Source organism: Bacillus stercoris, assembly GCF_029772985.1.
GTDB classification, from domain to species: Bacteria; Bacillota; Bacilli; order Bacillales; family Bacillaceae; genus Bacillus; species Bacillus stercoris.
Genome location: NZ_CP121861.1, coordinates 1,493,159 through 1,550,829, shown reverse-complemented (window position 1 = coordinate 1,550,829; position 57,671 = coordinate 1,493,159). Strand labels below are relative to the sequence as shown.

Sequence of the window (57,671 nt, the reverse complement as noted above, 5' to 3'; positions counted from 1 at the left end):
AAAGTGGAAATCACTCCATTATCCGATACACCGATATACCCGTTCACTTTGCTGAGCGGAGAAATATCGTCCATTTGCTTCCGGAAGAGCACATATCCCTTTTTTTGTTCCACAAGCGTCCATCCGGCATAAGCCGCCCAAAAATCATCCATGGAAAGCACTTTTTCACGCTTATGCTCAATGCTGACATCGCCGTCCAAATACACCTTTTCAAGCTGCACATGTACTTGCAGCGGTTCATAGTGCTCCACTTCCGCGCCAAGCGCGCGGGAAGGAGCGCCTATTTGAAATACTGCGGCTGAGCAAAGAATGCCCAGCAAAAGATACGCCGTGCTGAATCGTTTCACCCTCTACACCTCTTTGCACACGTTTATGATTAGTTTGACCAAAGAGGCTACTGCTTAACCGTTTTATCAAAATTTGTCTGCACATTTTCCCTGATAAACCGTTCCTCCGTATACACATCTGTTCCTTGCTCAGGAATTGTCAAGAATTGCGTCAGAAAAGCACTGAAAAAATACAATGCCGCAAAGATCCAAATTACGCCGCCTGCACCGAGCGGTCCAATGAAAAGGCTCACGATACCCGGCGCGATAAACGCACACAAACCAGATCCCAAATTCAACACTGACATGGCAGCGCCTTTATTATCAGGCGCAAGCGTCGGCAAAAGAGCGCTTAATGGAACGTAGCCGGCTAATGCCGCGCCGTAGCAGCAGGCGATCATCATCATCACCCAATACTGATGCCCGATCAGCTGAGGCGTGTAATAAAGCGCCAGCGTAAAAATGCCGCATCCGACACCGCCAAACCACATGACGGTATTGCGCCAGCCAAGTTTATCTCCAACTGCGCCAAAAATAAGATTAAACACAATATTCACAAAAAACAGCGTCCCCCAAATTTGCAGCCATTCCGAAACCGAATACCCGTAATGTGCTAAATAAGTCGGAAGAAAGATGGCAAATCCAAATTGTCCTATTGCATTAATCGTTTTGACCACTCCGCCGATGCCGACCTTAGGGTTTTCAAACATAATTGTAAATGCCTTCGACAGTTCTTTCCATTTCGGCTGATCTTGTTTTTTTGCTGGGGTAAATTTATCTTTATTAAAAAATAAGGCCAGAAATCCGCCTGCCGCCACAAACAGCAATGCACTCCAAAGCGTATTGATTTCTCCAAAGGCAGGAACCGCATAGCTGGAATAGAACGGGCCGAGTACGTTAAGGCCGCACGTAAACATAAACCAAAACCAGCCGACAGCTTTTCCGAGAATTTTTTGAGAGGTGCTGTATGATACCCACACGAGAAAAGAGTATGCAAACAGCGGATATCCCAAGCCTCTAAGGGCATAGCTACCTAAGAGAGCCGGATAATACATATGAGGAATCGCCCAGCCGATAAAAGCGGCCGAACCGAGGATAAACGCAAGCAATCCGATCGTCATCGTTTTTCTCGGCCCCCACGTTTGCACAAACGTTCCTGAAAGCCAAGCCGAGATGGTGACAGCAATGCCGTACATGGTAAATAACGATGCGGATTGCTGCATACTGAGACCATGATCCACGAGAAAAGGAGACAGCCAGCCTTGTTCGAGGCCGTCTCCAACCATAAAGATGACAACGCCAATATAACCCCAAACCATGTGAGAAGGAATTCCGATTTTGTTCAAAACATTTCCTTTAGCATGTACTGTATTCATTTTCTCCACCGCCTACTTAAAGTATCAATGGAGTATATACCCAAGCTTGCGGAATTGTAATCCTTTTTGATTAAAAAGCGATTTTTTCAGTGTGCTCAATACTGACAGGCATGCCAAAAGCAAGCGATTGCTGTGCTGCTCTTGCAATCCGTTCGGCCTGTAAACCGTCATTGCCGGTGCAGGCAGTCTCCTGATTTGTGCCGATCGCTTCTGCAAAACGGAGAATCTCCTCCTCATACGCATCCTTATAGCGTTCAAGGAAAAAGAAATGCGGTTTATCCTTCATCACAAAATCAGCGGTTGACACTTCAACCGTCGTCGGCCTGCTATTGTCCGCCGCTGCAGAGCCTTTCGTCCCGAAAACCTCTACCCGCTGGTCATATCCGTACACTGCTTGGCGGCTGTTATCAATCACGGCCATGGCACCGTTTTCAAAAGTCAGTGTAATAACAGCTGTATCAATATCGCCCAGCTCCGCAAAAGAAGGATTCACCAGAGCCACCCCTTTTGCATACACTTCTGTCACTTCGCTTCCCATAATATATCTGGCCATATCAAAATCATGGATTGACATATCCATAAACAAGCCGCCTGACATGCGGACATAATCTATATTCGGGGGTTCTGGATCCCGAGACGTGATTTTTAATAAGTGAGGTGTACCGATTTCACCATTTTCAACAACTGTTTTGATTTTCTTAAAATGAGGATCAAAGCGGCGGTTAAAACCGACTTGAAGTGTTACTCCATGTTTCCGGACGGCCGCAAGCGCTTCTCTTGTTTCATCTAGAGAGAAACTAACTGGCTTCTCACAAAAAATATGCTTTTTCGCTTCGGCTGCTTCTCTGATCATCTGAGCATGTACGGCTGTAGGTGAGCAAATAAAAACAGCATCAATTTCAGGATCATGTAATAAATCACGATAATCAGAAGTTATGTATTCAATCTGATGACTGTCGGCCCAGCTTTTTATACGGCTCGCCTGAATATCAGAGATTGCTTTTAATTTCATGTGAGGAATCCGGCTTATATTTTGAACATGAAGTTTGCCGATGCGGCCTGCACCGATAATCCCTGTCACAATCTGTTTTGTCATCGCATGTTCCCCCTTGAATATTCACGAAAGCGCTTTATTTAAAATTAATACTATCCCATTTGTAAGCGCTTTTCAAGAATGGAAATAAACGCTCTATGTCTCTTTTATCACAATTTATGCTTATAAGTAGCCTTCTTCTCCAAGACCAGATACACTAGAATTAGGCTCTTTTTCCTGAACAGTTTATGATTTTCCTATAAACGACTGCATAAAATAGAGCAAAGAAGGTGAATGAAATGCTGACAAAAGCAGAGGAACTGGCCCATTCAGTCATATACCGCAAAAACAGCAGATTTGATAAAGTCAAAGAGAAATCCGAGGAATTAACACTAATCGGCAAGGGTAGAAGCGCCTATGTATTTGCCTTAACAGAAGGCGGCCGGAAAATGGCGCTGAAAGTATTTTTTCCGGAGTATCAAGCGACAGCAGTCAAAGAAGCCGCGATCTATGAAAAATTAGCCGGGTCCGCATTCTATCCTGACATTTACGAAACTGGCGATTCATTTATTCTTATGGAATATATTAAAGGTGAAACCTTTTATAACTGTCTGAAGAAAGGCATTGCAATCAGTGATAACATGATTCAGCAGGTTGAAGAAGCGCTTTCTGACGCCCGGGCAGCTGGACTGAACCCGTCAGACATTCATTTGCGGAATCTGATATTGACAGAAACCGGAGCGGTGCGGGTGATTGATGTTGCGAGATTTGAGCAGACAAAAACATGCACGCAGTGGGACGACTTAAAATCAGCATATCATTCACTCTACAAAAAACCGATATTCCCCAAAAAGATTCCGGGTTTTTGGCTGGAGATCATCGCATTTTTATATAAGAAAGATTGGTTTCAAAGGCATTTCGCACAGCGGAAAAGAAAGTATTCTTAAATCAAAAAGGCAGCCGCTTGTGTGGCTGCCTTTGTTCTGATGTTTACTATCTTACGGTAGAAATCAGTTTCATTTGTTCAGGCGACAGCTTAATTCGATAGCCTCTCACAGTTAAGTAGACCGCTTCTGAGTCCTTCTCTCCGGAATGACAATACGTTTTCTTCATTTTCTGTCTCCCCTCACCCTTATTGGTTTTATTTCATCATATCATTGCTTTATTGAGTTAATTTTAAAGAAATGTAAAGATCATATGAATCCGATATATGGTAAAATGAGAGAAAAAAAGGGAGAGAGTCACATCAAGACACGCAGCAAAGTCCCGTTGATGTTTATGCTGCTGGTATTCTTCGGCGGCGCCGTTTATTGGATGTTATTTTCACTAAAAAACGTTCCGAAAGGAAACCTCGTCCAATCGGTTGAATCGCCTGACGGCAGCTATACGTTAAACACTTACGTATCCGAAAACACCTTAAGCTTAGATGCGGCCAGAGGTGAACTTGTAAATGAAAAAACACTTGTTAAGAGAACAATCTATTGGAATTATCCGGACAACCGTCCAGCAGTGACATGGATCAATCACAACACAGTGAAAATCGGCAATCAGACATTACACCTCGATACTGATGAAACGTATGATTGGCGAAAAGATGATCATTGGATCCGTGAAGAACCGCCTCAGGCACAAGTGAGGTGACGATACATGAATAAGATAAACAAGCAATTGTGATCGCTTGTTCTTTTATATACGGATTGACTGAACTAGGCTAATTGTTGCAAAAATTTTATAACAAATGCCCTAAGTCGGCCTCTGCAGAAAAACGCAGCGTAATCGATACGCCGCGTTTTTTCTTTTTTCCTTCCTCTTCTTATTGATAATTATCAGTCATATAATGTGACAAATCGATTGTAGAAATAGTTCGATTAGCCCAAAATCCTTTTTATACATGTATTCGAATGGAAGTGAGGAGGAAGCTTGATGGCAGATATTGTTGCTAGTTTAAACGCGGTCTTATGGAGTACCCCCGTCATTTATATTTTATTGGGAATTGGATTGATCTTTTCAATTATGACCCGTTTTTTACAAGTCAGACATTTGAAAGAAATGATTGTTCAGATGTTTAAAGGAAAGAGCTCTGAAGCTGGCGTTTCTTCTTTTCAAGCATTATCAATTGCGCTGTCCGGCCGAGTGGGTACAGGAAACATCGCAGGAGTGGCGACAGCAATTGCATTTGGCGGACCCGGCGCTGTGTTCTGGATGTGGGCGATTGCCTTTATCGGGGCGGCGAGTGCCTTTGTTGAATCAACGCTTGCCCAAATTTATAAAGTGAAACAAGACGGTCAATATCGGGGCGGCCCTGCTTATTATATAGAAAAAGGCTTAGGCATTAAGTGGTTTGCCGTCTTATTTGCCGCTGCTGCCCTGATTGCAATGGCCCTTCTGATGCCGGGCGTACAGTCCAACTCCATTGCGGCCGGGGTCAAAAATGCATTCGGCATCTCTCCTTTCATTACAGGGTGTGCTCTCGTTTTATTATTAGGGTTTATTATTTTTGGCGGCGTCAAACGAATTGCTAATGCGGCGCAAATGATTGTTCCTTTTATGGCCCTTGGATATATCCTGCTGTCTTTGATTATTATTGTCATGAACGTGGCTGAATTGCCTGCTGTGATCTCGTTGATATTCAAAAGCGCTTTTGCATTGGATTCCGCTTTTGGCGGCTTAATTGGCATGGCGATATCCTGGGGTGTTAAACGTGGCATTTACTCAAACGAAGCCGGCCAGGGAACAGGGCCGCATCCCGCAGCAGCTGCAGAAGTTTCTCATCCGGTCAAGCAGGGACTGGTTCAGGCATTTTCTGTTTATATCGACACCTTGTTTGTATGTTCCGCTACAGCTTTCATGATCTTGTTTACCGGTATGTACAATACCCAGGCTGCAGATGGTTCCTTTATCGTCCATCACCTTAAAGGCGTAGAAGCAGGACCTGGTTTCACACAAGCGGCAATTGACAGTGTTCTCCCCGGATTTGGTGCAGGCTTTGTTGCCATCGCTTTATTCTTCTTCGCATTTACAACAATTATGGCGTATTACTACATCGCAGAAACAAATATTGCTTATTTAGCACGGGGCAGAGAAAGCAAATGGGCAATGCTCGGCTTAAAACTGATTATGTTAGCCGCCACGTTCTATGGGACTGTGAAAACAGCTTCACTTGCTTGGGCATTGGGCGATGCAGGGCTTGGCATTATGGTATGGCTGAATGTCATTGCCATTGTGCTGCTTGCCAAACCGGCGCTTCTCGCTTTAAATGATTATGAACGCCAAAAGAAGCAGGGCTTAGACCCGGTCTTTGATCCGAAAGCGCTGGGTATCAAAAACGCTGATTTCTGGGAGAAAGAATACACTAATGAAAATGAACGTGTCTCTTAAACAAACTAAAAACCGGCCCGATATGACATCGTGCCGGTTTTTTATGAGCGATAATTAGTATACACTTCTTGAACATCATCATCATCTTCAAGGATGTCTATTAATGTTTCCAGTTTCTCAACAGCCTGGTCATCGGCATCTGCATAGGTTTTGGGGAGCATGGTCACCTCCGCTGAAGAAATTGGATATTTCGATTCGAGCGCTGTTTTTACCTCTTCAAAATGCTCAGGCTCTGTTAAAACCTCATATAGGTCTTCTTCAGCCCGCAGCTCTTCTCCTCCTGCTTCCAGCACATCAAGCATGAGTTCATGTTCTTCTATTTGCTGTTTAGTCCGGTCTATCGTAATGAATCCCTTCCGTTCAAATAAAAAGGCTACACATCCGCTCTCTCCCAGACTTCCGCCATTTTTATTAAAGGCAGTTCGCACATTTGACGCCGTTCGGTTTTTATTATCTGTAACGCATTCAACCATGACGGCAATCCCTGAAGGACCGTAGCCTTCGTAGGTGATTTCTTCATAGCTGCTTCCATCTTGGCCTCCCGCAGCTTTTTTAATGGCCCGGTCTATATTTTCATTTGGCATATTGGCGCCCTTTGCTTTTTCGATAACAAGACGCAATGCTGAATTTGCTTCCGGATCCGCTCCGCCTTCTTTCGCTGCCACGTAGATTTCTTTCGCAAGCTTCATAAATATTTTCCCGCGCTTTGCATCCTGTGCATTTTTTCTCTTTTGTATGTTTTTCCACTTAGAATGGCCTGCCATGTTTTCACCTGCTTTTCCTTTTTCTATGTACACTTTAATGGGTATTGTTCGCTGATGCAAAGAAAAAGGCTGCCGAATATCACTATCTTCCGGCAGCCTTTCATCCTTAGCGGGTGTTCATTTTATGAAGTCTTCTGAACAGCCCTTTATCTGTCGATACTTGGACGTCACGGCCATTCGCATAGTTGCGAGCAGCTTTTGCGACATTATCTCTGTCAGACTTTGTGAAATCCCTGTGGCTTCTGACTGCGACAACTACTCGGTCATCCGATACCATCACTTGTGTGTCATTGACGTTTTTCACTTGTTTCACACGGTTGGCAATTTTGGCCGCCAGTCTTCTGTTTTCTTGGTTGTCATACCCATTGTACGCCACATTCCGATTCATGTTTCGGTTATTCGTGTTGTTATATGTTCCGTCAGTAGCCAGAGGAACGCGATCGTCAGCAGTAACACGGTCACGGTTATTTACATTCGTGGTGTTTCGGTTACCGTCGTTCTGATCCTCCATTAATTCAGAAACAGGACCATCGTGGTCGATTCCGTCTCCCTGTCTGTCAGCATCGTTTTCATTTGTATAATATCCGATTGGACGGGTATTGCCGTTATTGCGCGTATCATTCATGGCATTATTATCGTTTGCTCCGCATGCTGTTAAGCCGGCTGTCATAAGAATCAAGCTAGCGATCGTCATTTTTTTACCCAATGGAAAAACCCCCCGTGGACGAATTGAGCATGTTTGCTCGTTTTTATCATGTGCGTCCGAGGGGCATGTTAAGCGTGTCAGTTCTGTCCATTTGGCAGTGATCTGCTTGAAAACAAAAAAAGGAACGATTTACATCGTTCCGAACGATCACTCATTTTCCTCTTCCGGCCGGCCAAACATTTGGTTTACAGAAGGCTGATTCGTCATTGGCATAGAAACTCCTGCCGAATATGGGTTTGGATTTGGGTTAGCGGTGCCATATGGCATATTAGGACTTCCATAAGATCCCAGTCCCGAGTGGCCAGGCGCAGTGAAATATGGCTGATGATCACCGTCACAGCCGCAGTCGTCATGATCTTTGTACGGCATGTAACCAGGAGCCGCAGCAGGCTGGTACGCTCCCATTACTTGGGGAGTGCCATAATAAGGGCCATAAGGCATATGTCCATACGGAGATCCATAAGCCGGAGATGCGTAATGCGGATCACCGTATGAACCGTAATGTCCGTGGTGGCTGTTTTCATGATGCTGGTTTTCATAACCCGGGTCATACTGAGGTGAGACAAAGCCTGGCTGGTATCCATGCATCGGGTACATTGGATAAGCATGTGCAGGATGTAACGGATAGCACAATCCGGATCCTGGAAGAATTGGCGAAATAGGCACCGGACACGGTACGAAATGAGCCGGATAATGAAAATAAGGCTGAACAGCCGGCATATTCGGAACTGTGTGATGAACGTTTTCTTCTTCTACACCGCCTACTTCTGGCGCCTTTGGCATATTAGGCATATTCGGATAATTTGCATTTTCCATATTACTCATAGCCTCCTGTTGTGGAAATTGATCTTGCATATGATACATATGATCTATATTTCCGTCATGATGTTTTTTCGGCTCCTCCGGTTTAGGAGGCGACCAAGGCTGGAAAAGCTGTTTCATGTCATAATACTCGTTCACATCAGCTTCAGGATACACATTTTCCTGCAAATTAGGCATCGGCGGGACATACGGCACGGACTTCTTTTCTTTCGGCTTTGTGTCTTCTACGTCGACAACGGATTTAGGCTTCTCTTTCGCATATGGATGTTCTTGCTTCCCGCTCCCGGCCGCAGGACTTTTGCCCGCTTTTGGCTCTTTTCTGACCGGGACTCCTTCTGACGGCACTTTTATTTTCATTCCAGGCATGATTAAGTCTGGATTACTAAGCTGTGTATTGAGTTTTTTCACTTCCTCAACATCGACTCCGTACTTTTCAGCTATTTTCCAGAGCGAATCGCCTTTTTGAACGATATGGATTTTCAACGTTTTCCCCTCCTATGCAAAACGTGAACAGTTCAGCTGTGATTACAATATGTTTCTTCACAACATATGCCTGAACAAAAGAAGTTATGAGTACAGGAAGGGAAATATTTCTGATCTACGTGATCGAAAGCATTCGATTCAGGGCAAGGAGTGCATCCTCCTGAATGGCTTTTGGCACCTTAATGACGCCTGAAGGCTCTCCTTTTTCAATTTGTTCCAACGACCACAACAAATGCGGCAAATCGATTCGGTTCATTGTCAGGCAAGGACACATGTCAGGGTTGAGTGATTCGATTTGTTTATCAGGGTGCTCGTGAATGATCCGCTGGACAAGATTCATTTCTGTCCCGATTGCCCACTTGCTTCCCGCCGGAGCCTGGTTGATTGTGTCGATAATATATTTAGTTGATCCGCTATCATCGCTTAGTGTCACGACTTCGTGGGAGCATTCCGGGTGCACAATGATCTGAATGTCGGGGTCACGCTCTCTCATATCATGGATATTTTTAGTGGTGAATTTCTCGTGAACAGAACAATGCCCTTTCCACAAAATCACTTTCACATTCGTATGCTCGGATTCAGTCACTAATTCATCTGTCATCGGGTCCCACACCGCCATATCTTCAAGCGCTATGCCCAGATCATAAGCCGTATTTCTCCCTAAATGCTGATCAGGCAAAAATAAAATTCTTTTTTTCTGTGTAAACGCCCATTCAAGCACTTTTTTCGCATTCGAAGAAGTCACAGTTGCTCCGCCATGCTTTCCGACGAATGCCTTGATCTCCGCAGTGGAGTTCACATAAGTTAAAGGTATGATCGTATCTCCAAATATATGCTGAAGCTTCTCCCATGCCCTATTGGTTTGCTGCATGTCAGCCATGTCAGCCATAGAACATCCAGCTCTCATATCTGGCAGGACAACCGTTTGCTGCTCGCCTGTCAGCATATCAGCGGTCTCTGCCATAAAGTGAACGCCGCAAAATACAATGTAATCCGCTTCTTTGTTTTTTTCCGCTACTTGGGCCAATTGCAGGGAGTCGCCGGTTTGGTCAGCAAATTGTATCACTTCATCCTTTTGATAATGATGGCCTGGTATAAAGAGCCTGCTGCCGAACTTTTCCTTAATGGCGGCAACACGCATTTCCATATCCTTTCTTGACAGTCCTTTATAACTTTCCGGCATCATATCATTCGATTGTTTGATCACATCAAGAATTGACATAACGGCATTCCTCCACAGATTCATTTGATAACGTAACATCCATGCTGATATCTAAACTTTTGACGGAATGAGTCAGAAATCCTAAGGAAATATAATTCACACCCGTCCCTTTAAAAGCAGGCAAAGATTCTAACGTAATCCCGCCAGAGGCTTCAGTTTTTATATGATTCGGTGTGAGATTTGAAAAATGACGGACCGTATCTGGCGGACAGTTGTCAAACATAATAACATCTGCGCCTGCTTCAATTGCTTCCCGCAGCTGGTCCTCCGTTTCAATTTCCACTTCGATATTTACCATATGCCCCACGGCCTGACGAGCTTTCTGGCATGCCTCTAAAATAGAGCCGCATGCAGCAATATGATTGTCTTTAATCATGACACCGTCATACAAGCCGAATCGATGATTATACCCGCCACCCGCTCTGACAGCGTATTTTTCCAGCATTCTCAGCCCCGGTGTTGTTTTTCTCGTGTCACAAATTTTAATCTGTTCATCATCCAGCCTGCGGACAGCCTCTCTTGTCATCGTCGCAATTCCTGACAGTCTTTGAATAAGATTTAATACGACCCGCTCTCCTGAAAGAAGCGTTGCGGCCGGACCTCGTAATACTGCAATCACTTCACCTTTTCGCAAAATGTCCCCATCTTTTGTGTGTAAAATGATTTGAACATTTTTATCTAATAAAGCAAAGCCTTCTTTTATCACCGCAGCCCCTGCAAAGATCCCCTCTGACTTTGCAACAATCTCCGCTTCACAGCTCTGCTCTCCAAAAATAGACTGCGATGTAAGATCCCCTGACCCAATATCCTCAAGAAAAAAGTGATTCAGTAATTTTTTCAGCTGTAAATGATTCATTGTTCCAAATCCCTTCGTTTATTCTGATCTTGGTTCCTTTTTTTGTATGGACAATTTGTCTTCCCTGCCAGCTCACCTCAGCATGAGGAAAATCGGTGCGGAAGTGTGCCCCCCTGCTTTCCTCCCGTAAAAGCGCAGAAAACGTCATCAGCTTTGCAGTTTGCCATAAATGAGAAAGCTCCAGCTGCCGAATTGTGATATCCTTCACATTCTTTTTTTGAAAAGGCAGCGTATGAAGCCAGATGCTAAGCTCAATCAAACTGCTTTGTTCCCGCAGAATAGACATGTGGCTTGTCATTTTGCTTTGCAGTTCATGCACCTCTATATCCGGCACCTCGTAGAATACGTTTTTGGGAGTCGCTTGATATTGCCTGTTATAAACCGGTTTTTGCATAATATGCTCTGCTGCCCTTTTTCCAAACACCAGCGCCTCCAATAAGGAATTGCTCGCAAGCCGGTTTGCTCCATGTAAACCAGAGCATGCAGTCTCGCCAATCGCATAAAGCCCCGGTACTGTCGTTTCTCCCCAGCAATTAACTGAAACACCTCCCATTAAGAAGTGCATTCCCGGAGCAACAGGGATTTTTCCACTATGGATATCAACCCCTGCTTTTTCACAAATGGCGGTGATGGTAGGGAAACGCGCTTCAAAATCAGAAATCGCACTGAAGTCAATATAAACGTGATTTCCTTTTGCCATTTCCTCATGAATAACCCGTGAGACAACGTCCCTTGGAGCCAGGTCACCTAAAGGGTGCCGGTCAGCCATAACCCGGCGGCCGTTTTCGTCTACTAAACATCCGCCTTCCCCTCTGACAGCTTCTGAAACAAGCCCATAGGAAACACCATTTTTCACAAGCAGTGTCGGGTGAAACTGTGTAAACTCTAAATCCGTTACTTCCGCTCCGGCCCTGTAAGCCAGAGAAAGACCGTCACCTGTGACAGAGGGATCATTCGTATGGTGAAGAAACAGGTTCCCGCAGCCGCCGGCAGCCAGCACAACTTCGTCTGCATGCCTTACCTTGAGCCGCCCCTTGCAGTCTTTTGTCATAACGCCGATACAGCGGCCATCCTCTATAAGCAACTCTGCTGCCGTTTCATGCTCGATTAACTTAATTTTGCTGTCGATCCGTTTGAGCAAATAATCGACAAGCAGCCTGCCTGTTGCGTCTCCGCCCGCATGAAATATACGGTTGTATGAGTGGGCTCCTTCTCTTCCGAGACAAACATCGCCTCGTTCATTGCGGTCAAATGGAAATTCACGCTCCAATAGGCTTTGAATCATCATTTTTCCATCATGTAACACATCTGCTGCAATAGCTAGATTATTATGGCCGCACCCTGCGTATAACGTATCCTCCAGATGGGCTTCAATCGAGTCACCTTTTGTATAGGCCGCAGCAATCCCGCCTTGTGCATAGACAGAATTGCTGTTTTTGACGCTTTTTTTTGTGATAACAGTCACTTCGTATGACGGCGGGAAAGCTGCCGCTAAAGAAAGTGCCGCCGCCCCTGAACCGATGACTGTAATCGTCTTTTTAGACATATGTCACCCTCCTGTTGTTTACACCTGTCTTGACACCTATATTTACACAAGGATAAAATAAACTCAAGAGTTTTTTATGGAGAACGGATGGAGGAAGACCGGATGATTTATTTAGATTATGCAGCGACAACACCGATTTGTGAGGAGGCTCTTAACGTATATCAGAAGCTCAGCATGGATATGTACGGAAATGCAAGCAGCCTGCACGATGCAGGAGGAAAAGCAAATCACATACTGGAGTACTGCCGTGAAAAAATCGCCAACATCATTGGCGGTGAAGCAAGCGGCATCTATTTTACAAGCGGCGGCACTGAATCTAATTTTCTGGCCATTCAATCATTGCTAAACGGCCTGCCAAAAACGAAAAGACATTTTATTACGACCGCCATGGAGCATCAGTCTATTCAAAACTGTGCTGCATATCTGGAACAGCATGAATTTGATGTCACCATCATTCAACCGAATGAATACGGGCTTATTACCGAGGAAATATTAGCAGCTCATATCCGTCCGGAGACAGGCTTGATATCTATTCAGCATGCCAATTCTGAAACCGGGATCATTCAGCCCATTCAACATCTGTCTTCATACCTGCATAACAGGGATATTCTTCTTCATTGCGACGCTGTTCAAACGTTTGGGAAAATTCCTATCAATACAGAAGATTTGGGAGTAGATGCACTCTCAATATCAAGCCATAAAATCCATGGACCTAAAGGAGTAGGTGCGGTCTATATCCGGCCGGATGTCCCTTGGAAACCCGTTTATCCTCTCACTACTCACGAACGAGGATTCAGGGCCGGCACCGTAAATGTTCCCGGTATCGGAGCCTTCACTGCCGCGGCGGAATGGATCGTAAGCGAAATGGAAAAACAGATATCCCGCAATAAGGCATTAAGAACATACTTTCTAGACCAAATCCGTATGCGTTCTCTCCCTGTAACCCTTGCGGCAGACACTTCACAAACAGAATGTCTTCCGCATATTGTAGGGTGTTTTTTTCACTCATTTGAAGGACAATATGTTATGTTAGAATGTAATCGGAGCAATATTTGCATTTCAACGGGCAGCGCTTGTTCTGCCGGTTACCACGGTCCGTCAGCAACGATGAAAGCATTAAGAAAAACGGAACAAGAGGCTCTGCAATTTATCCGCATCTCTTTTGGCAGGCATACAACAGCTGACCAGCTGGATCAGTTATTACATACGTTTACAATGCTTTGGGAACAAAAGAAAGGAGAATTTGATATTGACCGAGGAATTAAAGCTTATGGGCGCCAATAGGCGTGACCAGCTTCTTCTGTGGCTGAAGGAATCTACATCACCGCTGACAGGAGGAGAACTCGCAAAAAAAGCAAACGTTTCAAGACAGGTTATTGTACAGGATATATCGCTCTTGAAAGCGAAAAATGAACCGATTATCGCCACAAGCCAAGGATATGTATACATGGATGCGGCCGCTCAGCAGCACCAGCAGGCGGAAAGGATCATAGCATGTCTGCACAGTCCTGAACGGACAGAAGAGGAACTGCAGCTCATCGTGGACGAAGGCGTTACAGTGAAAGACGTAAAAATTGAGCATCCCGTTTACGGAGATTTAACTGCAGCCATCCAAGTAGGCACCCGGAAGGAAGTTAGCCATTTCATTAAAAAAATCAATTCTACGAATGCTGCCTACTTGTCACAGCTGACCGACGGCGTGCATCTGCACACACTGACAGCATCTGATGAACACCGCATCGATCAAGCCTGCCAAGCACTCGAAGAAGCCGGCATTTTAATTAAAGACTAAAAAAAGCCCTCTAGAGGGCTTTTTTTATAATTGGTAGGACTGGTATGCACCCAAAAGCTTCACTTTGCAGCCAAGCGCTTCAAGTTCCTGCATGGCTCCTGGAATCAAGACATCATCAAACGCTTTCTCAATATCAATAATAAAGAAATAATGGCCTAATCCCGTTTTAGTCGGACGTGACTCAATTTTTGACAAGTTTAAATTTCTCCAAGAAAATGCAGACAGCACTCTATGCAGCGCCCCCGACTGATCATCCTGCGGAAGCATGACCATTAAGGTCGTTTTCGGCCTGGAACTCAATTTTGAATTCACTTCAAAAGATATGTTTTCATCCGGGGACAGGATAACAAATCTTGTATGATTGTCCCTATAATCCTGTATATCCCGTTTCACGATTTTTAATTCGTATGTAGAAGCTGCCATATCATTGGCAATGACCCCGATATTCAGCTCGGGATGGTCACTGACAAACTTTGCTGCCGCCCCGGTAGAATTGGCGTATTCATATGGAACGGAAGGAAATTGACGATGGAGAAATTTATGGCATTGCGCAATCGCGTGCGAATGTGAGTAAATTTTGTCGAGCTCTTTCCACGCATTCTCTCTAGAGGGATGGACGAGCAAATGCTGATGAATCGGCAACGTCATTTCACCCACGATAGGCAAGGGCTGTTCATGTATTAAATAGTCTATTGTCAGATTTACTGATCCTTCTAATGCATTTTCCAAAGGAACAAAAGCGAAATCAACTTCGCCTGCAACTGCCGCATCTATACACTCCGGAATGGTGCGGTAAGCCACATGTTCGGCGCCGTTTTGAAAACAAGAACTGACTGCTAGATGTGTAAATGTAGCTGCTGGACCTAAATAACCGACTTTCATGACGATTTTCTCTCCCTTATGCACCTGAACCTAATATTTCAACCTTTTCTACAAAATCAAACTTCCTGAGCTTATTCATTAATGTATGAATGTCTTCTTCCATTGCAGACGTACTGATAGACAGTGTCACATTTGCTCTTCCTTGAAGCGGAATGGTCTGGTGAATGGAAAGAACGTTGCTTCCAGAATCAGCTACCGCCTGAAGGAGCTGAGATAACGCACCTGACCTGTCCTCTAAATGAAAGAAAAGTGTGATAATTTGTTCTTTAACCATAGTATAGAATGGAAAAACAGCATCTCTGTATTTATAAAATGCACTTCGGCTTAGATCAACCTTTTGAACGGCATCTGCTACTGAGTCTGCTTTTTTTCGATCAAGCAGCTTTTTGACTTCCAACGTTTTTCTCATTGCATCGGGCAATACATCTTCACGGACAAGATAAAATGTCTCCTCTTTCATTTGCATCTCCCCTTTAAAATAGAGAGCCTGACACCAGGCTCTCTTTTCAGCCAACATTCATTAATCAATAAATTCAAATTCAAATTCCAGAAGCCTGATTATATCTCCATCCTTGGCTCCGCGTTCTCTGAGTGCTTCATCAACACCCATTCCGCGCATCTGTCTTGCAAACCGTTTAACCGATTCATCACGTGAGAAATCAGTCATCTTGAATAACCGCTCAAGGCTGTCTCCTGAAAGCACAAATACACCGTCTGGATCGCGTGTAATGTTAAATGGCACTTCTTCATTTTCCATCGTGTACATGACACGGTTTTGTGTAAGCTCTTCCTCGTCATACAGCGGGAATTCCGGTGTGTTCTCAAGCTGATTGGCAACCTCAAACAGAAGCTCACGCAGACCTTCTCTTGTCACCGCACTGATCGGGAATACCGGATAATCATCCGTCAGCTTTTCTTTAAAGGCTTCGAGATTTTCCGCAGCCTCCGGCATGTCCATTTTATTTGCAACGATAATTTGCGGACGCTCAGTGAGTCGCAGATTATACTCGCTCAGTTCCTGATTAATCGTGACATAATCATCATACGGATCGCGGCCTTCTAAGCCGGACATGTCAATGACATGAACAATAACTCGTGTCCGTTCAATATGGCGCAAAAACTGGTGGCCCAGTCCGACGCCTTGGTGTGCGCCTTCAATCAGCCCCGGCAAATCGGCCATGACAAAGCTGCGTCCGTCATCCGTTTCAACCATGCCGAGATTCGGGACAAGCGTTGTAAAGTGATAGTCCGCAATTTTCGGTTTTGCAGATGAGACAACAGACAGCAAAGTAGATTTTCCCACACTCGGGAACCCGACAAGTCCGACATCTGCAAGCACTTTTAATTCAAGAACAATGTAGCGTTCTTTTCCCGGCTCGCCGTTTTCTGAAAGCTGAGGCGCGGGATTAGCCGGTGTAGCAAAGCGGCTATTCCCTCTTCCGCCTCTTCCGCCTCTTGCAATGACAGCCCGCTGTCCGTGCTCTGTTAAATCAGCGATGACCTGTTTTGTATCATCGTCTGTCACAACGGTGCCCGGCGGAACTTTAATGACCATATCATCAGCATTTCGTCCGTGCTGGTTTTTGGACATGCCATGCTCGCCGCGAATCGCTTTAAAGTGTTTTTTGTATCTAAAATCCATCAGGGTGCGGAGACCTTCATCCACTTCAAAAACGACGTCTCCTCCCTTTCCTCCGTCGCCGCCGGCAGGGCCGCCTTTTGGCACATACTTTTCACGGCGAAACGCAACCATCCCGTTGCCGCCGTCGCCGCCTTTTACATATACTTTGACCTGATCTACAAACATAATGTCCTCCGTTCTAACCGTTAAAAACTCCGCTAGTCCAATCCAATTTCAATCAGACATTCGTGACTTGTGATTTCAAAACGCATGATATCAACTTCCTCATATCCATTCTGCCGAATATCATCAAAAGCAGATGGATCGGCAAAGGCGCCGTGGAAATCAAGGTACAGAATCAGCTGTCTATCAGGATGATCCGTTTGAAGCGAAACCGTTAAATGATTTTCACTCTCTCTGCTGACTGCTTGATCAAACAGATGAAACAGCTTTCTCATCAGTTTCGCCAGCTTTTGGTCATATGCCGACAAATCCTTAATTTCTCCAAGAACTTCATATTCAAGCGTCATATAATGGGTTTTCCAATTAAATGTAAGAAAATCAAACGCCAAATGCGGTGTTTTCAGGTTTGAGAGCTTTGATTCGTGCTTTGCGTCTATAACCATTTCTTCAATCATTTCAAAGACGCGGTCATACTTCTGTAAGCTTAAGTTTCCTTTAATCAGCTGCAGCTTATTCATCCAATCATGCCGGGAATGGCTAAGCAGATGAATCAGTTCGTTTGTTAATGCCGTGTCGCTTATATTTTCTTCTTGATTTTTTGAAACATCCTTCATTTTCGCACTCCCAATCATTTAATTTCTTATTTAGGAGTCTGTATAAGTGTGTATTATGAATTATAACAGAGAAGGCTTTGTTAGAAAAACAATTGTTTTTCCCAGAAATATCATGTTCCTTTTTTCTGGCGCTTTGGTTGATTTGCAGCCAGGCAGAACATTTTATGTATTACTGCTTGGGGAACATATCCAGTGGGTTTGAGATATTTATTCTCATTCTTGGCGGGGTCTGCTCGCACATACTCTGCATTTCATTCTAGGTGTTTACTCCGCGTATTGCAAAAAAAACTCCAGTCATCAACGACCGGAGTTTTTTGAATCATTATTGAGCTACAGGATATACGCTCACTTTTTTGCGGTCACGGCCGAAACGTTCGAATTTAACAGTTCCGTCGATTTTCGCAAATAGAGTGTCATCTCCGCCGCGGCCCACGTTTTCACCTGGGTAAATTTTTGTTCCGCGTTGACGGTAAAGGATAGAACCGCCTGTTACGAATTGACCGTCAGCACGTTTAGCACCTAAACGTTTAGCCTCAGAGTCACGTCCGTTCTTTGTAGAACCTACTCCTTTTTTAGAAGCGAAAAACTGAAGATCTAATCTAAGCATGTAGCTCACCTCCTATATTATGTTTGTGGTCACACGCAAGTTGTCTTTGTAATCTCGTTCGATTGTCTCTAGCGAAACAATCATGCCTTCAATCAGCAGCTGAGCTTTTTGGCGCGCATCCGGATCAAGAGATTCAGGAAATTCAAAATAAAAATAACCCCCGTCCTCTCCTATATCAAGAAGCGGCTCGAAGCCTGCGAGCACAATGACCGCGTTAACGGCTCCAAACACAACGGCTGTCACTCCGGCACAAACAAGATCTTGTCCATGTTCAGCAAAATTCGCATGGCCCGTCATTTCAAAAGACAATATGCCTTTATCATGAGACCTTCTGATTGTTGCCTGAATCATGCTTACGCGTTGATTTTTTCGATCGTCAATTTAGTGTAAGGCTGACGATGACCTTGTTTTTTATGAACGTTTTTCTTTGCTTTGTATCTGAAAACAGTGATTTTTTTCGCGCGGCCTTGTTTTTCAACTTTAGCCGTTACTGTCGCGCCTTCAACTGTAGGGTTGCCGACTTTCACATTGTCTCCGCCAACAAACAAAACGTCTTCAAAAGTAACTGTTTCACCTGCTTCAGCAGCAAGTTTTTCGATGTAAACAGTTTGGCCTTCTTCAACTTTGATTTGTTTACCGCCTGTTTTAATGATTGCGTACATTCTCTGCACCTCCTATTAGACTAAGACTCGCCAGATACCAGGGGGCTGTAAAAGCTCTTAACACCTGTACTGAGCGGTTGTAGCAATGGTGCTACATCCATAACATTAAAAAATATACCAAAATACAAGACGTTTGTCAATCGATTTTAGTAAGGCAGCAGCAGTTCCTCCATGGAGGAATTCGTCCGCTTATCGGCAAAGTAAGCGTGCAGCACTTCATTCTCGTCAAGCTGGCTGAGCTTCTCGCCTGATTTCTCAATAATAATTGGATGTTTGCAGCCGCGTTTGAACTCGGCCATCACGTGATAGACTTTATCCTCCGCCTTTACTGTCAGCGGCAGAAGTTTCTCAAGATCCCGATTTTTTCCGTAATACCTTTCAAGAAGAAATCTCACATGGATATAGTGCCTTTGCCTATATTCCTCAAACAAAGAAACAGCCAGAAAGACAAACAAAACCCATGCGCTGATTTGCAGAGGAATCACAAATAAAACCCAGCACCCAAGCAACAGGCAGAAGCAGAGCGACGTTTTTAGATTGAGCCGGTGAGCCTTTTGAAAGGGCAGCTGTTTGGAAAACAACAAAAATAACAGTTTTCCGCCATCCAGCGGCCAAATCGGCAGTAGATTGACAAATAAAATAGAAAGATTATAAAAGGTGAAGAGTTCAAAGGTATGCTGATGAATCACTGAGGCTTCTGCAAGCATCCAGGCAGCAACCTGAAGCCAGATGTGCTGAAGAGGGCCGGCAATAATGACCGCAAATTCTTCCTTTAACGGCCGATTCCCGTGCTCTTCCACTTCAACCGTTCCGCCAAACGGCAGCAAAAATACACGCTTGATTCTCCAAGAAAAAAACACAGCCAGAGCAGCATGCCCCAGCTCATGAATCAATACAATCAGGAGCAGACATAATAATGCTTTCATATGACCTGTAAGCAGCCCCAGCGCCGCGATAATCCAAAGAAAAGGATGCACATGGATCTTTAAGATAAGGTCGAGCCATTTATTCAAATGAAATCACCTGAATCGGATCAATAAATTTATCGCCGTCTTTCATGGCAAAATAATAGACCCCTTTATTATGATCATCAAGCTTAATTGAACCAAGCTTTTTGCCTTTATCCACAAAATCATATAAAGCAACATCCACATCTTTGAGCTCGCCATAAATACTGTAGGTGTTGTCAGCATGCTGCACCTTAACCGTCAATCCCGTCTGGCTGTCTTTGCTGACTTCAACCACATAGCCTTCCTTTACGCTATCAATCGTATCGCTGCTTGTTTCAACTTTAATTCCTTCCCCATTGTTCTGAAAATCCTGCTGTACTTTCCCGGATGCAGGCGCGACCAGATCTTTGCTTACTTCAACCTGCTGTTCCTTATCTTTGTGTTCAGGAGCCAGAAAAGCAAGCGGATTTCCAAATTTCGTTTCAAACCAATGGCTTGCCGAAGCAAATTGAAATTCAGTTTCGAAAGTTTTGGCAACTGCGGGTTTAATCTGGCTGGCAGGTCCAATGTTTGTTTTATAGGCTATAGCCGAAACGAGAACAAGGCAGGCCGAAAGAAGACATTTCAGGATAATTGAATCTGTTTTCACCAATGGGTGTTTTCCGTTGAATGTTGGCATGTTATCTTCGTAGACCGGAAGTGTTCCATGCTTTTCCTGATCCGTTACCATCACCCAGGACGGGGGTTTCTGCTTTTCAGAAACTGTCTGAGTAGAGAAACGTTTTGAGCCGGAAAGCTGTTTTCTTCTTTTCTCTAATCGTTTTCTGATTTCATCTGCTCTGTGACTCATTGCCATCATCCTTTGCATTCGTTGGGTTTGTACATCATATGTCTTGTCCATGGCAAATATTCGGTTTAGTCAGGAACAAAGCAGACAAAAACAAAAAAACCTGACACAGCATTTGCTTTGTCAGATTCTTCTCTTTGATTCTATCACATTAAGATCTTACGCCGAAAAATGACTTAATCTTAGCCATCATTCCTTTGTTTTGCTCTTCAAGCACTTGTAAAGGAACAGATTCACCTAAAATACGGCGGGCAATATTTCGATATGCAATGGAAGCGCGGTTTTTCGGGTCCATCGCAATCGGTTCGCCATGATTGGAAGCTTTAATGACTTCATCATCATCAGCCACGATTCCGAGCAAATCAATCGACAGATGCTGTACGATTTCGTCGATATCCATCGTGTCACCGTTTTTCATCAGGTGATTTCTGATTCTGTTTACAACAAGCCGCGGCGATTCAACATTTTCTTCTTGCTCCAGCAGCCCTATAATACGGTCAGCATCACGAACGGCTGAGATTTCAGGCGTAGTGACCACAATCGCTTTATCAGCTCCGGAAACGGCATTTTTGTACCCTTGCTCGATTCCCGCAGGACAGTCTATGATGACATAGTCAAATTCCTGTTTGAGCTCTTGGACCATGTTTTTAATTTGTTCAGGAGCAACAGCTGTCTTATCGCTCGTTTGAGCAGCAGGCATTAAATAGAGCAGATCATCAAAACGTTTGTCTTTTACGAGCGCCTGATGCATTTTGCATCTGCCCTCTACAACGTCTACAAGATCGTAAATAATTCTATTTTCAAGACCCATTACAACATCAAGGTTGCGCAGTCCTATATCAGTATCCACTAAGCATACGCGCTTCCCTAAAATGGCTAAGGCGGTACCGAGGTTCGCAGATGTTGTTGTTTTACCTACTCCGCCTTTTCCCGAAGTTATTACGATAGCCTCACCCAATTCACATTCCTCCCTCAAGCCTTGTTAGATCAGGTCTTAAATGAGCCAAATGTTGAAGGCGTTCAATGACCATATTTCCGTCTGTATCTAAATAAGCACATTCCATTTCGTTCCCTTTTTGAATGTGGTCTGGGGAGCGATTTAACACATGATTGATTCTTAATTGTGTCGGCAGCATTTCAGAGGCGGCGATGACCGCTTGATTATTTCCGTTAAACCCGGCGTGCGCGATTCCTTTCAGGGAGCCCAGAACAAAAATGTTCCCTCCGGCCCTGACTGTTCCGCCGGGATTAACGTCACCGATCAGGAGCAAGTCGCCTTTTACCTGCAGCACCTGGCCTGAACGGACAATTTTTGATACAGAAATAATTTCGGCTTCCTCTTTTATCCGCTGTGCTTCTTTTTTAGTAATGACTTCACTGTCAATAGAATGAACAAACAAATCTTTCTTTGACGCAATCAATTCGGTTAGCTGTTCCTCTTGCTCCTTATATAAAAAGCGATTTCCCAGCTTAACATGGACGCTGATTTTCTGGCCTTTTCCATCGGTATATTGTTCAATTGACAGCATATTCTGAAGACCATCGAGAAGCTCATCAAAAGAACACGCATCATCCAGATGCAATGTTAACCCATTCTTTGTTCCTTTTATCGTTACATATTGCTGCTTTTTGGTCTTCACAATATTCACCTCAACAACATACTCATTTCGTCAAAAAAAGATAAAATCCTTTTTACTCATCTCTCAATTCTTTCTTTAGACTCATAAAAAATAATCTAAACGGCAGAACAAGAATAAGAGCTGCTACAATATTCAATAAAATTGTCGGTATAAACCGGTCAAGCACAAATCCGTTAAACGTCATAATATCTTTATGAATCAAAGACTGAATGCCGAATACGTAAAATTCGAGCAGACAGACAGCCAGAACTGCTATCAATATCACTACAAATGCGTTTGTATGCAGCACTTTAAACGCTTTTGAAGCCAAATAGCATAGCCCTGCAAAACCAAACATGTAAACGCCTAATAGACTTGTATAGTTCATGTCATATAGAAAACCAAATATAAATCCGTAAATCATCGCGTGTTTTTGGTTGATAAAAGCCGACATAAATATCAATACAAGCATCAAAAAACGCGGAGCGAGCACTTGGTCGTCTGTAACGAAAGGAAAATGCACCAAATCTGTAAAAATGCTTTCCGCAGAAAAAACAAGCATCATAACGAAAGGGAGAAGGAAACGTTTCACGATCCTTCCTCCTCTGTATCGACAGTCGGCACGTCACGGTTAACAACGATCACATTATTTAAATCGGTAAGGTCAGCCGCAGGTTTTACATAAGCAACCTTCGTTAATCCATAGGAATCTGACTCGATATCAGTCACCTCACCGATTGTCAGCCCTTCTGGGAAAACACCGCCTGTGCCTGATGTTTCAATAAGATCGCCTTTTTTCACGTCTTGTTTATCCTTACGCTCAATAATTGTCATCTTAAGACGTTTTTTCTCTTTGTCATATCCTTCGATCAAGCCGTAGCCTTTGCTGCCTTTTTTTCCGGAAATTTTCGTCGCGACTCTGTTATTGCGGTCAGTATCGCTTAAAAGCTGAACAGTTGAAGTGAAATTGTTCAGTCCGGAACTTTTGATCTTGCCGATTAATGCGCCTTTTTCGTTCGTAACGGCCATATCTTTCGCTACGTTTTGCTGAGTCCCCTTGTTAATGGTGACCTGTTTCGCCCAATTATCAGGGCTTCTGGCGATGACCGTTGCCAAAATCGGCTTGTAATCCTTAATCGATTTGACATGGCCAAGCTCGGCACGCAAGGATTTGTTTTCTTCTTCAAGCTCTTGAAGCTTGGCTTCATATTGTGTCTGTCCGTCAAGCTTTTCTCTCAGACGCTCGTTTTCTTTGTATGTGTTTTTTAAATCATTGATGTTCTCAAATATTCCTGCAAAAAATTCGGCAGGCGTATGAAAAATATTTTGAAATACTCCCGTCGTATCGCCGATCACTTTCTCAGGCCAGGTGGTATTGCGGCCGCCCTTCAGCGAAAATCCAATCATAGCCACCAATATGATAATACACAGAAGTAATAGCATTAACCGCTTATTCGGCATCGTGTTACACCTCTTCTATTGAACTCCCGATTATCTAGTTTTCCCTTTGAAAAGATGGATGTGCTCCAGTGCTTTCCCTGTTCCGATCGCTACACAATCAAGCGGATCTTCGGCGATAAGGACCGGCATTTTCGTTTCTTCGCTAATGACTTTGTCCAAATTGCGAAGAAGCGCTCCGCCGCCGGTTAACACTATACCTCTGTCCATGATATCTGCTGCAAGCTCAGGCGGTGTTTTTTCGAGTGTGCTCTTCACGGCTTCAACAATTGTAGATACAGTGTCGCGTAGAGCGTTAGAAATCTCTTTTCCTGTAATTTCGATTGTTTTCGGCAGACCTGTCAGCAGATCGCGTCCGCGGATTTCCATGTTATCGGACTCTTCAGGAGCTTCTGCAGATCCGATTTCCATTTTAATCGCTTCAGCCGTACGGTCACCGATCATCAGGTTGTATGTTTTTCTGATGTAGTTGATAATCGCGTCATCCATCTCATCACCGGCTACGCGGATTGATTGAGACGTTACGATGCCTCCGAGGGAAATAATCGCAACTTCTGTCGTACCGCCTCCGATATCAACAACCATGCTTCCAGTCGGTTCCCAAACTGGCAGATTGGCTCCGATTGCTGCCGCAAATGGCTCTTCAATCGGATACGCGTCACGCGCTCCCGCCTGTCTTGTCGCATCGATAACAGCGCGTTCTTCAACAGCTGTAATACCTGATGGAACACATACCATTACATATGGTTTTCTGGCAAACATGCCTTTATTTTTTATGGCCTGATTGATGTAATATTTCATCATCGTCGCCGTAGTTTCATAATCAGCGATAACGCCGTCTTTCATCGGGCGCAGAGCCACCACGTTGCCCGGTGTCCTTCCAATCATATTTTTCGCATCATTTCCGACAGCAACAATCGATTTCGTATCCGTCTGCAAAGCGACAACAGACGGCTCTCTCACAACAATTCCTTTTCCTTTTACAAAAACAAGCGTATTCGCAGTTCCAAGATCTATACCAAGGTCTCTTGCACCAATTCCAAACATATGTATGTATCTTCCTTTCTTAAAGCAAAAATACCCTAAAGGGAAAAACTCATAAACTCTATTATAGCTTAATTCGACGAAAAAAAAAGTGTTACAAATATCCTTTTTCCTTTAAACTCACAAATTTTTTGTCCCCGATCACCAAATGGTCGAGCAGCTCGATGCCAATCAGGTTTCCGCATTCAAACAGCCGTCTTGTCACTTCAATATCTTCCCTGCTCGGCGTTGGATCTCCAGATGGATGATTATGAACACAGATAAAGGAAGCGGCAGATCGTTTAAACGCTTCTTTAAACACCTCTCGCGGGTGGACAATAGATGAATTCAGGCTTCCGATAAATACGGTGCGTTTATGGATGACTTGATTTTTTGTATTTAAGTATAAACAGACAAAATGCTCCTGGGTTAAAAAGCGCATATCCTCCATGACAAGATTAGCGCCGTCTTCCGGGGAGCGAATGACGAAATGTTCTTCGTTGGCTAATTTATGAATCCGGCTTCCGAGCTCAACTGCTGCCAGTATTTGAATCGCTTTTACCATACCGATTCCCGGGATGCTTGACAGCTCTTCAACCGATGCTTCCTTCAGCAGACGCAGCCCGTCAAAAGAGCGCAGCAGCCGGTTTGACAGCTCCAAAACAGATTCGTGTTTAGTCCCTGTCCGCAATAATATAGCCAAAAGTTCATGATTCGCTAAGTTCTCGGCTCCGACTTTCAGGAGCCGTTCTCTTGGCTTTTCTTTCGTTGGGAAATCTCTGAGTTTTAATGGCAGATCGTGTATGACCAAGCACTCCTTTTCTTTCCCTTCCCGTTTATAAAATCATCATGCCTTTATATCAAAATGACGTAGAGCTCTCATTGTTTTTGATATAGGAAGGCCCATGACTGAATAATAATCTCCGTCTATTTTCTTTACAAAAAGCGCGCCTCTTCCTTGGATGCCGTATGCACCTGCTTTATCCATCGGCTCTTTTGTTTCAATATACGTCCAAATCTCTTCTTCACTGAGGGGCCAAAACGCAACTTCTGTCTTATCATAAAAAGTCTCGCTGTGATTTTCAGCTTGAATGCTGACCGCGGTTATTACTGAGTGACTTCGGCCTGAAAGCCTCCGCAGCATGGAAGCAGCTTCTTCTTGATCCTGCGGTTTTCCGAGGCATTCGCTGTCAAGGCATACCATTGTATCAGCACCGATAACAATTGCATGCGGGTGGAGATCAGCAACAGCCTTAGCTTTTTGTTTTGCCAACCATTGGACGTTTTCTTCTGGTGAAAGGTTTCGATTTAATTTTTCTTCTACTTCACTGACAATAATGGAATAGGGCAGCTGGAGAAGATCGAGGAGTTCTTTCCTGCGCGGAGATTGTGATGCAAGTATTAGCGGTTTTGTCATGTTCGTCATCCTTTCAGGGTTTGTTTAAGAAAAAAAGATACTCGTTTATCCTACCAAATCACGGGGCTTGTCACAATTTCAGAAAAATAACTTTTTCATGACAAAATAAAAAAAGCCTGTCACTAAAGGACGAAGGCTCACGCATTTTCTCTTATTTAACGACGGCTAACAGCTGCTGCTGAGCCTTCCATCCGGCTGCAGCACTTGGCTCCTCTAACTCCTTTAATGCCTGCAGAATCGCTTTTTTCTCTCCTGTTTCTGACGCTTTTGTTTCACCAAGCGACTTTTCTATTTTTTCTACACTCGCTTTTGTAAAGTCTTCTCCGAGAATCGCCTTTGTCGCAAGCTCCGCTGTTTCCTTAAAAGAATCGGTCATATCCGACTCTATTGATAAAGAAAGCTCCTTACCTCCCCAAGCTTCAAAATCACTGTCGATTAAAAGCTGTCCTAACTGCTGTGAGACATCCTTTTCACTTGCTAAGCCTGCAATAACATACGTATACCCGTCATCCTTTGACAGTGACACGGCGGAATAACCTTTTTCGGTCAATTGTTTTGTTAACGTTTCGGCACCCTTTTCATTTGAAAATTTCCCGGCTTGCACAGCGTATGTTTTGTATGTACCTTCAGTTTGTGCCGCTTGTTTTTCTGTGCCTGAGGTTTGTTTATCAGCAGAAGCATCTCCGGCTTTTGCCGTTTGGCTGCCTAGAGAATCCTCTAAAGAGGCCGGTGCTGACGCTTCTTTATTCCCCGACATGCTTAACGCGAATAGCCCTAACCCAGTGCCAATGACAGCCGCGAAGGCAATCGTCGCAGCCACTCTTTTTACTGGTTTGGCAGTCCCGGTCTTTCCTTTTGCATAAGACTTTGATTTTTTCTTTTGATAAGGAGGAACAACTTTAGGGTCCTCTTTAAACACCTTGTCCTCCTCGGAATCCCAATTAAATTCATCTTCATCAGGATGTTCCTGGGATGCCGCAACCTCTTGTTCTGCCTTTCTTTTTTCCTCCCAATTTGAAAATGTCATGCTTTTATCCGCCTCTGTATCTTGCGTCTCTTGTTCGTAAACTGTCTCTTCTTTTCCATTAATCGTCACCTTGAGGGCTTTTTCTGCGGCTTTACTGTTTTTTTTATTCTTTCTTTTTTTCAATTCCGCTTCCTCCCTTCATTTGCTTGACCGTTCTTGTCGGCTTTTCATGCTACACACTTTAGCACAGGCGAAAAAAAAAAGAACAAGACTTTTGTCGTCTTGTCCAAAAAACGTTCGTCAAATTTTTCAGCAGTCATCCCGATGCCATTTTGATATAAAACGAAATGATAGAGTTCCCATATAAATAGGTTAAAATACTCCCTGCCGCTATTGCAGGGGCAAAGGGAAGCGGCTGCTTTTTGGCGAGTCTACCAGTCAGAACAGCTGCCGACCCGTACAATGCGCCTATCAAAACAGAAAAGAAAAAGGCAGCCGCCAGCATTTTCACACCAAGCACAAAGCCAATCACCGCAAATAATTTAATATCTCCTCCCCCTACTCCCCCATGAGTGATTGCGGCAATTAAAGCCAGAAATAGAAATCCGGCTGCAGCACCTAACAGGCCTGCATACCAGGAATCAAGCGGAGAAATCAATCTCGCGGCCGCCAAAAAGGGAAGAAAGAAAATCAATATTCGATTTGGAATCAGCATATAATGAAGATCTGTCACTGCAACAATAATGAGAAGAGAGAAAAACACGACAGCGGTTAATAATTCCAGCGACATGCCAAAGCGTATTCCTGCGGCGGCAAATAAACACGCTGTCATAAGCTCTGCCGCGGGATACATAAAAGAAATCCTATGCCCGCAGCTTTTACATTTACCTTTTTGAAATAGGAATGACAGGATGGGAATTAATTCTGCAGGAGTCAAAGCCCGCCGGCAAAACGAGCATGATGAACGGGGCGCGATAATAGATAGATGTAAGGGGATACGGCGCCCGGCCGTATAGTAAAAAGAACCAAGGATAAGCCCGAAGATAAAAAGAATGAATAGCATAGACAACACACCTTTACTCACTGAGTTATGGTATGGATTGTAGCAAAATGAGAAACCTGAACTCCAATCGGGATTATGCAATTTTACACATAAAAAAGCCGGCAGAATCTTTTTTCGATTCTGCCGGAGCCGGACGCGTTTATTTCAACCGTTTGCGAATGTCAGAAATAAAATAAAGAGATCCGGTAATCAGCACGATTTCATGTGAGCCCTTTTTGCTTTCTATGAAATTGATCACATCGTCTGGATCTTCACTCCAGCTTTTATGGCTGATTTCACTTGCATCATAGAGATCTTTTGCAAGAGAAGCACGGGGAAAATCAAAAGAAGCAAAATGAATCTCATCAGCTATGGTTTCCAGTCTTTTAATCATGTTCTGATACGGTTTGTCCTTTAATGCGCTAAACACCACAGAAATGCGTGAATTGGCGAAACGCTGCTTCATCGTTTCCGCCAGCTGTTCAACACCTTCTTCGTTATGCGCACCGTCTAAGTAAACCGGAGGATCTTCTTGAACAAGCTCTAACCGTCCGGGCCAAGCAGCCTTCACAAGCCCGCTTCTTAATGCTTCATCACTGATATGGGCAATATTCTCCTTATTGAGCCACTCCGCAGCCAAAATGGATAAAGCAGCATTTTGTCTTTGGTGGGTGCCAATCAAGGATGTCCGAATATCTTCATAGCATTTTTCGCCCGTTTTGAATGAAAACTGTTCTCCTGCAGGCAGAGCCTTTTCATTGAAAATAGCACAGGTATCAAGTAATGACTGGAATGGCGCAGCATGCTGTTCAGCTTCATGGCGGATGACCTGTAAAGCTTCCGGCTGGGTAACTGCTGTAACGATTGGAATACCTTCTTTAATAATACCGGCCTTTTCTCCTGCAATTTCTTCAATGGTGTTCCCCAAAATATTCATATGATCGTGTCCGATGCTTGTGATCACAGTTAAAAGCGGCTCTACTACATTCGTAGAATCGAATCTGCCTCCCAAACCTGTTTCAAAAATAACAAAATCAACCTTATGAAATTCTGCAAAATATAAAAATGCACAGGCCGTCATAATTTCAAATTCTGTCGGCTGTCCGTGTTCCGTTTGATCAAGAGCTTCAACGTGCGGTTTCATTTGATTAACGAGTGCTGTCCATTCCTCATCTGTAATCGGTGTCCCGTTTACGCTGATCCGTTCATTAAACGTAATGATATAAGGCGATGTAAACGTTCCTACCGTATATCCGGCTTCCTGCAGCATAGAACGGATAAAAGCGACAGTTGATCCTTTACCGTTTGTTCCTGCGACGTGGAGCGCGCGGATTTTTTTTTCAGGATGTCCTAAACGCGCCATCAGCTGCTCCATTCGGCCAAGCCCGGGCTTCACCCCGAATTTCAGCCGCCCGTGAATCCAGCTGCGCGCTTCTTGATATGCAGTAAACAATGATAATCCCCTCTTTTATAAGACAAGGCGGTTTCTCTAGAAACCGCCCCGGCTTTTCATTAGCCCTTCAGCTCAGCCATTCGTTTTTGAACAGCGTCACGCTTTGCCACATAATCTTTTTCTTTTTCACGTTCTTCATCAATTACGTGTGCAGGCGCTTTTTTCATAAATCCTTCATTTCCAAGTTTCTTTTGGACGCGCTCGACTTCTTTCGTCAGCTTATCGAATTCTTTTTGCAGACGGGCAATTTCTTCATCAATATTAATTAAGCCTTCAAGCGGAAGAATAACCTCTGCTCCTGAGACAACGGCCGTCATCGCTTTATCAACAGCCTCGATATCCGTGCCGATTTTAAGAACGCTCGGATTCGTAAAGCGTTCAACATATGAACGGTTCGCTTCGAGGCGGGCTGCTATTTCTTCTGTGCCTGTTTTAATATACAGTTCAACCTGCTTGCTCATTGGCGTATTGACTTCACTGCGAATATTACGCACAGAACGGATCAGCTCAACAAGAAGCTTCATGTCAGCTGCCGCTTCAGTATCGGTATGCTCCGGCACGACAACAGGCCATTGACTTACTGTAATCGATTCCCCTTGGTGAGGAAGGTGCTGCCAAATTTCCTCTGTTAAGAATGGCATAAACGGATGGAGCAGACGCATCGTTTGATCAAGCACGTAAGCAAGGATGGAGCGGGTAGTTTTCTTAGCCGCTTCGTCTTCTCCATAGAGCGGAAGCTTTGCCATTTCAATATACCAGTCACAGAAATCATCCCAAATAAAGTTATATAAATGGCGTCCGACTTCACCAAATTCATATCGGTCAGCAAGCTGGGTCACGTGCTCGATCGTTTCATTTAATCGCGTTAAAATCCACTTGTCAGCGACTGATTTTTCGCCTGACAGATCAAGCTCATCGTACGTCATGCCATCCATGTTCATTAATGCAAAACGAGAGGCGTTCCAAATTTTATTGGCAAAATTCCATGTCGATTCCACTTTTTCATAGCTGAAGCGCAGATCCTGGCCAGGAGAGCTTCCAGTCGCAAGGAAATAACGCAGAGAATCAGCTCCGTACTTGTCAATGACATCCATCGGATCGACACCGTTGCCAAGAGATTTACTCATTTTCCGGCCTTGCTCGTCACGGATTAAACCATGAATTAAAACATCCTTGAACGGGCGCTCGTTTGTAAATTCAATGCCTTGGAAAATCATGCGTGACACCCAGAAGAAAATGATGTCATACCCTGTCACGAGAACGTCTGTCGGATAGTAGCGTTTAAAGTCTTCAGCTGTTACATCAGGCCAGCCCATTGTGGAGAAAGGCCATAGCGCAGAACTGAACCATGTATCCAGCACGTCTGTATCCTGTTCCCAATTTTCCCTATCCTCCGGCGCCTCAAGCCCGACATATAGCTCTCCTGTTTCTTTATGATACCAGGCAGGAATACGATGGCCCCACCACAACTGACGGGAGATACACCAATCGCGAATGTTTTCCATCCAGTGTAAATACGTTTTTTCAAAACGGTCAGGCACAAAATTGACTTTTTCTTCTTTCTTTTGCAGCTCAATCGCTGCATCAGCAAGCGGCTGCATGCGCACGAACCATTGTGTAGAAAGATAAGGCTCCACAACAGCCCCGCTTCGTTCACTATGGCCGACAGAATGCATATGATCCTCGATTTTAAAGAGAACTCCCGCTTCCTGTAAATCTTTCACGAGCTTTTTGCGGCATTCAAAACGATCCATACCTTGATAGTGCAATGCATTTTCATTCATCGTGCCGTCTTCATTCATGACAAGAATGCGTTCTAAATTGTGGCGGTTGCCAAGCTCGAAGTCGTTCGGATCATGAGCAGGCGTAATTTTCACCGCACCTGAACCAAATTCCATATCAACATAGTCATCACCGACAATCGGAATTTCACGATTTACAATCGGCAGTATCACCGTTTTTCCGATAAGGTGTTTATAGCGCTCGTCTTCAGGGTGAACAGCAACTGCTGTATCACCGAGCATCGTTTCAGGACGTGTCGTCGCAATTTCAATTGAACCTGTCCCATCAGCAAGTGGATAGCTCATATGATAGAACGCGCCTTGAACATCCTTGTAAATCACCTCAATGTCGGATAGGGCTGTCTTTGTCGCTGGGTCCCAGTTAATAATATATTCGCCTCTGTAGATCAGGCCTTTTTCATAAAGCTTAACGAATACTTCCCGTACCGCTTTGCTTAAGCCCTCATCCAGCGTAAAACGTTCCCGGGAATAATCAAGGCCAAGACCTAATTTCGCCCACTGGCTGCGAATAAAGTCAGCATACTCTTCCTTCCACTTCCACGTTTCTTCGAGGAATTTTTCACGGCCTAAATCGTAGCGGGATTTGCCTTCTTCACGAAGTTTCGCCTCCACTTTAGCCTGTGTCGCGATGCCGGCGTGGTCCATGCCAGGCAGCCACAGCACATCATAGCCTTGCATGCGCTTCATTCTTGTTACAATGTCTTGCAGCGTTGTATCCCATGCGTGGCCAAGGTGTAGTCTTCCAGTTACGTTTGGCGGCGGGATGACAACAGAGTATGGCTCTTTTGCCTGGTCACTGCCCGCTTCAAAAAATTTTCCTTTTAGCCAAAAATCATATCGGTCTTTTTCGACCGCTGCCGGATCATATTTCGTCGGCATTGTTTGTTCATTCGTTTCCATCATAACCCTCCAGCATGTTTAAAAATGGCTGAGAACGAAAAAAGAGCTCTTCATCCCTGTAAAAGGACGAAAAACTCTTTCGCGGTACCACCTTTTTTCATGAACTCTATCAGTTCATGCACTTATAACGGATAACGGGTGTTTCCCGAATTTCTCTACTCTTCCTTCAAGAAATTATGCTCCCGGGCGACCTTCCAATCAGACAGCATAAGAAGCCTTTCAGCAAACGGCTTCTCTCTCTGCATGCGCCTTTTTTGTACTCTTCCCGTTCTAAGCAGGTGTATTTATCAGCTCATTGTATACATTATTTATGTTCTTTATTATAGTAAAAGTGTTTTTGATTCGTCAATCATCTTTTCCAAAAACACCGCTTTCTATACAGATAGGCAGGCACCTATTGCCCAAGTTTACATATGATGCTTGTAAATGCGTAGAGGAGGATGCACTGTGAAGAAACGTTTCAGCTCTTATTCGCTGCCGCCATGGGTCAGGCAAATTCGGCTTGTATCCGCACAAGTGATTATTCCCATTACGATTTTTCAAGGAATCAGAACCATTTTCTTTCCGACAACCTTTGATGTTTTGCTGCTCGCAATCCTAATCTTTTTAGCTTGCGCCCTTCATTTAGAATGGATATAAACAAACAAGTCCGCGCCATTAAGACGTGGACTCGTTTTCAGCCTGAAATTTTTTCTCTTGTTCAATCTGATGAATTTTCATTACAAACGGCTCTATATTTTTCATTTGCCAATACGCCTTTAATAATTGTGTACATTCCTCTTTTTCATGCTGTCTTTTCCCGGCTTGATAACCGTTCAGCACCTTGTACATGGCTTGCGGATAAGCCATATAGCTGAGAAATAGACTGACTTCCGCTTCACGTAAAGGAAATGATTTCGTGTATCCATAAAACCATTCGACGCATTCCGGACAAGCTTTCGGAAAGCCTCTGAACATTTTTGTAAAAAAGCCGAGCAGGTCGTTTTGCGGCGGGCCGACAGAAGCTCTTTCGAAGTTTGTAAAATATCCCGTCCCGGTATCATTATATAGAAAATGGTGTATAGACAGGCTGCCGTGGTTCATTACAACCCTTGAAACATCCTTTTCTTTTGCCGACTCATACCAGTCCTCCAGCCGCTCCAGCGCAAAGTTCACCGCGGAAATGGTTTCTGAAAAATAGGTGATGGCCTGAAGTTCAAAAGGAGAAAGGTACCACTCCTTCTCTGCTCTATCCACAAACTGTTCATAGAAGATCTTGTCATGTTCCCACTTTTTTTTCGTTTGATCGTAATACCGTTCAATCTCATCACGCCTAACCTTTAGTTCCTGCATGGTTCTTTCGTGAAGGCGGGATGTCTCTCTAAATAAATAAGCATGTTTCTGATCACGTTCTTCTTCTTGGTCAAATTGGAGCCAAGGCATTAAATAGTAGGTATCTCCGTATTGCCTGCCTGCTGAGAAAAACTCACCGCTATTTGTTCTGTATACGGGAACAAAAGAACGAAAACCTTTTTCCTCAATCGCCACCATATGATCTGTAAATTGCCTGCCGCGACCCTCTTTCAACTTTTTCAGGGCGAATACGCCGTAGTCTGTATACACTTTCCAAACAAGAGGACTGACAGGCTCAATAAATTGAGCAGTCAGTCCGTATTCCTGAAGAACCGATTGGGTATCTTCCATTTCATTCACCACATTTTCCGATCGCTTACGGTTTATGCATGGCTATTTTTATATTGAGGAATATAGAGAATCTGTCCTGCTTTTAATTCATCATCCAAGGCTAAAGAATTCATCCTGATCAGCTGCTGGGATGTAATTTCATACCGTTCGCATAAACGTTCGATCGTATCTTCCTGCTGCACAATGCAGATTTTCATTCTCGAAAACTCATCCTCTTCTCTTGTAAAAAGTTTCGTTAGATAAAGAGAATTATCACTTTCCTTTGTTTGAGGTTCCTTCGTTTCAGCAGCAGGAGAAACCCTAGGAACAGCATTCGTTTCCTTCCTTTCAGTCTCAGAGGATTCAGGCAGCTGGAAGGATTGAAAAGGTGTTTCTTCCATAGGCTCTTCAGCCGGTGGTGTTTTTCTCACTTCAATTTCGAAGCTTTCTTCCTCTTGTTCTTCCTCCTCCAGCAGCTTAGGCGCTGAATAAAAAGAATCCTCCTCTTCTTGTTCGGGCAGGAAGGTACGATAGGCCGGTTCAGGCGATTCTTCTTGAGCCTCCTCTGAGCCTGTTTTTTGATTGAAATGGAAATGCAAATCGGCTTTGTCACTCTCCGCATATACTGCTGAAGCTGTTTTTTTCTCTCTGTTTTCTTCTATGGAGAGAGCGGCCTCTGATACATTCTCCAAAGCTCCATCCGGTTCCGGCTCTTCTTGACAAAGCGCCGTACCAGCCTGATCCGATTGAGGCTCTTCTTCATTTTGAGCCTCTTGACGCAATGCGTATTCATGAATAGATGTTTCTGCTTTTTCCTCTTTGACCACAGTCTCTGAATGAAGTTCAGCTTCCAATGCAGGCGATTCTTCTGCGCCAGCGTGTTCACGAAGCTCATCCTCCGCTGGAGAGTCTGCTTTTTCACGAACATCTGCTGCAGCTGCCGGCTCTGCCGTTTCTTTTTTTGCTTTAACGATCTCTTGAATCTCTATTTCTGAAGCAGCAGGTTCTGGCTCCGATTCTGCTTTTTCCGATTCTGTACGAACCTCTGCTTCCATCACTGCAGGCTCTTCAGCCTCGTCTTCCTCTTTTCCATCTTCTCTGGCCTCTGGTTCTGAAGCAACCGATTCAGGCGGCTCAGATTCTGCTTTTTCTGTCTCCAGTTCTTCACGGAGCCCTGCTTTTGAGACAAAAAGTTCTGGCGGTTCATCCTGAAGAACTGCTTTCTCTGCCGATGATGCACCTGGTTCTTCTACATTATGTGCCGGCGGCTCTGAAAGCTCTTCCTCCCTGAACGCCTCAGGAGCTTCATATAAAGGTATCTCCGGTTCTTTGTCTTGCGTATCATCCAAAAGACCTTCGATCGCTAAATCAGCTTGAATTGTTAAAATGCGCGAATCCGTTAATTGATAGTCAAATGCGTCAATAAAAACAAAGACATCCTGTAAATGGCTCACTTTATTTTTTGGAATGGTAATATCCACAGGAAAACAGTGAGCCAGTTCCGCACTTCCATCCTCTCTCTTTCTGACTTGCTCAACAAACCGCTTATCTGTATACATCTCTTCGGTATGTTTGTTTTGATCTATGTTGTACTCACCTGTAAGTTCAAGCGATCCTCTGATTGATACATAATCATTTACTTCCTGAACCCTGATATCAGGATCTAATGAAATTGAAAGCAGTTCAGAAACTTCCTGTCCTTTTTGGAAACAGATCGATTCTTCTACAGAAAATTGCAATCGATGATTTTGCGGCAAGTTCATATCCTCCTTTCATCTAATCCTTAAAATTAGATGTCACTAAAGGTGTATGTATGAACTGGAGAAAATATGAGTGGGAGCGCACGAAAAAACCGGCACAAGGAGTCCTTGATGCCGGTTTTCACTCTTATCTGCGGCTGATCTCAGCAAATACGTTCTCAGCTGCATGGATTGTGTTTTCAATATCTTCATCAGTATGGGCCGTTGAGAGAAACAGTCCTTCGAATTGTGATGGCGGAAGGAAAACCCCTTCATTTGCCATCCCTTTATAATAGCTTGCAAACAGCTTCAAATCTGATGATTTCGCTGTTTCATAATTGATGACAGGTTCGTTTGTAAAGAAGAAACCAATCATGGAACCTGCACGGTTAAAGGTATGCGGAATGCCATGTGCCTCGGCGGCTTTTGAAATTCCTTCTTCCAGCCTGTCGCCTTTTTTGATGAAATTCTTGTAGGATTCAGGTGTCAGCTGCTTCAATGTCTCTAATCCAGCCGTCATCGCAAGCGGGTTGCCTGACAATGTACCCGCTTGATAGATCGGACCGCTCGGAGCGATCTGCTCCATGATTTCTGCCTTTCCGCCATAAGCGCCGACAGGAAGTCCGCCCCCGATTACTTTTCCTAAACAAGTCAGGTCAGGCGTTACGCCGAAGTAGCCTTGAGCGCAGTTATAGTCGACCCGGAAGCCTGTCATCACTTCATCAAAAATCAGCAGGGAGCCATATTGCTCAGTGATATCACGCAGACCCTGCAGGAAGCCTTCTTGCGGCGGAACAACGCCCATATTTCCGGCAACCGGCTCTACGATGACTCCCGCAATGTCTTCACCGAATTGCTGGAAAGCAAGCTTTACACTTTCTAAATCATTGTACGGAACGGTGATGGTATTTTTTGCAATGCCTTCAGGCACACCAGGGCTGTCAGGCAGACCGAGAGTGGCTACACCTGAACCTGCTTTAATCAAGAGGGAATCGCCGTGTCCGTGGTAGCAGCCCTCAAATTTTAGAATCTTGTTGCGGCCCGTATAGCCCCTTGCCAAACGGAGGGCGCTCATTGTAGCCTCCGTTCCGGAGCTGACCATACGTACAATTTCTACAGATGGCACACGATCAATAACGAGCTTTGCCAGTTCATTTTCCACTTCTGTCGGAGCACCGAAGCTTGTCCCGTATTCAGCCACTTTTTTAAGGCTTTCAACAACGCGGTCATTCGTATGTCCTAAAATTAAAGGCCCCCATGACAAGACGTAGTCAATATATTCATTCCCGTCAATATCAAAGATTTTCGAGCCTTTTCCGCGCTCCATAAAAATCGGGTCCATGTCTACTGATTTAAATGCGCGAACGGGACTGTTCACACCACCCGGCATGAGTTTTTGCGCTTCTTTAAAAGCCGATTTTGATTTTTCATAGCTTCTCATCTGCCTCAACTCCTGTCAACTGAATAAAATTACTCCGCAAGCCATTTCGCTGCGTCTTTCGCATGATACGTAATAATCAGGTCCGCACCCGCGCGCTTCATGCTTGTCAAAATTTCCAACACAATTTCTTTTTCCTTGATCCAGCCGTTCTGCGCTGCAGCCTTCACCATTGAATACTCTCCGCTTACATTATAAGCGACGAGCGGCAAAGTAGACTCATTTTTCACGTCACGCATGATATCCATATATGAAAGCGAAGGTTTGACAATCAAAAAGTCCGCGCCTTCCTCGACATCTGATTGTGCTTCGCGGAGTGCCTCCATACGGTTGGCAGGATCCATCTGATATGTTTTGCGGTCACCAAATTGCGGTGTGCTGTTTGCTGCGTCACGGAACGGACCGTAAAACTCACTTGAATATTTTACAGCGTAAGACATGATTGGAATATTGACGAATCCTTCTTTATCGAGCGCTTCTCTGATCACTGTAACAAATCCGTCCATCATGTTTGATGGCGCAATGATATCCGCACCTGCCTTCGCTTGGCTGACAGCTGTCTGCGCTAAAAGCTCAAGCGATTCATCATTGAGGATGACCCCGTCTTTGACAAGTCCGCAATGACCGTGGTCTGTATATTCGCATAAGCACGTGTCAGCGACAACCACCATTTCAGGGAAGTGTTTTTTAATTTCCGTGATGGCTTTTTGAACGATACCATGATCATGGTACGCTTGAGTTCCGCAATCATCCTTTTCTTCCGGGATGCCGAACACGATAACAGATTGAATTCCCAGTTTGACCAGCTCAGCTACTTCATCCTTCAATAGATCTAATGATACATGATAAACATCAGGCATTGACGGAACAGCTTTTTTGCCTTCAAGCCCTTCAACGACAAAAATCGGATAGATAAAATCTGATGGATGCAAACGTGTTTCCTTTACCATCTCTCTCATTGCATTTGATGTCCGCAGGCGGCGGTGTCTATTAAATGATTGACTCATATTCTCTCTTCCTCTCTAGACATGCTGCACATTAACTCAAGCATGCCATCTATTGTAAATGTATCTGGTGTATACGATGTAATGCCATACGTCAGAAGGGCGTCCCTTGTTAAAGGTCCGATGGTGATACAGGCAGTCTCATTCGCCTTCCACTTTTTTAATTCTTCTCCCAAGACATGCATAAACGTATGTACGGTTGATGAACTCGTAAATGTTACATAGTCAAAGGAATATTGACCCGCAGCCTTCTTCAGTGCCTTGATGCCTTCTTCGTCCGGAATCGTTTCGTAGAGAACCCATTCCTTCACTTCAAAACCGAGCGGAACAAGCTCTTGTTTTATCACATCACGTGACAAATTCCCCTTCATCACGGTAATCCGCTCTCCCGGTTCAGCATGCTGTTTAAGAGCGGCAGCCAATTGTTCAGCAATATAGTCCTGTGGCATCACATCAACCGATACGTTATGCGTTTTTAAACGGCAGGCGGTTTTTTCACCGACGGCCGCAATTTTTTTATGTGCAGGGAGAATAAGCTGATTTTCCTTCAGATAAGAAAAAAAGAAGTCTGCCCCATTCACGCTTGTAAAAACAAGCCAGCCTGGCGCGGCAAGATCCTCTCTCACCTGTTCCGCAACATCATTCGGCAAAGCGGGGCGAAACGTAATCAAAGAGGTCAAAACCGCTTTTCCGCCAAGCGCCTCCACTTTGTGCTGAAATGATGTTGCCTGTGCCTTATTCCGGGTGACAAGCACTGTTTTTCCTTTCAGGGGAAAATCATTTTCCATCCTCATCAAGCTCCCGTTTTACACGATCAATTAAATCTTTTGCTCCTTTGTCAGCCATAAGAGCGGCACAACGCTTTCCTACTTCCTCCGGATCGTTTCCGATGACGGTTTCTTTAAAAATGATTTTGCCGTCAGGAGAAGCGACAAGCCCTGTCATTTCAATTTCATCCTGCCCGTTTAACACAGAGTAGCCTGCGATCGGAACCTGGCAGCCGCCCTCCATCGCATTTAAAAAAGCACGTTCTGCCAAAACAGTCCGTTTTGTATATTCATCTGTAAACTGAGAAAACAACGCCAACAGCTCTTCATCCGATTCTCGGCACTCAATCGCCAGTGCTCCTTGCCCCACAGCAGGCAAACAACGCTCAGGCTCAAGGAATTCGGTTACGACATCCTGCTTCCACCCCATTCTGGAAAGGCCGGCAGCGGCTAAAATAATCGCGTCATAATCCTCTGTTTCAAGCTTTTGAAGTCTCGTATCTATATTCCCTCTAATCCATTTAATTGTAAGGTCAGGCCGCTCAATCAAAAGCTGTGCACTTCTTCTTAAACTGCTTGTGCCAATGACAGCGCCTTCCTTCATTTCTGAAAGCTTTACGCGATTCTTTGAAATAAGGGCATCACGAGGATCTTCCCGTTCAGGAATACAGCCGATCACAAGGCCTTCAGGCAAAACAGCAGGCATGTCCTTCATGCTGTGCACTGCCATATCAATTTCTTCGTTTAAAAGCGCTTGTTCAATTTCTTTGACAAACAGCCCTTTTCCACCCACTTTTGAGAGTGTGACATCAACAATCCGGTCACCCTTTGTCACGATCTCTTTAATTTCAAAAGCAAACGAAGGGCTGATTTCCTTCAGTTTTTGGATAACCCATTTTGTTTGAGTCATAGCGAGTTTGCTTCGTCTGGAACCTACTTTAATCGTTCTCATCATTTCTTTCCTCCCGAATCTGCTTGGGACATCATTTAACTGAACCAATGGAATTGCGACAGGCTTCCAAGCAGGAAATAATTGATCATCAGCACGAGAAAACAAGCCGTATTCCACAGTGCAGCGACCTTTCCTTGCAGCTCTTTAATCAGCCTGATATAAAGATAATAGCTGTACAGCAGCAGGACGACAAACGAACCAAGCACTTTGGCGTCAAACCAATACAGCGTTTCTAGAGAGACATATGCCCAAATAACGCCGAGAATCAAACTCAGCAGCAGCATCGGAACGCCGATCACATTTAAAACATACGCCATATAATCAAGCTTTGATAAATCTTCTATTCTCAACAGCCATTTTCCCCACTTTTTCTTTTTCAGCAGATGATATTGAAACATGTACAACACAGAAAAAACGAAAGAAAGGGAAAAAGCGCCGTATGAAAGAATCGCCATTGTAATATGAATCACCAAAAGCTCGGATACAAGCTGCCCGGAAAAAGCCGCTGACTGCTGCTCTGACGGTGAAAATGTGTGAATGGCGATCATAGAAAATCCTATAACATTTGTAAAAAACACAATAAAGTCAACACGTAAAAGCTTTGTCAATACAAGTGACAGCGTGACAAGCACCCAGGCATAAAAATAAAGCGCCTCCGTCACATTTAATACCGGAAACCGCCCCGTCACCCACATAAAATAGGCCAAATACACGGTTTGCAGAGTCCAGACAATAGAAAGCAACCAGAAGGCCATTTTTCCAGCCTTCCGGTTGTGTTGAAGAAAATCTATAAAATAAAAGAGTACACTTAACGCGTAAATGACGATTGTCCCCTCATTAAGTCTTGCCATTGCAGTATCAATCATTCAGCTTTCACTCACTTACAAGTGGGCTAAAGCCCGCTTTTGATTCAGCCTTTTTAAAAGAGTGGACCTTCTGGCTGCTTTCAAGGGTTTTCATCATTTGACGTCCCGCAGCTTCTTCAATATCAAAAATCTGCATAAACAACGAGAGCTTTTCTTCAGAATCAGCATCTGCTGCAAGCTCTTTCACCTTTAAAATCGGATCGCGCAGCATTTGGTTAATGATACTTTTGGTGTGTTTGTTCAACAGTTTTTTCTCTCTTGTGCTTAAGTGAGGCAGCTTACGCTCGATGCTGTCCATCGTTTCTGACTGGATGGCAAGCGCCTTTTCGCGCAATGCAGAAATAACCGGCACAACACCAAGTGTATTCATCCATTGTTTAAATTCGACAATGGTTTCTTCAATTAACAGTTCAACTTTTTCAGCGGTTTCTCTCCGCTCTTTCATGTTCGCTTCTACAATGCCTTCCAGATCGTCGATATCATAAAGAAAAACACCTTCAAGATCATTCAGCGCCGGATCAAGATCTCTAGGCACAGCAATGTCCACCATAAACAGCGGACGTCCCTTGCGAAGCTTATTCGCGTTTTCCATCATCTCTTTGGACACGACAAATTCACTTGCACCGGTTGAACTGATTAAAATATCAGCCTCCGCAAGCGCGCTTTCAAGCTGATTCAAGCTTCTCGCTTCACCGGAGAAACGGTCAGCAAGCTCTTTCGCTTTCAAGTATGTTCGGTTAATGACAGTGACCTTGCCGATTCCTTGTCCGTGCAGGTTTTCTGCAGCAAGCTCGCCCATTTTTCCCGCACCGAGAATCAATATGTGCTTGCTTGAGAGATTTCCGAAGATTTTTTTAGCAAGTTCAACTGCAGCATAGCTTACAGACACCGCATTTGAGCCAATGTCTGTTTCGGCGTGAGTCCGTTTGCCCACTGTAACAGCCTGCTTAAACAGCTCATTAAAAATAGTCCCGATCGTTTTTTCTTGCTGAGCTGTTTTAAAGCTGTCGCGTACCTGTCCGAGAATCTGCGTTTCACCAATCACCATCGAATCCAGTCCGCAGGCTACACGAAATAAATGCTCAACAGCTGCATCGCTCTCATAAAATGTTAAGAACGGTGACAGCTCTTCTTTGCTTAATTGAAACCAATCAGCTAAGAACTTTTTTATATAATAACGGCCGGTATGGAGCTGGTCGACTACCGCATAAATTTCAGTGCGGTTGCAGGTGGAGACAATGATGTTTTCCAGAATGCTTTTCTCTTCTTTCAGCTGCACCATTGCGTCTGCCAGCTCATTCGGCTGAAAACTTACTTTTTCACGTATCTCAATAGGGGCGGATTTATAATCTACTCCCACAACAAGTATATGCATCGCTTTAATTACACCCCCAACACCCAATCTTAATTTATAATTATTCTAACATAGAACTCATTATTTATAATAATTATAACATAGATTCTTTCACAAAATGTGAACAGATTTTAAAATTCTTATGCTATATTAGAAAAAGCTTCAGGGAAAAGAAGCATTCCTATTGACAATACCAAAAACAGCAGAAATTTACTACACATCAGCTCTAAAAAACAAGAAGGTGATATGCATGAAACAAAAATCAATTTTATTCCCTTGTCTGCTGCTTGCCGCTTCTTTATATGCTTGGCTTGAAAGCGGCCAAGCGGAACTGTTTTCAGGACAGGATCAATGGCCTGTTCTCCTCATGCTGTTAGGCGCAGCCTTTGTATATCAAGGAAAAAAAGAAGCCGTTGCACCCCATTTCTTTATCGGTTTGCTTCTCTTCGGGATCGGTTTACACTTTTTTGCCAAGCCGAAATGGGTATGGTGGCCGGATGATTTTGAAATGCTTCTCTTTATGATCGGCTTCTCACTACTCGTTTCAACCGTTCAAAAAAAAGAATATGTATATGAGGCTGTGTCGATGATTTGTTTTTCCCTGTTTTTGTACTTTTTCAAACAAATTATGGCGTGGCTTGAGTCTGCGCATATTCCAACAGCACTTCTGAAGGAGTATTGGCCGTTTGTCTTTATTGGAATCAGTTTATTGTTATTATTGATAAAACGGAAAAAATCTATACGATAAATAAAACCGGTAGAGGATTCTCTACCGGTTTATCATTTTTTTGATCGCTCCCCAAGCTTCGTCTTTCCCCTTTTTCGTTTCTGAGGAAAAGAGAATCAGCTCGTCTTCCGGATCAATATTTAATGTTTGTCGGACAACCTTCGCGTGTTTGTCCCATTTTCCTTTCGGGATCTTATCCGCCTTTGTAGCGATAATAATAACAGGAATGCCGTAATACTTTAAGAATTCATACATCTGTACATCATCATTGGACGGCGCATGCCGCAAATCAACGATCTGTACCACTGCTTTTAATTCCTCGCGTGTCGTGATATAGGTTTCAATCATTCTGCCCCAAGCTTCACGCTCAGACTTTGACACTTTGGCAAAACCGTACCCCGGCACATCCACAAAATGCAGCTCATCATTGATAATATAGAAATTAAGCGTTTGTGTTTTTCCAGGCTTTGACGATGTTCTCGCAAGATTTTTGCGATTGATTAATGAATTGATAAAAGACGATTTTCCTACGTTTGATCTTCCGGCCAATGCAATTTCCGGTAGCCCTCCTTCAGGGTACTGTTCCGGTTTTACTGCACTGATCACGATTTCTGACTTTGTGACTTTCATTTCTTCTCTCCTACTAAGGCATGTTCCAAAACTTCGTCTAGGTGGGATGCCAATATAAATGTCAGCCCCTCTCTGACGCTTTCAGGAATATCCTCTATATCTTTTTCATTCTCTTTAGGCGCAATAATGGTCTTCAATCCCGCTCTATGTGCGCCAAGCGCTTTTTCCTTCAGTCCGCCGATTGGCAGCACGCGCCCGCGAAGCGTAATTTCCCCAGTCATGCCGACTTCACGAGAAACTGCCCGCCCCGTTAAAGCAGAAACAAGTGCTGTTGCCATCGTAATGCCGGCTGACGGACCATCTTTAGGCACCGCACCCTCTGGTACATGTATATGAATATCATACTTCTCATGAAAGTCAGGTTCAATGCCAAGTTCTTCTGTTTTGGATCGCACATAGCTGAATGCTGCCTGAGCTGACTCTCTCATTACATCACCGAGCTTTCCAGTCAGGATTAATTTCCCTTTTCCCGGTGAAAGCGATACTTCAATCGAAAGCGTATCTCCGCCAACGGTTGTATAGGCAAGCCCTGTCACTACACCAACTTGATCCTCTGTTTCAGCTTGTCCATATCTGAAAATGCGTTTTCCGATAAAATCTTGAAGGTTCTTCTCAGTAACCGTAATCCGTTTTCGCTCTTCAGCAACAATGGCTTTTGCAGCTTTTCGGCAAATTGCGGCAAGCTGGCGTTCAAGGCTTCTTACACCCGCTTCCCTCGTATAGTAACGAATAATATCAAGAATCGCCTGATCACGCAGCTGCAAGTTGCTTTTCTTCAGCCCGTGTTCTTTGATCTGCTTTGGAAGCAAGTGATCCTTTACGATTTCGAGTTTTTCTATTTCTGTGTAGCCTGCGATATTAATAATTTCCATTCTATCTCTGAGCGGCCCTGGAATTGTAGCCAAATTGTTCGCCGTTGCGATAAACAGCACTTTTGATAAATCAAAGGTTTCTTCAATATAGTGATCACTGAAGCTGCTGTTTTGCTCTGGATCAAGCACTTCAAGCATAGCAGATGACGGATCTCCTCTAAAATCAGATGACATTTTGTCAATTTCATCTAATAAGAAAACTGGGTTCAGCTTGCCGGCTTTTTTCATCCCCTGAATAATCCGTCCTGGCATTGCTCCGACATAGGTTCGTCTGTGTCCGCGGATCTCTGATTCATCCCGTACTCCTCCGAGTGAGATTCTGACGAATTTCCGTCCCAAGCTTTTTGCAATTGATTTGGCTAAAGACGTCTTTCCGACACCTGGAGGTCCTGCCAAACAGAGGATCGGGCCTTTCAGGGATTTTGTCAGCTTCTGGACAGCCAAATATTCTAAAATACGTTCTTTTACTTTTTCAAGTCCGTGATGCTCTTCGTCCAAGAGACGTCCTGCTTCTTTCAAATCAAGCTTATCATCTGTTTCATCCGTCCACGGGAGAGCAATCAGCCAGTCGATATAGCTGCGGATGACGGAGCTTTCCGCAGAACTTGACGGAATTTTTTCATATCGGTTCAATTCCTTAAGGGCTGTTTCCTTCACATGATCAGGCATGCCTGCTTCTTCAATTTTTTCAGTCAGCGTCTGAACTTCGCCAGTTTTGCCTTCTTTATCGCCAAGCTCTTTTTGGATCGCCTTCATCTGTTCACGCAAATAGTATTCCTTCTGCGTACGTTCCATTGAACGTTTGACACGCTGGCCGATTTTTTTCTCAATCTCCAGCACTTCTTTTTCATTATTAATAAAATCAATGACCTTGTTCAGCCTGTCTTTGACATCTGCCGTTTCTAAAATATCCTGCTTATCCTTTAGTTTAAGGGGCAGATGAGAAGCAACGATGTCTGCCATTCTCCCCGGCTCTTCGATATCAGTAACCGCGGCGTACGTTTCGGCCGAGATTTTTTTAGAAATTTTTATGTACTGATCAAAGTGGTCTAGCAAAGTCCGCATCAACGCTTCGTCTTCTGTATCTTTTGAATCATCTTCATGAATGAGTTGAATGTCAACCGACGTGTATTCCTCGTGTTCATTATAATTAACGATTTGGGCGCGCTTGAGACCCTCCACCAACACACGAATCGTACCGTTCGGAAGCTTCAGCATTTGCTTAATTTTTGTATAGGTGCCGACAGTGAAAATCTCGTCTTCACCAGGTTCGTCTATCGAAATATCCTGCTGAGTGGCTAAAAATATCATATGATCATGCATCATTGCCTGTTCAAGAGCCTGAACCGACTTGTCACGTCCTACATCTAAATGCAAAACCATCGTCGGGTACACTAATAAACCTCTTAAAGGGAGGAGCGGGATGCTGCGTTTTAATTCTTCTGCCATGTGACTGACACCTCCGTGACTTTAGTATGAACCATTATAATACAACTTTTTCATCCTTGTACAATAAACGGCATGGTTCCATTTTCTATAAAGCAGTCTCCTCGTAGTATACCCTTTCTTTCTGATATGAAAAAGGAAAAGATGTCCTTCATGAAAAAAACCCTATTATAAAAATAGGGTTTAAACGGATTCTTTATTAATTTCAATATGGAACGGTTTTTGTTCCGTTGGCGGATTCACTAAAATTTCATCAAGCACTTCTTGGAACGTCTTCACTGCAACAATCTCGATTTCGTCAATCTGCTTTAAGATCGCCTGCTGATTTTCATATGGAATAATCACCTTTTTCGCACCGGACTGCTTGGCCGCTTTTATTTTCGGTATAACGCCTCCGATAGGTTTCACAAGGCCGTTCAAGCTGATTTCGCCTGTCATCGCAACGGTATTGTCAATAGGAATTTTGTGTATCGCCGAGAAAATCCCCGCCGCCATCGCGATGCCTGCTGACGGCCCATCAATCGGAACCCCTCCTGGGAAATTGATGTGAATATCATAATCAGACGGCTTCATTCCCATTGTCCGGAGCACGGTTAACACATTTTCAACCGAACCCTTCGCCATGCTTTTTCGCCTGATTGATTTTGATTGGCTGCCGATGCTTTCTTCTTCAGCAATTCCTGTGATATTAATTGATCCTTTATCTTGAGCCGCGGTTACACTTACTTCGATTTCCAGAAGCGACCCGCTGTTAGGCCCATAGACTGCAAGTCCATTTACAATGCCGACCTGCGGTTCAACACCGATTTTTTGCTCATGCTTCGGTGTAAGCTGACTAGAGTGGATGACCCATTCAATATCCTCAATGGTAATGTCTTTCCGATTCTCCGTAACAGCCATCCCCGCTGCGATTTGAATCATATTGACAGCTTCCCGTCCGTTCCTCGTATAGCTGGTCAGCAGATCGAGGCCTTCTTCAGAGATATTTTTTTCAATTTTATCCGCTGCTGTTTTGGCAACAGTTTTCAGTTCGTCCTTTTCAAGCTCGCGGAAAAAAACCTCCAAACAGCGGGACCGGATAGCTGGCGGAATTTCGTTTGGCATTCTCGTGGTCGCGCCAATCAAGCGGAAATCAGCCGGCAGCCCATTTTGAAAAATATCATGAATGTGATTCGGAATTTGTGTATTTTCCTCACTGTAATACGCACTGTCTAAAAAGACTTTTCTGTCCTCAAGCACCTTCAGCATTTTATTCATTTGAATAGGATGCAGCTCCCCTATTTCATCAATAAACAGCACACCGCCATGGGCATGAGTGACAGCTCCCTGCTTCGGCTGCGGTATCCCAGCCTGCCCCATTGCACCGGCCCCTTGGTATATCGGGTCATGGACAGAGCCGATGAGCGGATCGGCAATTCCTCTTTCATCAAAACGGGCTGTTGTCGCATCGAGTTCCACAAAAACAGCTTGCTCTTTAAACGGTGATTGTTTATGTTTTTTTGCTTCTTCCAACACAAGCCGCGCAGCAGCCGTTTTTCCAACTCCCGGCGGTCCATAGACAATGACATGCTGAGGATTCGGTCCGCACAAAGCCGCCTTTAATGCTTTAATACCGTCTTCCTGTCCGACAATATCTTGAAAGCTTTTGGGGCGGACCTTCTCAGATAATGGCTCGGACAAGCTAATAGCGCGCATTTTCCGAAGCTGCTCCATTTCCTTCTTTGATTCTTTATCTATCGTGACCTTTTGTGTCCTTTGATTTTTAAGCAAATTCCAAAAATACAAACCAATGATGATCCCAAAAAACAGCTGAATAAATAACGCGATCCCTGTCCAACTCATGGTGGTCCCTCCTGAAAAACAATTTATGTATCCAATTCATTCCTCTGATTGCTAGTATCTCCCATAGGAGGCGGGAATAAACGTTTTTCCGGAAGAGTTTACATGCAAAAAACCTCCTGAATGATTCATTCAGGAGGTTTGTGTTTATCTTTATGCAGATGTTTTATCTTGGCTAACCTCAGTGCCGTCTTTTAATAAGAGGCGAGGAGGCTCTCCGTGTGTCACAGTTGCCCCGGTAATCACACATTTTTCAATGTCATCACGAGAAGGCAGCTCAAACATCACATCAAGCATGATGCCTTCAATGATAGAACGGAGTCCGCGTGCGCCAGTCTTGCGTTCAATCGCTTTTTTAGCGATTTCAGAAAGCGCTTCTTCTTCAAACTCAAGCTCAACGTTGTCAAGCTCAAGCATTTTCTTGAATTGCTTAACAAGAGCGTTTTTCGGTTTTGTTAAGATCGCAACCAATGCTTCTTCGTCAAGCTTTTCAAGGCTTGCAATAACCGGAAGACGTCCGATAAACTCAGGAATTAACCCGAAGCGGAGCAAATCTTCAGGAAGCACTTTTGAAAGAAGATCTTCTTTCTCAAGATCAGCAGCTTTGTTGTCAGCACCGAATCCAATCACTTTTTGGCCTAAACGGCGTTTGATGATTTGTTCGATACCATCGAAAGCTCCGCCGCAAATGAACAAAATATTTGTTGTGTCAATTTGAATGAATTCTTGATGAGGATGCTTACGTCCTCCTTGAGGCGGCACGCTCGCCACTGTACCCTCAAGAATTTTAAGCAATGCCTGCTGTACGCCCTCACCTGACACGTCACGTGTGATAGACGGGTTTTCAGATTTTCTAGCCACTTTATCGATTTCATCAATATAGATAATGCCTTTTTCAGCTTTTTCCACATCATAATCAGCAGCTTGGATGAGTTTCAAGAGAATATTCTCTACATCTTCACCCACGTATCCAGCTTCAGTCAAAGATGTAGCGTCTGCAATCGCAAACGGCACATTTAAAATGCGAGCCAACGTTTGCGCCAGAAGGGTTTTACCGCTTCCTGTAGGCCCGATTAATGAAATATTACTTTTGGAAAGCTCAACATCATCGACTTTGCTGTTGGAGTTAATGCGCTTATAGTGGTTATACACAGCAACAGCAAGTGATTTCTTCGCTTGATCTTGGCCGATGACATATTCATTCAAGATTTCACGAATTTCCTGAGGCTTTGGTACGTCTTTAAATTCTACTTCTTCTTCTGTTCCGAGTTCTTCCTCTACAATTTCAGTGCAGAGTTCGATACATTCGTCACATATATATACACCAGGCCCAGCTACAAGCTTACGAACCTGATCTTGTGTTTTTCCACAGAACGAGCATTTCAATTGTCCTTTTTCCTCGTTAAATTTAAACATTCTTTCACCCCTTAATCTTGTCTCACTTTTTCTTTTACCGGCAGAGCAAAAGAAAATGATTCTTGAAACGAAACGAGTATGTATTGCATTTTACCATACTTTCCAAAAAGACGGTAACAATGTGTTTCTGACTTGCACATTCTATATGTATGACAAAAAACTGCCCTGCATTAACTATCTTGCCCCAAGAAAAAGAGATAACTCATAATTGTACAAAACAAGGCACGAATGATTCGCGCCCTGTTTTATTATTACTATTATTATGCACCATATTAACGGTTTTCTACAAGAAAATCAATTGCTTTGCGAACTTTTAAATCTTCTTTCATCGCGTCAGTAGAACCGATGGCTTGTTTAATATTTTCAACAGGCATGTTGTATGCTTCAGCCATTTTAGTAAGCTCAGCTTCAACTTCCTCATCTGATACTTCAAGGTTTTCCGCTTTCGCAATCGCCTCAAGAGTCAGGTTAGATTTTACGCGTTTTTCAGCATCTTCTTTCATTTGCTCTTTTAACGCAGCTTCATCTTGGCCTGAGAATTGAGTGTAAAGCTCAAGGTTCATGCCTTGCATTTGCAGACGCTGCTCGAATTCTTTCAGCATGCGGTCAAGCTCAGTGTCGACCATTGCTTGCGGCACATCGATTTCAGCATTTTCAGAAGCTTTCAGAACAAGCTCTTCACGCAATTTAGCGTCAGCTTCATTTTCTTTCGCTTCTTCTAAACGTTTCTTAGTTTTTTCAGTTAATTCAGCGAGTGTTTCCACTTCTTCATCGATATCTTTAGCGAATTCATCGTCAAGCTCAGGAAGCTCTTTCGCTTTGATTTCGTGAATTTTCACTTTGAACACAGCTGGTTTGCCTGCAAGATCTTCAGCGTGGTACTCTTCAGGGAATGTCACTTCAACATCCTTCTCAGCACCTGCTTCAAGGCCAACTAATTGATCTTCGAAGCCAGGGATGAATGAACCAGAACCTACTTCTAAAGAGTAGTTTTCAGCTTTTCCGCCTTCGAATGCTTCGCCGTCAACGAATCCTTCGAAATCAAGAACAACTGTGTTTCCTTCTTCAACAGCGCCTTCTTCTTTTACAACAAGCTCAGCTTGACGCTCTTGAAGCGCTTTTAGTTCGTTTTGAACATCTTCGTCAGTTACAGTTGTGTCGTCTTTTTCAACGCCTAAGCCTTTGTAGTCGCCAAGCTTCACTTCAGGTTTTACTGTTACTTTCGCAGTGAAGATTAAGCTTTCGCCTTTTTCGATTTTTTCAACATCGATTTCAGGACGGTCTACAGGCTCGATGCCAGCTTCTTCAACCGCTTTAGGGTATTCTACAGGAAGAAGAATATCCAAAGCATCTTGGTAAAGAGCTTCTACGCCAAAGCGCTGTTCGAATAATCCGCGAGGAATTTTACCTTTACGGAATCCAGGAATTGAAACTTGTTTTACTACTTTTTTAAATGCATCATCAAGTGCTGTTTTAAACGTTTCAGCATCAACTTCAACCGTTAAAACGCCTTCGTTGCCTTCTTGTTTTTCCCATTTTACAGACATGTGTTTCCCTCCAAAAATCTATTCAGGTTGTGTCGGTCTTCCATTCTAAAGCAATCATTCGGCTTCGTCCAACAAAAACAAAGCTGCCAAAGATCAGAATCATTATGTATAGATGTTAATAATGAACTGCAAAGCCTGTCCAACCGTATTTCTTATAACCCGTTATACACAAATACAACCACTATATTATAACATAACACATAGCGCTTTCAACTATATGGCGTGATTTACAAATAAGAAATTTCTTCAATATCTTTTATCATTGTACAAGCTTCATCGAGTTCTCTGTCGGTAAATTCATACATCATATGAAGTTCTTCTCTTTCAATTTCAATCCCGTGCATCTCGTAGCCGACTTTATGCAGGGCAGCCGCCCAAAGATCAGCCGACAGCAATTTCGGCTGGAACGGATATAAAACGTATAAATGTCTTCTCCACAATTCTTCTACTGCCGCATATAAGGTTGGATTTTCATTTCCAAGTGTCTCATCCAGCACCCTGAGAACACGGTGCAGAATCGGAGCGGCATCAGGCGGGACAATCTCAGACGGTTCAATTGTCAACGACTCGCCAAATTTACTAATGTGCACAGGTTTACTGTACTCATGCTCGGACAACAGCATAACAATCATCGTTTTGATAATCGGGTGGGCTGAGGGGTCTTGAAGGATTGTTTTGAGCAACCCTGTATACTTTGCTACGTTACGGTCTTTTAAGGAATGAATGAGATTCATTTGCTCCTCAGGGCTTGCCAGCACTTTCTCGGTGTCAATTGTATCCTCGTATTCTTCGTCCCAAGCCTCGTCCTCTCGATCCGGATCGGTCATTTTCCGGCTGAAATCAAGCAGCTTGTAAAATTGCTCAGCGCTTTCTGCCGGCAGCTGATTTTCTTCCAAAACGGCTTCAATAGTGCTTTTGACTTCTTCGTATTTTTTGAGCTGAATTAAGATGGTCATGTACACCTGCAAAACCGTAAAATAATGGCCATAACCTTCTTTGAGCATCTTCTCGCACACACTTTTTGCCTCTTCCAGCTCGCCCAGCTCTAAAAAGCAGATAGCCATCCCTAAGTGAAGATCAGATTCAGTATCATCATATTTCATTGCTTCAGAAAACAGCTCAAGCGCTTCTTGATACTTTTTTTCCTTGAGTGATGACATCCCTTTTTCCACGAGGCGGTCTTTCAGATGAGGAAAAGGAATAATTTTTGCGTTTTTCTTGTCATGCGTCATACCTATATTCCTTTCAGGCATTTATTTTGTTCAAGTGTATCAACACCTGTGAACAAACACAAGAAATGAAAGGTTTCACCAGGCAAAAAAAGCCGCCGGACAAAGACCGGCCGCTTCTTCAGGCTTGAAGCCAAGAGCTTCTTTTCGATTCAAATAGCTTGATTTCATCTTCAAGCAGCAGCGTTAATGAAATTTCATCATAGCCGTTGATGAGCATCTCTTTCCAATGCGGATCGACTTCAAATGAAATTTGATTGCCTTCACTGTCATGAATCAGCTGATTTTCAAGGTCAACAGTCATTTGCAATGACTGGTTTTCATACTGGCTGACTAGCTGTTTCCAATTGTCATATGGCATGCGGATCGGAAGCATCCCGTTTTTAAAGCAGTTCTGATGGAAAATATCAGCAAATGACGGCGCAATGATAATTTTAAACCCATAATCATCGAGCGCCCACGGAGCGTGTTCGCGCGATGATCCACAGCCGAAGTTTTCTCCTGCTATTAAAATGGAAGCTCCTTGATAAACAGGCTGGTTTAATTCAAATTCAGGGTTCGGTTCACCATTCGCATCATATCTCCAGTCAAAAAATGCAAAACGCCCGTAGCCTGTTCTTTCAATCCGCTTCAAAAATTGTTTAGGAATAATCTGGTCTGTATCAACATTGATCCGATTTAATACGGCCGCTTTCCCCGTATGTGATTTCAAAGGTTCCATCTCGCGCACTCCTTACACAACTGTTTTTTCCTGATAAAACTTTCTGACATCAACGAAGTGTCCGTGAATGGCAGCCATCGCAGCCATTGCCGGGCTGACGAGATGTGTTCTTGCACCTTTTCCTTGTCTGCCCTCAAAGTTGCGGTTAGAGGTTGACGCACAGCGCTCTCCCTCAGGAACAACATCATTATTCATACTCAAACACATGCTGCAGCCTGACTCTCTCCACTCAAATCCAGCTTCCAAGAAAATCTGGTCAAGCCCTTCTTGTTCAGCCTGAAGCTTCACACTTTGGGATCCTGGCACGACGATGGCTCTAACGCTGTCAGCTACCTTCTTCCCTTTGATCATATCAGCAGCCTGACGAAGGTCAGTCATGCGGGAATTTGTGCAGGAACCGATAAATACGTGCTCCACTTTAATGTCTTCGATTTTCTGATGGGGAGTCAGCCCCATATATTCATAAGCTCTAATCGCTTCTTTTTTGTCATCTTCTGCAGAAAAGCTTTCCGGCGCAGGAACTTCAGAATCAACAGGAAGAACCATTCCCGGGTTAATGCCCCATGTCACCATAGGAGAAATGTCGTTGCCGTCAAGGACGATAGATTTATCGTAAACAGCGCCCGGGTCTGTGCGCAGCGCTTTCCATTCCTCTACAGCCTTGTCAAATTCTTCGCCTTTTGGCGTGTACTTGCGGTTTTTGCAATATTCAAATGTTACCTCGTCAGGTGCAATCAAACCTGCTCTTGCTCCTGCTTCAATTGACATGTTGCAAACGGTCATTCGTTCATCCATCGTCATATTTCTGAATACTTCCCCAGTGTATTCAATGACGTAGCCAGTGCCGAATTTCACACCGTATTTGCCGATGACAGCTAGAATGACATCCTTTGCCGTTACCCCTTTTTGAAGCGTTCCATCTACGCGCACTTCAAGTGTTTTCGGACGCTGCTGCCAAAGAGTCTGTGTGGAAAGGACATGTTCAACTTCACTCGTCCCGATTCCGAATGCAAGAGCGCCGAAAGCGCCATGTGTTGATGTATGACTGTCGCCGCACACGATCGTTTTCCCTGGAAGCGTTAAGCCCAGTTCAGGGCCGACGACATGGACAATCCCTTGATCCACACTGTGAAGATCGGCAAGGCGCACGCCAAATTCTTCACAGTTTCTTTCAAGCGCCGTTACTTGGCGTTTCGCAACTTCATCCTTTATCTCAAAACGATTGACGGTCGGGATGTTATGGTCCATTGTCGCAAATGTGTTTTGGGGTCTTCTGACCTTTCTTCCCTTTTGTCTCAAACCTTCAAATGCCTGAGGTGACGTCACCTCATGAATGAGATGCAAATCAATATAGAGAAGATCGGGTTTTCCCTCACCATGTTTTACAATATGCTGATCCCAAATCTTTTCGATGATTGTTCGAGGCATCATCTTTATTTCCTCCCTCTACCTATGAACTAAGACCGCTTATCGTAAGCTGTCACACATTAGAAATTGTATTTTCACTCATGATTGCTGCCTTAACTTCCTCCGTAATGGCCTGAGTGCTGCTGAACTCTTCACCCCGTGCCAAGTCTCTTGTTCTTTTTCCGGAAGCCAAGACTTTGTTTACCGCATCTTCTACAGCTTTCGCTTCCTCTTCAAGCCCGAAAGATGTTCTCAAAAGCATTGCCGCTGACAATATGGCCGCGAATGGATTTGCCATCCCTTTGCCGGCAATATCAGGCGCGGAGCCATGAACAGGCTCAAACAGATGAAGACCTGAGCTTGATAGGCTGGCTGACGGGAGCATTCCGAGTGAGCCTGTAAGCATCGACGCTTCATCGCTTAAAATGTCACCAAACATATTTTCAGTCACCACGACATCAAATTGATTCGGTGCATAAATCAGCTGCATGGCTGCATTATCCACAAGCATGTGCTCCAGCTTTACATCAGGAAAATCTTTTGCAACGTCCTCAGCCACTTCACGCCACAGTCTGCTTGATTCTAGAACGTTTGCTTTATCAACAGAGGTTACTTTTCCTTTTCTGGCTGCTGCCATTTTAAAGCCCTCTCTGATCACGCGTTCAATTTCCGTCCGCTTATAAAACAGGGTGTCTACTGCTTCCTGCTCTCCTTCAGTGTTTACATAGCGTTTGCTCGGCTGGCCGAAATACAAGCCGCCTGTCAGCTCTCGGACGATAACAAAATCAACATGATCGATGTATTCTTTTTTCAAAGGCGAAGCGTCAGAAAGGCTTTCAAACACCTTCACTGGCCGTAAATTCGCAAACAAATCAAGCTGTTTTCTGATGCTGAGCAGCCCTTTTTCCGGTCTCAGCTCCGAAGGGTTTTGATCCCATTTCGGTCCGCCGACAGCGCCAAGCAATATTGCGTCTGCATTTTTACAAGCGGCAACGGTTTCCTCTGGGAGGGGGTTGTTATGTTTGTCAATCGCCGCCCCTCCAATCAGGCCATATTCAAATTCAAATTCATGGTTAAAGCGTTCGGCAACACTTTTCAGTACGTCTGTCGCTGATTCTAATACTTCAGGGCCGATCCCGTCTCCGGGCAATAGAGCAATACGTTTCTTCAAATTAACCGTTCTCCTTTCTTTTATGATCCGACAGCTGTGTGGTTTTTCAGTCCGCTCATATTCGACTCGAAAACCAATTGACGGTTTACTGCGTTCAAATAGGCTTTCGCTGATGCTTCTAATACGTCTTGCGCTATGCCCCGCCCTGCTGATTCTTTTCCGTTCACCAAAACTCTTACATACACCTGGGCAAATGCATCTTCGCCTTTTCTGTTAGACTGAATGCGGTAGTCTAAGAGCTCCACGTCTTTATCGATGCAGCGCTCAAGCGTGTTGTAGATTGCTTCCACACTTCCGGCCCCAGTTGCAGCTTCCTGAATAAGCTCTGCGTTTTCTTGATTTTTCAAAGAAAGAGTAGCCGTAGGGACCTGACTAGTTCCGTAATGTACTTGCAGAGAAAGAAATTCATACCCAATCTTGCGATCTGTTACTTTTTCTTCTAAAATAAGAGAAACAAGATCCTCATCAGTGATTTCTTTTTTCTTCTCAGTCAACTCTTTAAACATCGTAAAGAATTTATTAATCTCTTCACTGTCAAATTGGAATCCTAAAGCAGTCAACCGGTCTTTAAATGCGTGGCGTCCAGAATGTTTACCTAGGACAAGCGCATCTGCGGTTACACCGACAAGCTCCGGCGAAATAATTTCATAAGTTGATTTCTCTTTTAAAAAGCCGTCCTGATGGATGCCTGATTCATGAGCAAATGCATTATCGCCCACAACTGCTTTATTGCGCGGGACAGCCATGCCGGTCAGCTTGCTTACTAAATCGCTTGTTCTCTTAATCTCGTTCAATGTAATTCCTGTTTCAACTTGGTAGAAATCTTTTCTGATATGAAGGGCAACGGCAATTTCCTCTAATGCCGCGTTTCCGGCTCTTTCACCGATCCCGTTCACAGCGCATTCAATTTGATCAGCGCCATTTTCAATCGCAGCAAGAGAGTTAGCAACTGCCATTCCCAAATCATCATGACAATGAGCTGAAAGCTTTGCTTTGTGAATGTTCGGAACGTTTTCCTTCATATATTTAAAGATATTTCCGTATTCCGCTGGAGCCAGGTAGCCGACAGTGTCTGGAAGATTGATAACACTGGCGCCTGCGTCAATCACTTTCTCGACGATTTCTGCCAGAAACGGCAGCTCAGTGCGGCAGGCATCTTCAGCTGACCACTGCACAACCGGAAAACGTTCTTTTGCGTATGTCACCATTTCAACTGCTCTTTCAATGACTTGCTCACGTGTCATTTTCAGCTTGTGTTTCAAATGAATGTCCGATGTGGCGATAAAAACATGAATTCTCGGGTAAGCACCATCCTTCAACGCTTCCCAAGCAGCATCAATATCACCTTTTACACAACGGGCCAGACCAGTCACTGAACAATTTTTAATGGTTCTAGCGATTTCCTGAACAGCTAAAAAGTCACCTCGGGACGAAGCGGGAAATCCCGCTTCAATGATATCTGCCCCGAGTCTTTCGAGCTGCTTAGCTATGGCAAGTTTCTCCTGTGTATTCAAGTTCACTCCAGGGGACTGTTCACCATCACGAAGCGTCGTATCGAAAAAATTAATTTTGCGCAACGGAGACCACCGCTTCCTTTTTCTTGCCTTGTTTCACAAACGGCATCATTTCACGAAGCTTTCTTCCCACTACTTCGATTTGATGCTCGTTCTCGCTCGCATTGATAGCATTGAAACGAGGACGGTTTACTTGGTTTTCGACGATCCATTCTTTTGCGAATGTACCGTTTTGGATATCTTTTAATACTTCTTTCATCGATTCTTTTACTTTAGCATCCACAACGCGAGGTCCTGATACGAAATCTCCCCACTGTGCTGTGTCAGAAATTGAATATCTCATTCCTGCAAGTCCTTCTTCGTACATAAGGTCTACGATTAATTTCAGCTCATGAAGACACTCGAAGTATGCAAGTTCAGGCTGATAACCTGCTTCAGTTAATGTTTCAAATCCTGCTTTGACAAGCGCGCTTAATCCGCCGCAAAGAACCGCCTGCTCACCGAACAAATCTGTTTCTGTTTCTTCCTTAAATGTCGTTTCTAATACGCCCGCTCTTGCGCCGCCGATTCCTTTTGCATATGCGAGAGCTTTGTCTCTTGCTTCTCCAGTCACATCTTGATAGATTGCGAACAATGCAGGTACGCCGGCTCCTTGCTCATATGTTCTTCTGACCAAGTGTCCCGGACCTTTAGGCGCTACCAAGAATACATCAACATCCGCCGGAGGAACAATTTGATGGAAATGCACGTTAAATCCGTGAGCAAATACTAATGATTTTCCTGCTGTCAATTCATCTTTGATTTCAGCTTCGTATACTTTTTGCTGCTGTTCATCAGGAAGCAGAACCATGATGATTTCAGCTTGGGCTGCCGCTTCTTTTACTGAAAATACTTTATGTCCGTCTTCTTGGGCCTGCGTGAAAGATTTTCCTTGTCTAACACCGACGATCACGTCTACTCCGCTTTCTTTAAGGTTCAAGGCATGTGCGTGGCCTTGCGAACCGTATCCGATAACCGCT

At 44.1% G+C, this 57,671-nt stretch carries 56 protein-coding genes, 1 pseudogene and 2 other annotated features (2 of these 59 running past the window's edge); of the genes and pseudogenes, 8 read left to right on the top strand and 49 right to left on the bottom strand.

Features of this window, described 5'->3' with window-relative positions; genetic code table 11:
- From bofC to iolG, 3 genes are all read right to left on the bottom strand, one after another.
- Positions 1-347 carry the 5' portion of a sporulation cell-cell signaling protein BofC gene (gene bofC, locus QA442_RS08005; protein WP_040082284.1) on the bottom strand. It extends 166 nt beyond the left edge of the window, so 347 of the gene's 513 nt are visible here — the first part of the coding sequence; it begins with the start codon at positions 345-347; its stop codon lies beyond the left edge, outside the window.
- 47 nt (positions 348-394) lie between these two features.
- Entirely contained in the window at positions 395-1,702 is a 1,308-nt protein-coding gene (locus QA442_RS08000) for an MFS transporter (RefSeq protein ID WP_071581524.1), read from the bottom strand.
- A gap of 70 nt (positions 1,703-1,772) precedes the next feature.
- Complete coding sequence (iolG, locus tag QA442_RS07995; RefSeq protein ID WP_095432357.1) at positions 1,773-2,798, bottom strand: inositol 2-dehydrogenase; 1,026 nt, start codon at positions 2,796-2,798, stop codon at positions 1,773-1,775.
- Positions 2,799-3,034: 236 nt separating this feature from the next.
- Between iolG and QA442_RS07990 the strand changes: the two genes are divergently transcribed.
- Positions 3,035-3,682, top strand: coding sequence for a phosphotransferase (locus tag QA442_RS07990; RefSeq protein WP_014664828.1), 648 nt, complete (start codon positions 3,035-3,037; stop codon positions 3,680-3,682).
- A gap of 46 nt (positions 3,683-3,728) precedes the next feature.
- Here the strand turns inward: QA442_RS07990 and QA442_RS07985 are convergent, their stop codons facing one another.
- Positions 3,729-3,848: a hypothetical protein gene (locus QA442_RS07985; RefSeq protein WP_014664829.1), complete on the bottom strand. Its 120-nt coding sequence runs from the start codon at positions 3,846-3,848 to the stop codon at positions 3,729-3,731.
- Here QA442_RS07985 and QA442_RS22140 point away from each other — a divergent pair.
- Entirely contained in the window at positions 3,828-4,376 is a 549-nt protein-coding gene (locus tag QA442_RS22140; RefSeq protein WP_341532916.1) for a DUF5412 family protein, read from the top strand. The genes QA442_RS07985 and QA442_RS22140 overlap by 21 nt on opposite strands.
- 282 nt (positions 4,377-4,658) lie before the next feature.
- Entirely contained in the window at positions 4,659-6,113 is a 1,455-nt protein-coding gene (locus QA442_RS07975; protein WP_095432358.1) for an alanine/glycine:cation symporter family protein, read from the top strand.
- A gap of 41 nt (positions 6,114-6,154) precedes the next feature.
- Here the strand turns inward: QA442_RS07975 and QA442_RS07970 are convergent, their stop codons facing one another.
- From QA442_RS07970 to nadB, 6 genes are all read right to left on the bottom strand, one after another.
- A complete protein-coding gene (locus QA442_RS07970; protein WP_095432359.1) occupies positions 6,155-6,877 on the bottom strand; it encodes a YebC/PmpR family DNA-binding transcriptional regulator in 723 nt (240 codons plus the stop codon).
- Between the two features lie 106 nt (positions 6,878-6,983).
- Complete coding sequence (gene sgpA, locus QA442_RS07965) at positions 6,984-7,583, bottom strand: spore germination protein SgpA (RefSeq protein ID WP_040082279.1); 600 nt, start codon at positions 7,581-7,583, stop codon at positions 6,984-6,986.
- 147 nt (positions 7,584-7,730) lie between these two features.
- Positions 7,731-8,888 (bottom strand): spore coat assembly protein SafA, encoded by a 1,158-nt coding sequence (gene safA / locus QA442_RS07960; protein ID WP_071581528.1) that lies wholly within the window; start codon positions 8,886-8,888, stop codon positions 7,731-7,733.
- Between the two features lie 115 nt (positions 8,889-9,003).
- Entirely contained in the window at positions 9,004-10,110 is a 1,107-nt protein-coding gene (nadA, locus tag QA442_RS07955; RefSeq protein ID WP_040082277.1) for a quinolinate synthase NadA, read from the bottom strand.
- Positions 10,097-10,966 carry a carboxylating nicotinate-nucleotide diphosphorylase gene (nadC, locus tag QA442_RS07950; RefSeq protein ID WP_095432360.1) on the bottom strand — a complete coding sequence of 290 codons (870 nt, stop codon included), beginning with the start codon at positions 10,964-10,966 and terminating at the stop codon, positions 10,097-10,099. Before nadC ends, nadA begins: the two co-directional genes overlap by 14 nt.
- The gene (gene nadB, locus QA442_RS07945; protein ID WP_095432361.1) at positions 10,920-12,512 is read right to left on the bottom strand and encodes an L-aspartate oxidase; all 1,593 of its coding nucleotides are present in this window, start codon (positions 12,510-12,512) and stop codon (positions 10,920-10,922) included. Before nadB ends, nadC begins: the two co-directional genes overlap by 47 nt.
- Before the next feature lie 102 nt (positions 12,513-12,614).
- Between nadB and QA442_RS07940 the strand changes: the two genes are divergently transcribed.
- Together QA442_RS07940 and QA442_RS07935 are read left to right on the top strand one after the other, a co-directional pair.
- Positions 12,615-13,796, top strand: coding sequence for an IscS subfamily cysteine desulfurase (locus QA442_RS07940; protein ID WP_095432362.1), 1,182 nt, complete (start codon positions 12,615-12,617; stop codon positions 13,794-13,796).
- Complete coding sequence (locus QA442_RS07935; RefSeq protein WP_069149991.1) at positions 13,762-14,304, top strand: transcription repressor NadR; 543 nt, start codon at positions 13,762-13,764, stop codon at positions 14,302-14,304. Before QA442_RS07940 ends, QA442_RS07935 begins: the two co-directional genes overlap by 35 nt.
- A 24-nt stretch (positions 14,305-14,328) precedes the next feature.
- Here the strand turns inward: QA442_RS07935 and pheA are convergent, their stop codons facing one another.
- From pheA to spo0B, 4 genes are read right to left on the bottom strand one after another with little or no spacing between them, the layout of a single operon-like run.
- Entirely contained in the window at positions 14,329-15,186 is an 858-nt protein-coding gene (gene pheA / locus QA442_RS07930) for a prephenate dehydratase (RefSeq protein WP_040082272.1), read from the bottom strand.
- A 16-nt stretch (positions 15,187-15,202) separates the two neighbouring features.
- Complete coding sequence (gene thrR / locus QA442_RS07925) at positions 15,203-15,646, bottom strand: transcriptional regulator ThrR (protein WP_003222630.1); 444 nt, start codon at positions 15,644-15,646, stop codon at positions 15,203-15,205.
- Positions 15,647-15,706: 60 nt separating this feature from the next.
- Complete coding sequence (gene obgE, locus QA442_RS07920; protein WP_014664841.1) at positions 15,707-16,993, bottom strand: GTPase ObgE; 1,287 nt, start codon at positions 16,991-16,993, stop codon at positions 15,707-15,709.
- Between the two features lie 32 nt (positions 16,994-17,025).
- Positions 17,026-17,604 (bottom strand): sporulation initiation phosphotransferase Sop0B, encoded by a 579-nt coding sequence (gene spo0B / locus QA442_RS07915; RefSeq protein WP_071581532.1) that lies wholly within the window; start codon positions 17,602-17,604, stop codon positions 17,026-17,028.
- 77 nt (positions 17,605-17,681) lie between these two features.
- On the opposite strand from spo0B, the pseudogene QA442_RS07910 reads away from it, so the two are divergent.
- Positions 17,682-17,806 (top strand): annotated as a pseudogene (locus QA442_RS07910) (hypothetical protein).
- 120 nt (positions 17,807-17,926) lie between these two features.
- On the opposite strand, the gene rpmA reads toward QA442_RS07910, so the two are convergent.
- The 16 genes from rpmA to valS all read right to left on the bottom strand — a co-directional run bounded on the left by rpmA (position 17,927) and on the right by valS (position 32,351).
- Positions 17,927-18,211, bottom strand: coding sequence for a 50S ribosomal protein L27 (gene rpmA, locus QA442_RS07905; protein ID WP_003222623.1), 285 nt, complete (start codon positions 18,209-18,211; stop codon positions 17,927-17,929).
- A 12-nt stretch (positions 18,212-18,223) separates the two neighbouring features.
- The gene (locus QA442_RS07900) at positions 18,224-18,562 is read right to left on the bottom strand and encodes a ribosomal-processing cysteine protease Prp (protein ID WP_014477547.1); all 339 of its coding nucleotides are present in this window, start codon (positions 18,560-18,562) and stop codon (positions 18,224-18,226) included.
- 2 nt (positions 18,563-18,564) lie between these two features.
- Positions 18,565-18,873: a 50S ribosomal protein L21 gene (rplU, locus tag QA442_RS07895; protein ID WP_010330275.1), complete on the bottom strand. Its 309-nt coding sequence runs from the start codon at positions 18,871-18,873 to the stop codon at positions 18,565-18,567.
- A gap of 13 nt (positions 18,874-18,886) precedes the next feature.
- Positions 18,887-18,962: a sequence feature (ribosomal protein L21 leader region), on the bottom strand.
- 57 nt (positions 18,963-19,019) lie between these two features.
- Entirely contained in the window at positions 19,020-19,886 is an 867-nt protein-coding gene (spoIVFB, locus tag QA442_RS07890) for a stage IV sporulation intramembrane metalloprotease SpoIVFB (RefSeq protein WP_014664844.1), read from the bottom strand.
- The gene (gene spoIVFA / locus QA442_RS07885; RefSeq protein WP_014664845.1) at positions 19,879-20,673 is read right to left on the bottom strand and encodes a stage IV sporulation protein SpoIVFA; all 795 of its coding nucleotides are present in this window, start codon (positions 20,671-20,673) and stop codon (positions 19,879-19,881) included. Before spoIVFA ends, spoIVFB begins: the two co-directional genes overlap by 8 nt.
- 148 nt (positions 20,674-20,821) lie before the next feature.
- The gene (gene minD / locus QA442_RS07880) at positions 20,822-21,628 is read right to left on the bottom strand and encodes a septum site-determining protein MinD (RefSeq protein WP_014664846.1); all 807 of its coding nucleotides are present in this window, start codon (positions 21,626-21,628) and stop codon (positions 20,822-20,824) included.
- Position 21,629: 1 nt separating this feature from the next.
- A complete protein-coding gene (minC, locus tag QA442_RS07875) occupies positions 21,630-22,310 on the bottom strand; it encodes a septum site-determining protein MinC (protein WP_014664847.1) in 681 nt (226 codons plus the stop codon).
- Positions 22,311-22,362: 52 nt separating this feature from the next.
- Complete coding sequence (gene mreD, locus QA442_RS07870) at positions 22,363-22,881, bottom strand: rod shape-determining protein MreD (protein ID WP_014664848.1); 519 nt, start codon at positions 22,879-22,881, stop codon at positions 22,363-22,365.
- Complete coding sequence (mreC, locus tag QA442_RS07865) at positions 22,878-23,750, bottom strand: rod shape-determining protein MreC (protein ID WP_040082268.1); 873 nt, start codon at positions 23,748-23,750, stop codon at positions 22,878-22,880. The genes mreD and mreC overlap by 4 nt, the downstream gene beginning before the upstream one ends.
- A gap of 30 nt (positions 23,751-23,780) precedes the next feature.
- Positions 23,781-24,794 carry a cell shape-determining protein MreB gene (gene mreB, locus QA442_RS07860; RefSeq protein ID WP_003229650.1) on the bottom strand — a complete coding sequence of 338 codons (1,014 nt, stop codon included), beginning with the start codon at positions 24,792-24,794 and terminating at the stop codon, positions 23,781-23,783.
- Positions 24,795-24,885: 91 nt separating this feature from the next.
- Positions 24,886-25,581, bottom strand: coding sequence for a RadC family protein (radC, locus tag QA442_RS07855; protein WP_014664850.1), 696 nt, complete (start codon positions 25,579-25,581; stop codon positions 24,886-24,888).
- A 36-nt stretch (positions 25,582-25,617) separates the two neighbouring features.
- Positions 25,618-26,187, bottom strand: a complete 570-nt coding sequence (locus QA442_RS07850; RefSeq protein WP_040082267.1) for a Maf family nucleotide pyrophosphatase — start codon at positions 26,185-26,187, stop codon at positions 25,618-25,620.
- Between the two features lie 151 nt (positions 26,188-26,338).
- A complete protein-coding gene (locus QA442_RS07845) occupies positions 26,339-27,337 on the bottom strand; it encodes an SPOR domain-containing protein (protein ID WP_095432363.1) in 999 nt (332 codons plus the stop codon).
- 133 nt (positions 27,338-27,470) lie between these two features.
- Positions 27,471-28,217 carry a prepilin peptidase gene (locus QA442_RS07840; RefSeq protein ID WP_095432364.1) on the bottom strand — a complete coding sequence of 249 codons (747 nt, stop codon included), beginning with the start codon at positions 28,215-28,217 and terminating at the stop codon, positions 27,471-27,473.
- Between the two features lie 139 nt (positions 28,218-28,356).
- Positions 28,357-29,649, bottom strand: coding sequence for a bifunctional folylpolyglutamate synthase/dihydrofolate synthase (locus QA442_RS07835; RefSeq protein WP_095432365.1), 1,293 nt, complete (start codon positions 29,647-29,649; stop codon positions 28,357-28,359).
- A gap of 59 nt (positions 29,650-29,708) precedes the next feature.
- Positions 29,709-32,351, bottom strand: a complete 2,643-nt coding sequence (gene valS / locus QA442_RS07830) for a valine--tRNA ligase (RefSeq protein WP_095432366.1) — start codon at positions 32,349-32,351, stop codon at positions 29,709-29,711.
- A 59-nt stretch (positions 32,352-32,410) separates the two neighbouring features.
- Positions 32,411-32,633: a binding site (T-box leader), on the bottom strand.
- Positions 32,634-32,798: 165 nt separating this feature from the next.
- Between valS and QA442_RS07825 the strand changes: the two genes are divergently transcribed.
- A complete protein-coding gene (locus QA442_RS07825; RefSeq protein WP_003222590.1) occupies positions 32,799-32,990 on the top strand; it encodes a hypothetical protein in 192 nt (63 codons plus the stop codon).
- Between the two features lie 18 nt (positions 32,991-33,008).
- Here QA442_RS07825 and cotN read toward each other — a convergent pair whose 3' ends face one another.
- The 8 genes from cotN to hemA all read right to left on the bottom strand — a co-directional run bounded on the left by cotN (position 33,009) and on the right by hemA (position 42,154).
- Positions 33,009-34,034: a spore coat protein CotN gene (cotN, locus tag QA442_RS07820; protein WP_095432367.1), complete on the bottom strand. Its 1,026-nt coding sequence runs from the start codon at positions 34,032-34,034 to the stop codon at positions 33,009-33,011.
- Between the two features lie 32 nt (positions 34,035-34,066).
- Positions 34,067-35,770 (bottom strand): LysM peptidoglycan-binding domain-containing protein, encoded by a 1,704-nt coding sequence (locus QA442_RS07815; RefSeq protein WP_095432368.1) that lies wholly within the window; start codon positions 35,768-35,770, stop codon positions 34,067-34,069.
- A gap of 130 nt (positions 35,771-35,900) precedes the next feature.
- Positions 35,901-37,193 (bottom strand): glutamate-1-semialdehyde 2,1-aminomutase, encoded by a 1,293-nt coding sequence (hemL, locus tag QA442_RS07810; RefSeq protein WP_095432369.1) that lies wholly within the window; start codon positions 37,191-37,193, stop codon positions 35,901-35,903.
- Between the two features lie 29 nt (positions 37,194-37,222).
- On the bottom strand, positions 37,223-38,197 hold the full coding sequence (hemB, locus tag QA442_RS07805) for a porphobilinogen synthase (RefSeq protein WP_095432370.1): 975 nt from the start codon (positions 38,195-38,197) through the stop codon (positions 37,223-37,225).
- Entirely contained in the window at positions 38,194-38,982 is a 789-nt protein-coding gene (gene hemD, locus QA442_RS07800; protein ID WP_095432371.1) for a uroporphyrinogen-III synthase, read from the bottom strand. The genes hemB and hemD overlap by 4 nt, the downstream gene beginning before the upstream one ends.
- Complete coding sequence (hemC, locus tag QA442_RS07795; RefSeq protein WP_080488113.1) at positions 38,972-39,916, bottom strand: hydroxymethylbilane synthase; 945 nt, start codon at positions 39,914-39,916, stop codon at positions 38,972-38,974. The genes hemD and hemC overlap by 11 nt, the downstream gene beginning before the upstream one ends.
- Positions 39,917-39,948: 32 nt before the next feature.
- Entirely contained in the window at positions 39,949-40,779 is an 831-nt protein-coding gene (locus tag QA442_RS07790) for a cytochrome c biogenesis protein (protein ID WP_071581542.1), read from the bottom strand.
- 7 nt (positions 40,780-40,786) lie between these two features.
- The gene (gene hemA / locus QA442_RS07785; RefSeq protein WP_095432372.1) at positions 40,787-42,154 is read right to left on the bottom strand and encodes a glutamyl-tRNA reductase; all 1,368 of its coding nucleotides are present in this window, start codon (positions 42,152-42,154) and stop codon (positions 40,787-40,789) included.
- Positions 42,155-42,383: 229 nt separating this feature from the next.
- On the opposite strand from hemA, the gene QA442_RS07780 reads away from it, so the two are divergent.
- The gene (locus QA442_RS07780; protein ID WP_071581544.1) at positions 42,384-42,881 is read left to right on the top strand and encodes a hypothetical protein; all 498 of its coding nucleotides are present in this window, start codon (positions 42,384-42,386) and stop codon (positions 42,879-42,881) included.
- A 21-nt stretch (positions 42,882-42,902) separates the two neighbouring features.
- Here the strand turns inward: QA442_RS07780 and yihA are convergent, their stop codons facing one another.
- The 11 genes from yihA to ilvC all read right to left on the bottom strand — a co-directional run.
- The gene (gene yihA, locus QA442_RS07775) at positions 42,903-43,490 is read right to left on the bottom strand and encodes a ribosome biogenesis GTP-binding protein YihA/YsxC (RefSeq protein ID WP_014114673.1); all 588 of its coding nucleotides are present in this window, start codon (positions 43,488-43,490) and stop codon (positions 42,903-42,905) included.
- Positions 43,487-45,811: an endopeptidase La gene (gene lon, locus QA442_RS07770; protein WP_071581545.1), complete on the bottom strand. Its 2,325-nt coding sequence runs from the start codon at positions 45,809-45,811 to the stop codon at positions 43,487-43,489. Before lon ends, yihA begins: the two co-directional genes overlap by 4 nt.
- Positions 45,812-45,991: 180 nt before the next feature.
- Positions 45,992-47,650 carry an ATP-dependent protease LonB gene (gene lonB / locus QA442_RS07765; RefSeq protein WP_095432373.1) on the bottom strand — a complete coding sequence of 553 codons (1,659 nt, stop codon included), beginning with the start codon at positions 47,648-47,650 and terminating at the stop codon, positions 45,992-45,994.
- A gap of 150 nt (positions 47,651-47,800) precedes the next feature.
- Positions 47,801-49,063, bottom strand: a complete 1,263-nt coding sequence (clpX, locus tag QA442_RS07760) for an ATP-dependent protease ATP-binding subunit ClpX (RefSeq protein ID WP_003229613.1) — start codon at positions 49,061-49,063, stop codon at positions 47,801-47,803.
- A 272-nt stretch (positions 49,064-49,335) separates the two neighbouring features.
- Entirely contained in the window at positions 49,336-50,610 is a 1,275-nt protein-coding gene (tig, locus tag QA442_RS07755; protein WP_095432374.1) for a trigger factor, read from the bottom strand.
- A gap of 227 nt (positions 50,611-50,837) precedes the next feature.
- On the bottom strand, positions 50,838-51,842 hold the full coding sequence (gene ddcA / locus QA442_RS07750; protein ID WP_095432375.1) for a DNA damage checkpoint antagonist DdcA: 1,005 nt from the start codon (positions 51,840-51,842) through the stop codon (positions 50,838-50,840).
- Between the two features lie 118 nt (positions 51,843-51,960).
- Positions 51,961-52,560 carry a 3-isopropylmalate dehydratase small subunit gene (gene leuD / locus QA442_RS07745; RefSeq protein ID WP_014664869.1) on the bottom strand — a complete coding sequence of 200 codons (600 nt, stop codon included), beginning with the start codon at positions 52,558-52,560 and terminating at the stop codon, positions 51,961-51,963.
- A gap of 12 nt (positions 52,561-52,572) precedes the next feature.
- A complete protein-coding gene (gene leuC, locus QA442_RS07740) occupies positions 52,573-53,991 on the bottom strand; it encodes a 3-isopropylmalate dehydratase large subunit (protein WP_014664870.1) in 1,419 nt (472 codons plus the stop codon).
- A gap of 49 nt (positions 53,992-54,040) precedes the next feature.
- Positions 54,041-55,138: a 3-isopropylmalate dehydrogenase gene (leuB, locus tag QA442_RS07735; RefSeq protein WP_014664871.1), complete on the bottom strand. Its 1,098-nt coding sequence runs from the start codon at positions 55,136-55,138 to the stop codon at positions 54,041-54,043.
- A 20-nt stretch (positions 55,139-55,158) separates the two neighbouring features.
- Positions 55,159-56,715, bottom strand: coding sequence for a 2-isopropylmalate synthase (locus QA442_RS07730; RefSeq protein WP_040082253.1), 1,557 nt, complete (start codon positions 56,713-56,715; stop codon positions 55,159-55,161).
- A protein-coding gene (ilvC, locus tag QA442_RS07725; RefSeq protein WP_095432376.1) for a ketol-acid reductoisomerase crosses the window boundary here: on the bottom strand, positions 56,702-57,671 show its 3' portion. It continues 59 nt past the right edge of the window; 970 of the gene's 1,029 nt are visible here — the last part of the coding sequence; the start codon falls outside the window, past its right edge; its stop codon occupies positions 56,702-56,704. Before ilvC ends, QA442_RS07730 begins: the two co-directional genes overlap by 14 nt.

Excerpts from the sequence above, each read along its gene's own strand:
- QA442_RS08000 (WP_071581524.1), bottom strand. The coding sequence starts at position 1,702 with ATGAATACAGTACATGCTAAAGGAAATGTTTTGAACAAAATCGGAATT.
- iolG (WP_095432357.1), bottom strand. The coding sequence starts at position 2,798 with ATGACAAAACAGATTGTGACAGGGATTATCGGTGCAGGCCGCATCGGC.
- QA442_RS07990 (WP_014664828.1), top strand. The coding sequence starts at position 3,035 with ATGCTGACAAAAGCAGAGGAACTGGCCCATTCAGTCATATACCGCAAA.
- QA442_RS22140 (WP_341532916.1), top strand. The coding sequence starts at position 3,828 with ATGACAATACGTTTTCTTCATTTTCTGTCTCCCCTCACCCTTATTGGT.
- QA442_RS07985 (WP_014664829.1), bottom strand. The coding sequence starts at position 3,848 with ATGAAGAAAACGTATTGTCATTCCGGAGAGAAGGACTCAGAAGCGGTC.
- QA442_RS07975 (WP_095432358.1), top strand. The coding sequence starts at position 4,659 with ATGGCAGATATTGTTGCTAGTTTAAACGCGGTCTTATGGAGTACCCCC.
- QA442_RS07970 (WP_095432359.1), bottom strand. The coding sequence starts at position 6,877 with ATGGCAGGCCATTCTAAGTGGAAAAACATACAAAAGAGAAAAAATGCA.
- nadA (WP_040082277.1), bottom strand. The coding sequence starts at position 10,110 with ATGTCAATTCTTGATGTGATCAAACAATCGAATGATATGATGCCGGAA.
- nadC (WP_095432360.1), bottom strand. The coding sequence starts at position 10,966 with ATGAATCATTTACAGCTGAAAAAATTACTGAATCACTTTTTTCTTGAG.
- nadB (WP_095432361.1), bottom strand. The coding sequence starts at position 12,512 with ATGTCTAAAAAGACGATTACAGTCATCGGTTCAGGGGCGGCGGCACTT.
- QA442_RS07940 (WP_095432362.1), top strand. The coding sequence starts at position 12,615 with ATGATTTATTTAGATTATGCAGCGACAACACCGATTTGTGAGGAGGCT.
- pheA (WP_040082272.1), bottom strand. The coding sequence starts at position 15,186 with ATGAAAGTCGGTTATTTAGGTCCAGCAGCTACATTTACACATCTAGCA.
- thrR (WP_003222630.1), bottom strand. The coding sequence starts at position 15,646 with ATGAAAGAGGAGACATTTTATCTTGTCCGTGAAGATGTATTGCCCGAT.
- obgE (WP_014664841.1), bottom strand. The coding sequence starts at position 16,993 with ATGTTTGTAGATCAGGTCAAAGTATATGTAAAAGGCGGCGACGGCGGC.
- spo0B (WP_071581532.1), bottom strand. The coding sequence starts at position 17,604 with ATGAAGGATGTTTCAAAAAATCAAGAAGAAAATATAAGCGACACGGCA.
- rpmA (WP_003222623.1), bottom strand. The coding sequence starts at position 18,211 with ATGCTTAGATTAGATCTTCAGTTTTTCGCTTCTAAAAAAGGAGTAGGT.
- QA442_RS07900 (WP_014477547.1), bottom strand. The coding sequence starts at position 18,562 with ATGATTCAGGCAACAATCAGAAGGTCTCATGATAAAGGCATATTGTCT.
- rplU (WP_010330275.1), bottom strand. The coding sequence starts at position 18,873 with ATGTACGCAATCATTAAAACAGGCGGTAAACAAATCAAAGTTGAAGAA.
- spoIVFA (WP_014664845.1), bottom strand. The coding sequence starts at position 20,673 with ATGAGTCACAGAGCAGATGAAATCAGAAAACGATTAGAGAAAAGAAGA.
- mreC (WP_040082268.1), bottom strand. The coding sequence starts at position 23,750 with ATGCCGAATAAGCGGTTAATGCTATTACTTCTGTGTATTATCATATTG.
- mreB (WP_003229650.1), bottom strand. The coding sequence starts at position 24,794 with ATGTTTGGAATTGGTGCAAGAGACCTTGGTATAGATCTTGGAACTGCG.
- QA442_RS07850 (WP_040082267.1), bottom strand. The coding sequence starts at position 26,187 with ATGACAAAACCGCTAATACTTGCATCACAATCTCCGCGCAGGAAAGAA.
- QA442_RS07840 (WP_095432364.1), bottom strand. The coding sequence starts at position 28,217 with ATGCTATTCATTCTTTTTATCTTCGGGCTTATCCTTGGTTCTTTTTAC.
- valS (WP_095432366.1), bottom strand. The coding sequence starts at position 32,351 with ATGGAAACGAATGAACAAACAATGCCGACGAAATATGATCCGGCAGCG.
- cotN (WP_095432367.1), bottom strand. The coding sequence starts at position 34,034 with ATGGAAGATACCCAATCGGTTCTTCAGGAATACGGACTGACTGCTCAA.
- hemL (WP_095432369.1), bottom strand. The coding sequence starts at position 37,193 with ATGAGAAGCTATGAAAAATCAAAATCGGCTTTTAAAGAAGCGCAAAAA.
- hemB (WP_095432370.1), bottom strand. The coding sequence starts at position 38,197 with ATGAGTCAATCATTTAATAGACACCGCCGCCTGCGGACATCAAATGCA.
- hemD (WP_095432371.1), bottom strand. The coding sequence starts at position 38,982 with ATGGAAAATGATTTTCCCCTGAAAGGAAAAACAGTGCTTGTCACCCGG.
- hemC (WP_080488113.1), bottom strand. The coding sequence starts at position 39,916 with ATGATGAGAACGATTAAAGTAGGTTCCAGACGAAGCAAACTCGCTATG.
- QA442_RS07790 (WP_071581542.1), bottom strand. The coding sequence starts at position 40,779 with ATGATTGATACTGCAATGGCAAGACTTAATGAGGGGACAATCGTCATT.
- hemA (WP_095432372.1), bottom strand. The coding sequence starts at position 42,154 with ATGCATATACTTGTTGTGGGAGTAGATTATAAATCCGCCCCTATTGAG.
- QA442_RS07780 (WP_071581544.1), top strand. The coding sequence starts at position 42,384 with ATGAAACAAAAATCAATTTTATTCCCTTGTCTGCTGCTTGCCGCTTCT.
- yihA (WP_014114673.1), bottom strand. The coding sequence starts at position 43,490 with ATGAAAGTCACAAAGTCAGAAATCGTGATCAGTGCAGTAAAACCGGAA.
- lon (WP_071581545.1), bottom strand. The coding sequence starts at position 45,811 with ATGGCAGAAGAATTAAAACGCAGCATCCCGCTCCTCCCTTTAAGAGGT.
- lonB (WP_095432373.1), bottom strand. The coding sequence starts at position 47,650 with ATGAGTTGGACAGGGATCGCGTTATTTATTCAGCTGTTTTTTGGGATC.
- clpX (WP_003229613.1), bottom strand. The coding sequence starts at position 49,063 with ATGTTTAAATTTAACGAGGAAAAAGGACAATTGAAATGCTCGTTCTGT.
- tig (WP_095432374.1), bottom strand. The coding sequence starts at position 50,610 with ATGTCTGTAAAATGGGAAAAACAAGAAGGCAACGAAGGCGTTTTAACG.
- ddcA (WP_095432375.1), bottom strand. The coding sequence starts at position 51,842 with ATGACGCATGACAAGAAAAACGCAAAAATTATTCCTTTTCCTCATCTG.
- leuD (WP_014664869.1), bottom strand. The coding sequence starts at position 52,560 with ATGGAACCTTTGAAATCACATACGGGGAAAGCGGCCGTATTAAATCGG.
- leuC (WP_014664870.1), bottom strand. The coding sequence starts at position 53,991 with ATGATGCCTCGAACAATCATCGAAAAGATTTGGGATCAGCATATTGTA.